Source organism: Streptomyces sp. NPDC031340, assembly GCF_055569945.1.
Map to the genome: position 1 here is coordinate 54,770 of NZ_JBVIIE010000015.1, position 55,617 is coordinate 110,386.

Consider the following 55,617-nt stretch of genomic DNA (forward strand, 5'->3'; position numbering starts at 1 on the left):
ACTGGCACAGCCCGTGCTCGTCGCCGCTGCGACCGGTCTCGCGACCGGGGCGTTCGATCTGATGGCGGTGGCCTTCGCCGAGCAGCGGCACTCCGGCGGCTCCGTCGTGACCTGGGTGTTCGCGGCGCTGTCCGCCGGCAGCGCGGTCGGCGGGCTGGTGTACGGCGCGGTCCGCTGGCGTAGCGCCGCGCGGCTCCGGCTGCCGCTGCTCGCCGTGGGCCTCGGGCTGACCCTGGCCGCGGCGGGGCTGGTGCCCGATGTCGCGTCCTTCGCGGTGGCCGCCGCCTGCACCGGCCTGTTCATCGCACCGTCCCTGACCACCGCGTACCTGGTCGCCGATGAGGCGGCTGGACCGGGCTTCCGCACCCGGGCCGGAGCCTGGGTCAACGCGGCGGTCAACGCCGACAGCTCGGTGGGCTCCGCGGTGGCGGGGGCACTGATCGGTCGTCTCCCGCTCACCGTCTGCTTCGCGGTGTCGGGCGCGGTGACGGCGGCAGCGGGGATGGCGGCACTGGTGCCGCCGTACGAAGCCCGAGGGGGCGACCCCGGTTCGGATGCCGTTGTCGCCCCGACGCAGGACGCACCCTGATCGGAATTGCCGGGTGCTCCCGGCTGGCTTCAGGGGCGGTGGCCCCCGGCCTTCAACTCGCCTATGAACGCGGCCCAGGAGGCGGCGTCGAAGCACAGCGCCGGGCCGTGCGGGACCTTGCTGTCACGGACGGGGACGACGGCCCCTGGGAATCCGTCGGCCACCTCCACGCAGTCGCCGCCCTCCTGATTGCTGTAGCTGCTCTTGCGCCAGGCGGCGCCGGTCAGTTCGGGAAGGGAGATTCGCGCCACGGTAGTTGCCTTCCATGGTGGAACGGATCATGTCGAGGGACATGAGAGGTCAGGGCTGCCGTCCGGCCTTCAACTCGCCTATGAACACGGCCCAGGAGGCGGCGTCGAAGCACAGCGCCGGGCCGTGCGGAACCTTGCTGTCACGGACGGGGACGACGGCCCCTGGGAATCCGTCGGCCACCTCCACGCAGTTGCCGCCCTCCTGATTGCTGTAGCTGCTCTTGCGCCAGGCGGCGCCGGTCAGATCGGGACGGGACATTCGCTCCACGGTGGTTGTCCTCCATCACGGATCGGATCACGTCGAGTGACATGAGCGGGGGCAGGGCTGCCGCCCGCAGCCGATCGTAGGCGAGTGCGAAACCCTTCACCTCGTCCGGATCCTCGACGAGTTGGCCGTAGTGCGCGCCCTCCGTGTAGGCGATGTCCGAGCCGTCCGGCATGGTGAGCACGGTGAGCGAGCCGCCCATGACATCGTGCTCGCCCTGGTCGAACGGCAATACCTGCACGGTGACATGAGGCTCCGCCCCGGCCGTGAGCAGTCGCGCCAACTGCTCCCGCATGACTGCCCGCCCGCCGACGGGACGCCGGATCACGGCCTCGTCCAGGACCACCCACAGCTCCGGCCGGTCCGACGCGCCGAGCCGCTCCTGTCGCCCCATGCGAAGGGCGACCCGTTCCTCCAACTGCTCCTCGCTGCCAAGAGTCCGGCCGACTTTCAGCACTGCCCGCGCGTAGTCCTCCGTCTGCAACAAGCCGGGCACCACATGGGCCGCGTACTCGCGCACGACGACCGCGCGCTCCGAGTACTCGATGAACTTCCGTGACCAGTCCGGGAACGCCTCCCGGTACACGTAGGGCCACAGCTCGACCAGCAGGTTGTCGGCGCCGAGCGCAGCGTCCAGCGCACGCGCCAGTTCCAGCGTGGGCTTCGCGCCGGACGCGCGCTCGATCTGGGTGATCCGGGTACTCACGACGTGCGTCCTGGCGCCGAGTTCGGCCTGGGTCAGTCCGGCCGCCGTACGGAGCCGGCGGACCCGCGCGCCGAACAGGGCGGCCATGGACGCGCTGGGGTCAATTCCGTTGGCCAAAGCGTCACTTCCGTTCCTTATGGCCTGAAAGGTAAGCCTGTGTCACCTGTTGAGCGTAGGGCGATCGTACGACCCTTGAGTACGGAACGTGACGATCCGTGCACGCACGGGACGTATGGCTCGACAGGAACAAGGACGGACAGGCCGTGCTGACGACAACGACCACCCCGGCGGAGGACCCCCGGCGGACGACGGAGTTCGCCGAGCGGTTCGCGTGCTCACCGCGAGGCGCGCGACTCGCCCGACGGCTCGCCGTCCGGCGTATGGAGGAATGGGGGCACCCGCCGGAGGGCGACCTGTCGTGCGCGGTCGCGCTGGTCGTCGGCGAACTCGCCGCGAACGCCGTGCGGCACGGCCGGGTGCCCGGGCACGGCTTCGGCCTCCGGCTCGCCCTGGACGCGGTCGCGGGCCTGGTCCGCGTCGAGGTGTCGGACGCGGCCGCCGGCAGGCGGCCGCCGACGGCGCCGCCCTCGTCGTACCCGGAGGGCGAGTCGGGCCGGGGGCTGCTGCTGGTGGACGTCCTGTCCGTGCGCTGGGGTACGACGCCCCGCCGGCCGGTGGGCAAGACGGTGTGGGCGGAGCTGGTCGTGGAGGCGACGACGCCTCTCCCCTGACGGCGGCGGGTGCGGCCGGGCGGTCGGTCGGCCGGAGTCACCGCGGGGAATGAATGACACTTCTTATGATGAAAATCTCTCATTGGTGATTTCCCGCCTGATGTCACTCTTTTGCCGCGCATCTGGAGGACAGGCAGCCGCGTTAGCGGGACATGACGAAAGTGAGTCCCCACGGCCTGCCTCACCGCGGAGCGAGGCAGGGAGACGTGGCCGGCGCCGGTGCGCGGACCGAGCTTCCGGTCGTCGACTCGCTGCTCAGCGAGTTCCTGACGCTGCTGGAGGCAGCCCAGAAGGAGCTCCACGAGCGGTGGAACGTCCAGAAGGACTCCGGTCGGCACACAGACCGCGCTTAAACGGGGCTGGTTTTTTCCATGGAACACGACTATGCCGATCCCTCCTTCCCACGGCGGGAGCGGTATTCCGACGACTACGCGTACGCGGGCACCTATGAGTCGGACACCGGCTGGCCCGGCCGTCCCGGCGACAGCCTGCACACGGGGGTTTCGCTGGTGCCCCCGGACTCGGGCTGGGATCCGGTCGAGGAACTCGCGTACCTCCTCCAGGAGGCGGTGCCGGGGGAGCAGGCGGCGGCCGGCCCGCCGCCCCCGCGCGACGAACCCGCACCGGAAGGCGACTTCGCCGACCCGATGCACAACCTGGCCAAGATCACCGCCCAGTTGCCGCCGATCCGGCGTCCGTCCGCCGGGCACCGCAGGACGCGGGACCGGAAGAGCGGCCGGGCGAGGCTGCTGCAGACCGGCAGCCTGCTGATCGTCGCCTTCGTCGCCGTCATCGTGGCGGTGGTCGACGTCCTCGGCGCGGTCGTCTCCTACGGCCCGCTGCAGAGCATCACGGCCGACGCGAAGGGCGGGACGGTGTCCTGGTGGCCGCTGCTCGTGTACGGACCCTGGACGGTGGCCTCCCTCTCCATTCTGCGCACCGCCCTGCACCGGCGCCGGGCGCTGCACTCGTGGCTGATCGTGCTGCTGTTCTCGTCCGTCGCGATGACGCTGTGCGTGGCCCAGGCGGACCGGACCTTCACCGGAGTCGCCGGGGCGGCCCTGCCCGCGGTCGCGTCGCTGGCCTGCTTCCAGCAGCTCGTACGGCAGGTCACGCTGACGCTCCCACCGCGTCAGCGCACGCCCCGCCACCGCCAGTAGTGATCGTCAATGGGACCGAATCTTTCCGCAAGGGGTCCGTGTTCGGTCATATCCGGCTGCAAAGCAAGGAAACAGGCCACATTCCGTCGACTTTGTTTTCCGGTACACGGCGCGGCGGCAGCATGGTCGGTCATGCGAACGGCGTCTGCCGCGCCGTGGGGGAAAGCGTCGGGGGTACTGGTGAATCGCGCGTGGCCGTCGTCCACTTTTCTCGGCCGGTTACAGGCCAGGACACGGGAAGAACTTCTCCGTGCGGGCACCCCGATCAACTACCCGACGCATCGCGCCCTGCTGCAACAGGGCGACGAGAGCCGGCACGTCCTGCTGATCACGAGCGGGGTCGTGAAGGTGGTCGCCAGCGCGGAGAGCGGTTACGACATGCTGCTCGCCGTCCGGGTCGCCGGTGACCTGGTCGGCGAGATGGCGGCCTTCGAAGAACGCCCCAGGTCCGGCACGGTCATCGCCTGCAGCGACGTGACCGCGCGGATCATCCAGGTGCGAGCGCTGGAGACCTTCCTCAGCGGCCACCCGGACGCCATGCGGGCCATCCTCCACATGCTGTGCGCCCGGCTGCGCTGGGCCAACCGGCGGCGGATCGACTTCCGGGCCTACGACTCGCTGACCCGGCTCGCCCGGGTCCTCGCCGAGTTGTCCCAGGCCTACGCCCAGCCCGTCCCGGACGGCGACGGCACCCGGTGCGACCTCGGCGTCACGCTCACCCAGAAGGAACTCGCGTCACTCGCCGGACTCGCTCTCAACACGGCCGAAAAGAATCTGGCGTTGCTGACATCCATGGGGCTGGTGGAGCGCAGTTACCGCAGCATAACCATCTGTGACGTTCCGAAACTCCTTGAATTCGCCAAAGTCGTGGCCGACAACCCGTAGTGCTACGGGATCATCTCTCGCGCTCTCTCCTAGCCTCTCGAGCAGCACTTCGTGGGCAGTGTCTGCCCTTTGCACGCCTGCCCAGAGAGGAATGATCGGGTGGCTGAGTGGACCGGGTTCCGGCCCTGTACCTGCATAGCCGTGGACGCGCAGGCCTACGGCGGCAACAACGACCGTAGGCAGTCCGAGATCCAGCACGACCTGCCGCGGCTCCTGGACAGCGCCGCCAGGAGCGCCGGCCTGGACCGCGCGCAGTGGCAGATCCAGCGCAAGGGCGACGAACAGCTCGCCGTCCGCCCGCTGGACGGCGCGGAACCGCGACTGGTCGACGACTACGTCCGCCATCTCGCCGCCGAACTGCGCGAGTACAACGCCCAGCGGGTCCCCGAGGCCCGGATGCGGCTGCGGGTCGTCATCCACCAGGGGCTCGTGGAGCTCGCCGACAACGGCTTCGCCGGATCGGCCGTGGTGGCGACCGCCCGCCTGCTGAACGCCCCCGCGCTCTACGACGCCCTGGCCGCGCACCCCGGCGCCGACCTGGTGCTGCTGCTGTCCGACGACGTCTTCCGCTCGGTGGTGAAGGGCGGTCACACCAGCCTGCGCACCGAGGACTTCACCCACGTCACCGTCCAGGTGAAGGAGTACCAGGCGGAGGCGTGGCTGCACGTGCCCGGGCCGGTGCCCGGCGCGCGCACCACCGCCTCACACGAGCCCGGGGCCGCGGAGAGGGGGAAGCCCGCGGCCCCGGCAGCGGGGGAGCCCGCGGCGGACCGGTCGGGGCCGGCCGCCGCGGGCGCCGCGGGGATCAGCAACGAATACCGGGCCGACAACATCAACGTCACCAACGTCGCCGGCGATGTGGACGCCCGGGGCGCCGTCTTCGGCTTCGGAGGCGGCGGTGGCTGAGCCCTGGGACCCGGATGCCGGGCCGGCCGTACCGCCCGTGGAGCCCGTGCAGCCGGTACCGGCCTCCGGCGACGACATCGAGCAGCCCGCACCGGACGACGCCGTCGACGCGGACGCCACCCCGGAGGCCGACGAGGAGGCCCATGGCGCGGACGCGGCTCGCGACCGCCGCCGGCAGCCGGACGAGCAGCCGGACGAGCAGGCGGAGGACGACCGCGGCTACGACGACCTGCGCCGCTTCCACCAGCTCGTCAACAACAACTTCTACGGCGCCGTCGACGCCTCCGGGGCGGCCTTCGGGTTCGGCGCCGCCTCGTCGCCCGGGCTCGCCCCGGGCGTCATCGAGCCGGCCGAGGCGGACCGGGCCCTGCGGTTCTACCTCCCGCCGGAGCCCTGCTTCGACGAGGCGTTCGGCAAACTGCGCCGGAACGCCCTCGTGGTGCTGACCGCGCAGGAGGGCAGCGGCCGGGGCGCGGGCGCCCTCGCCCTGCTCAGGAAGGTCCTGGGCGGCCGGGCCGAGCTGCGCAGCCTGTCGCCGGCCAACGCCCTCGCCGAGCTGGCCGCCTCGCCGAACCTCAAGCGCGGACAGGGCTACGTCATCCTCGACTACGTCGGCGAGCTGCACGTCGAGGCCGTACAGGCGTACGCGATCGGGCGGCTGAGCGAGGAACTGCGCCGCCGGGGCTCGTACCTGGTGATCACGGCGGGCGACGCCACCCGCCGGCGGCTGGCGCTGCGGGACCACTGCGTGCCGTGGCGGACGCCGGACCCGGTGGCCCTGTTCGAGCGCTGCGCGCGGCAGCTGCCGCCCACCGCCGTCGAACCGGACACCGAGCGGGAACTGCTGCGGTGGGTCGGCGAGCAGCGGCGTCCGGCGGACGTCGTCGCCGCGGCCGTGGCCCTGTCGCGCGAGGGCGCGGAGGCGGCGCTGGACATGCTGCGGGACGGGGACCAGAACCGGGTCCGGGAGTGGTTCGGCGGACAGCCGCCGGCGGACGACCTGCTTCCGCTCGCCGCCCTGGCCTTCCTGGAGGGCATCCCGGAGCGGACGTTCGAGAAGCAGTGCGCCGCGCTCGCCGCCCATGTGCGCAACTGGCGGCAGAGCGGCGAGACGCCGGTCGCGGAGCCCGACGGTTCGCCCGAGGACCTGCTGACCGGCGCGGTGGCCGACCAGTCCCGGGCCCGCTGGCGGGACCGCGCGGTGGGCATCGTCACCACCGAACACCGGCCCGGCCCCGGCCGGGACGGCGCCCGCAGCGAGCGGCGCCTGGTCTTCACCTCCCCGCGTGTCCGCGAACTCGTCATCGCCGAGCTGTACGACCTGTACGGCTACGCGCTCTGGTACCCGCTGCGCAAGTGGCTCGGCGAACTGGCCCTGCTGGGCGACCTGGACACCCGCACCGAGGTGGCCCGGGGAGTCGCCCTGCTGGCGCGGTACGCGCTCGCCGACGTGGACGAGAACCTGCTCAAGGTGTGGTCCGACGGCTTCAGCAGCCAGCGGGTGACCGCCGCGCTGACACTCCAGTTCATGTGCGACGCCGAGCATCTCGCCCCGCAGGCGCTGAGCATCGTCCTCGGCTGGGAGGACAACAACGGCCCCGGACGGGCCGTCACGGCGGCCATGGCACTGACCGGCCGCCTGGGCGCGCTCTACCGCCGCCAGGCACTCAACTGTCTGTGGTTCCTGGCACAGCGCGGCGAGCGGATCGCGTTCGCGTCCCGCCGCTCCCTGGTCCTGCTGCTGCAGACCGCCGAACAGGACCCGGAACGCGCCCTGTTCACCCTCCGGTACGTCCGGACGGTGATCGCGAGGACGGCACCGGGCTCCCGCGACCGCTCGATCGCGCTGCGGATCGCCGTCCAACTCCTGGAAGCCACGCGGCTGGAGGCCCCCGAGCCGGTCACCGCCGAACTGCTGCGCGGCGTCCCGGACAGCGCCCGCCATCTCGGGGCTATGTGGGCGGACGTCCTGCACAGCGGCAACCGGAGCCGGGCGGTCAGCGCGCTGTGCCGCACGCTCGTCGAACTGCGCGACGACCCGTCCGTCACCGGTGCGGTGGGCGAACTCGGCGAAGCCATGCGCAACGCCATGAACGGACGCCAGTGGGCGGCCCTGTGCCACCACCTGTCCGTCGCCCTGCGCCACCCCGACTACGCGATCCCCGGCGCCCGCCGGCTCGCGCAGGTGCTCCTCGGATCACTGCGCGGCCGGCCGCCCGCGGACTCCCGGCACTCCGCCGGATCCCTCATGTCCACCACTCCCCTTCCTTCCGCCCGAGGAGGCCGAAGCAAGTGAACTACCCGGTCATCGCCGAGCACGTCCTGGCCACCGTCCAGGGCACCTGGTGGTCTCGGCGCCGCCGCCGCGAGGACGTGCCGCCGCTGCCGCCCGGCGCGGTCTACGTCTTCCGGGTCGGCGGGAACTACCGCACCTTCCCCGAGGGGATGGTGTTCGACCCGTCCCACCCCGACGTGCTGGAGGCGTCGTCGGTCAGCCTCGTCGACACCCGGGCGCGCCTGGTCGAGGTGGAACGACAACTCCCCTCGGTGAGCGAGGCGGACACCTTCACGATGCGGGCGTCCTTCACCTGCCAGGTGACCGACCCGACCGTCATAGCCCGGCAGGGCATCATCGACGTCACCGTTCCGCTGCGCGCCTACCTGATGGGCGACAGCGACCTGCCCAGGGTGAGCGCCGGGCACCGCGTGGAGGAGGTCAACGCGGTGCGGACCGAGGTCACCCACCGGATGACCGCCTACAGCGCGATCGTGCCGCCGCGGGTCGCCGGGACGAGCGTCGAGTTCGTCAGCGCCGAGGTGCACGCCTCGGACGACGACCTGCGGGACTGGGAGCAGAAGCTCCGCGACGCCCGGCGCGACTGGGAACTGCGGCGCGGCAAGCGCGACTTCGAGACCCAGGACGCGCGGCGGATCGCGGAACTGCTCGCCCAGGGGCCCGACCACGTGGACGCCTTCGGTATCGCCCGGGACGAGATCGAGGTCACCGAGGCGGCGGCCCGCATCCACCGGATCGCCGACGAGGAGTCGTCCCGCCGCCACACGGCCGAGACGGAGGAACGCGCGCACGCGCACGCGCGGGAGACGGCGGAGGCGCAGATGCGCCGCGACATGGTGCTGACGCTGCTGCGGCAGATGAACGGCAGCGATTACGTCGACTATCACCAGGTCCTGGAACAGGTACTGCGGGAGACGGGCGGCCAGGCCGGGCAGGCCGGGCGCGGCCTGCCCGGCGTCGGCGACGGCGCCGACGGGCGCATGGTCGAGTCGGGGCGGCCCCGCCCCGACCGTACGGCGACGGGCCGGGGCGGCTCCCGGGACCCGCGGGGTGGCTTCGTCATGGACGAGGACGATCTCGTTGACTGACTTCCTGACGAACCCGGTCACGGCCCCGGCCTCGGACACGCCTTCCGGCATGGCCTTCGACACCATGGACGGCCGGACCACGGACGGCGGGGCCGCGATCGGCCGGACCACGGACGGCGGGGCCGCGATCGGCGGGGCTGTGCCCGGCATGGCCGCCGCCCGTACCGCCCCTCCCCGGGCCACCGTCCGCCGCCGGACCACCGGCCGTCGCCCGTCCGCCGGGTTCGACCTCGACGCCGCACGACGGCTGCGCGCCCTGACCGGCGTGGACGAGGAACTGCTCGGCAGGATCAGGTACGAGCGGAGCAAGTACACGGCACTCGGCGGGGTGGTGCTCGGCACCTCCGTCATCGCGGCGTTCTCCATGTGGAACTTCGCGACCGAGGCGATCGGCAGAGTCTCCTTCGCGGCCGTCGTCCCGACGGTCATCTGGATGCTGTTCGTGCTCAACCTCGACCGCTGGCTGGTCACTCCGCAGCCGAACGCGCGACGACGGCTCGGGCCGCTCCTCATGCGCCTGCTGATCGCCCTGATGCTCGGCGCGGTGATCGCCGAGCCGCTCGTGCTGCGCATCTTCCAGACCGCCGTCGAGGAGCGCATCGCCGACGAACGCACCGGCGTCATCGACGAGTTGCGCACCAACCTGGTCCGCTGCAACCCCGTGCCGTCCACCATGACGGTCGTGACGCCGGAGGGCTGCGACAAGGGGTACGTCCTCTCCTTCGGCGCGACGCCCGGCGAACGGGCCGAGGAACTGGCGTCCTTGCGCTCGGACGCCGCGTCCCTGCAGAAGCGGGTGGACAAGGACACCACCAGGCTGGAGGCCATCGACTCCGAGGTGCGGGACGAGTGCCGCCGGCTGATCCGGATCGCCGCCACCGGCCTCCTCCAACGGACGTCCGAATGCGAGCGCCTGCGGGACAAGGCACGGGACTACCGGACCACCCACCGCACCAGCGAGAACGAGCAGCGGCTGGCCGGCATGAACAGCCGCATCTCGAAGATCGAGTCCCGACTGACCTCGTCCCGGGGCGCGTTCCTCAAGGCCCGGGCCGACGGCATCCAGCAGCGGCTGGACCAGGAACGCGCCAAGCAGAAGGAGATCGGCGTCCTGGAGAGAATCCGGGCGCTTGACGAGCTGGCGAGCGGGAACCCGGTTCTCTTCATGGGCATCTGGCTCGTCCGCCTGCTGTTCGTCCTCCTCGACGCACTGCCGGTGCTGGTGAAGTACCTGAGCGGCGAGACGGCGTACGACCGGATGCTCACCAGCGAGAGCAACAGTGCCGTCAAGATCCACAGCGAGGAGCTCCGGCTCGCCGAACGCCGGGTCATGGCGGACCTCGAGATCGCCCAGGACGCCATCGAGCAGAAGGTCCGGCGTCACCGCGCCGAGTCGGAGGCGGCGTTCCGCGAGCACACGGCGGAGATGAACATCCGGGTCCGGCAGGCGGTGAACGCGCTGGAGGACGAGATCCGCCGCTCGTCGACGGTCTGAGGCCCCGCCGCACCAGGAACGGCACGTACCACGAGGAGCACGCACCAGGAACAGCAGTGAGCACGGCGGCCGCCCCGCACGTACGCGGGGGCGGCCGCCTGCCATCGACGGAAAGGACGGGGAAGGCATGACCACACCGCAAGGCGACACCGGAACGGCCCCAGCCCCGGCCCCAGCCCCGGCTCCGGACCTGGCCCCGGCGCGGGCCCCGGCCCCGACACCGGGTCCGGACGCCCGCACCGCGGTCGGCGGGGGCGCGCCCGACGGGGGCGCGGCACTCGCCAGGGTCCTGCTGTCCGAGGCGCGCGAGGAACTCGTCAAGGCCGACAACAAGGCCGGCCTGCTGCTGGCCTCCCTGGGCGCCGCCCTGACCGCCCTGCTCGGCGCGATCGGCAGCGGCGTCATCGCCCCGCGCCAGTACGCCGTCGTCCCGCAGCTCCTCCTCTGGGCCGGCTGCGCGGCCTGCGCCCCGGCGCTCGTCCTGCTCGGCCTGGCGGTGACCCCGCGGCTCGGAGACCCCCGCGCGTCCCGCACCCACTACTTCGGCGACGCGAGGCTGGCGATGTCGGCCGCGCAGCTCGAACGGACGGTCCGCCGTACCGACCCCGTGTCGCGGGACCTGAGCCAACTGGAGACCCTGTCCCGGACCGCCTGGACCAAGTACCGCTGCATACGCCACGCACTGGTCTGGGGCACGGCCTTCTTCACCCTCACGCTGCTGGGCATCGTGACCGGGGTGTCGTTCTGACGCTTCATCCGGCGTCCATCCGCACCCTCGTCCGGTCCCGGGCGGGCGTCCGCGCGTCAGCCGGAATGCCGCCCTGCGCCCGCCCCGACGACTCCTCGACGACGTCGCGGACGAGACCGAACAGTTCACGGCCGAGCGAGCGCCCGGCGGCGGCGAACAGTTCTGGGTAGAGACCGGGGAAGGTGTTCTCGTCCACGATGACGGGCCGCCCGTCGCACACGATCAGGTCGAAGCCGACCAGCGGCAGGCCCAGAGCCCGCTGGGCACGCTGCGCGAGCCGGGCGTGCGCCGGGGGAACCTCGCAGCCGTCGACATCGCCGCCGGCCTCCCCGGGGTCGTACACCTTCACCGCGTCCGCGGACAGCCGGGCGAAGCGGTGCTCGCGCTTGCGGTAGCCGTACATCAGCGTGCCGTTGACGAAGGTGGTGCCGGTCCAGTCCGCGGGGTCGTTCGGGTAGAAGCGCTCCAGGAGGAAGGCGCTCTCCGTGGTCGCCGCGAGGGTGCTGTCCAGGTAGTCCGCCAGGTCGCGCAGGGTGGCGAAGTCCTCGATCAGCAGGACCCCGTGCCCGAAGGAGCCGCGCCTGGGCTTCAGCAGGGCACGGCCCCACTCCGCGACGACGGGGGCGGCGGCGGCCGTGTCGCGCCGGTCGAGCAGAACCGTGTCGGGCACCGGGAGGCCGGCCCGGGACAGCCGCAGGTGCGCCCGGAACTTGTCGAGGCCGGTCGAGTAGCGCGCCGGGTCGGGGACCACCGGGATGTCGAGGCTGAGGGTGCGCAGCGCCTCCATGGCGTAGCAGCCGGGGTCCCGGGACAGCCAGGCGTGCCAGAGGTAGAGGTCGAGGTCGTTGAGGCAGACGTCGCCGCAGTGGACCCTGCCGTTGCGGATCCAGGACCGGCGGATGTCCAGGTCGTGGTGGAACTCGACGTCCGTGAGGTCCGCCAGCAGCTCCATCAGCAGCGCGTGGTCGTCGGCCGGGATCCTGCCGATCTCCGGGTGCGCGGGCACCGCCCCCGGCCCGCCGTGGTCGACGGGAGTCAGGAAGGTTCCCACTCTCAGCACGGGCGAAGCCCTTCGGGAAGCGGCTGTGGTGCGTCTCGGGCCGACGGGCGTGTCCGATCGCGACCACGGACCCTCTCACCACAGCACACGCCGCCGAGACCCGCACCTCGGCCGGGCGGCCCGTCGGCCCGGCGGCGATGTCCCGCGTCCGGCCGCCCGGTGCGGCCCCGAGCCCCGAGCGCCGCGCGCCGACGCGGGCGCGTCCCGCAGGAACGAGCGGCACGCGCCGTGCACTCTGGACCGGAGCGAACGGGCGCGACGGCGCCGGGCGCCGGCCGGCCCGTGGAAGCCCGTGGAAGCTCGGACGACAGAAGGGCACCACCCAGCTGTGAACCGGCGAAACAGAGCGAGGCGGACCGGGCGAGAGGCCGGCGCCGGAGAACCAGGAACCCTCCGGACGCTGTTCGTCCTGCTCTCCGTCGAGAACTTCCTGATCAACTACACCTCGACCGCCATGAACGTGGCGCTGTCGGTGATGGTCAGGGACCTGCACACCTCGCTGACCGGCGTCCAGTCGGCGATGTCCCTGTATGCGCTGGTGGTCGCCGCGTGCCTGATCACCGGCAGCAAGCTCGGCGCGCGCCACGGGTACGCGCGGGCCTTCCTCGTCGGCGGCCAGATCTTCGCCCTGGGCGCACTGATCACCGCCCTCGGCCCGAGGCTGCGGTTCATGCTGGTCGGCTGGTCCCTGCTGCAGGGAGTCGGCGTGGCGCTGATGCTCCCGGCGCTGGTGTCGATGCTGACCGAGGCCTTCACCGGAGCCACCCGGACGAAGGTCCTGTCGGCCCTCGGCATCACCGCGGGCATCGCGTCAGGGGTCGGCCCCGTGCTGGGCGGCCTGATCACCACTTACCTCGACTGGCGGCTGTCGTTCCTCCTGGAGGCGGTCATCACGCTGGGAGTGCTGCTGGTCATGCGGCGCAAGGTGAGCCCCGAGCGTTTCCCGGCACGCCCCGGCCGGCGCTTCGACGTGACGGGAGCGGTGCTGTCCGCCGCCGGCTTCGGGCTTCTCGTCGTCGCGACCCTGCTGACGGGGCGGTACGGGCTGATCAAGGACCGGCAGGACTTCGAGGTCTTCGGCGTCACCCTGCTCCACCGCGGCCAGGTGTCACCCGTACCCGTGCTCGCCGGCGCCGGGCTGGTGGTCCTGGTCGTGTTCGCCGTATGGGAGCGGCACCTGATCAAGCACGGCAGGGACCCGCTGGTACGGCTGTCGGTGCTGCGCAACCGCACGATCCGGGCCGGAACCCTGACCCTGGTCATGCAGATCCTGGTGCCCACCGGCATGCTCTTCCTGGTGCCGGTCTTCCTGCAGACGACGGCGGGGTTCGACGCGCTGGGCAGCGGGGTCACGCTGATCGTGGTGCCGGTGGGTCTGACGGCGGCGGCCTCGATGGCCACCGGATTCATCGCGAACGGCCGGATGACCCACCGCACGGCCCAGATCTGGGCGTTCCTCTCCATGGCCGCCGGCTGCATTGCCGTCGCCTTCATGTTCGACCCGCACCGGCAGGACGTGTCGGCCATCGGCCTGGCGCTGGCCCCGGGTCTCCTCCTGATCGGCATCGGCCGTGGCCTGGCCACGACGGCGACCGACCTCGTCCAGTCGGCGTCCCCGCCGGAGCAGGTGAGCGACGTGACGGGACTCAGCCGCACCGCCGGCTACCTCGGCAGCTCCTTCGGAGTCGCGCTCGCAGGTGCGCTGATGACCACCTCGCTGCTGTTCGCCTTCAACGCGGGGACGAACGCCAGCGCGGTCCTGTCCCCCGGCCAGAAGCAGTACGTCCAGCAGACCATCGAGCACCAGGTCCAGATCACCGCCGCGACCGACGCCGCGGTACGCGCGAAGGCCGGGTCCCGGGGCATCACGGGCCCCGATGCCGACGAACTCGTCCGCATCAACACCCGAGCCAGAGGCCAGGCCCTGGCCGCCGCCTCCCTCGGCATGGCCGCCCTGTCCCTCGTCGGCCTCCTGCTGGCCCTACGCCTGCCCCGCACGAAGACCCACGGCCTCCACCCCGCCCGCCCGGCCGACTGACCCGGCATGGACGGACACGGCGCGATGCCCCGGCGCGAGCGCCCTTCCTACGGTCATGGCGCTGTCGTCTCCTCCTGAGCACCCGGGCGCCTTTCCGCACCGACCTGCCTGGGATCGGGCAACGAGCACTTCGAGGGGACAGCCGGATCGCCCTGATGGGGGAGGGACGTGACAGCCGAGGTCCCGAACGCCTCATCGGCTCCGCCGCCGGTGGCGAGCGCACCCTTTCCGGCGCGCGGCGTCCGGGATGCACGCGCGCCGGCCCACGCCGCGAGACGTGCACTGCGGGCGCCCAGCGCGGTCAGGAACGGCGTCGGGAGGAACACCATGTCGCAGACGACCATGGCCAGCGACAGGAAGGGGATGCCGAGGATGACCGCGATGCTCAGGTGCTCCGTGATCATCAGAACCAGCAGCGCGTTCTTGATCTTGCGGTGGGCGAGCGTGAAGGGGAAGGCCACCTGCACCATCACGGTGCCGTAGGTGAGAGCCAGTACGAGCAGGGTCTGACCCGCCACAAAGCCCGAGAGCGCCGGCCACGGGCTGAAGTAGTCCAGGTGCAGGGCGTAGTAGAGGGCGCTGCCGTCCTGCCACCGGCTTCCCTGGATCTTGTACCACCCGGCGGTCGCGTAGATCAGGCATACCTGCGCGGCGATCACCAGCATGGCGCAGTTGTGCAGCATGGACGCGGCGGCGTCGAGAACGGCCCGCACCTCGTGGCGGGGGAACCAGCACTCGACCACGTACCAGATGCCGTGCGCGGCCCACAGAACCCAGAACACGGGCAGCCAGCCGGCGGTCGGCAGAGCGGAGAGCGCGGCCAGGGGCGCCACGGCAGCGGTCCACAGGGCCGGCCCCGAAAGAGGGACCGGTGCACCGACCGGAGCCGGGCCCGCATGCCGTTCGCTGCGGGCCCTGCGCCGGGCGTCGAGGGACCAGACCTGGGCGCAGCGGGTGAAGACGAGGTAGACGACCATGATCCGGACGACGTTGTCGCCACCGTCGCCCACCAGCGTGTTGCGGTTGATCACCGACAGGACGCCGGTCATGAGCACCACCGACATGCCCCTGGTGTGCCAGCCGAGAAGGACGGCGAGGGCCGCGCCGATGGTGAGGAGGTAGACGCTCTCGAACCACAGGGTTCCGTCGCTCCAGAGCAGGACCGAGAACGTGTGCTCCTCGCCGGCCAGGGTCTGCGCGAGGTCGAAGGAGAGCGGGCTGCGGTTGCCGTAGAGCTCGTGGCGGTGCGGCCACTCGCGCAGGAGGAAGGCGAACACGACGGCGGAGAGGCCGATCCGGAAGACGGCGGCTTGGTAGGGGGCCCGGACGGTGCCGGCCGTGCGCAGAATCCGGGTGAAGCGGTCCGGTGCCGTTCGCTCCGTGGTGGTGGTCATGTCACAACCCCCTGTAGTCCTGGTCGGTCACCGGCCACCAGCGCAGCAGTCGGTAGTCGGTGGTGTCGGAGGGTGCTTCCGGGCTCCAGTCGGGAAGCGGCACCGGGCTGAAGCGTCCCGCGACCTGGATGGAGACGATCCGTTGTCCGTTCCAGGTGCGGCCGGTGCGCTGGAGGACGGCACGCTTGAGGTAGTCGGCGGTGAGCCGGCCGCGGGTGCCCCTGGGGATGTCGTTCTTGAGGCTGTGGCTGGCCGAGTACGCGTCCCAGGCGCGGCGCAGCATGTTCTGGTTCAGATGGCTGGGCGCCGGGTTGCCCCGCACCGTCTCGATGTCCTGTGCCGTGAGGTTCACCCAGTCGCTGACGTGGTAACGCCCGTCTTCGGCCCGTGTTCTCATCCGGACTCCGACAGCCTGGTTGCCCTGCATCGGGTTCGGGGCGAACAGCTTCCAGTCCTGCCCGAACTCGGGTTGCACATAGGCGTCGATGGCTTCTCGGTACCTGGCGTTCGCGGCGTTGGCCGGGGCGATGCTTAGGAAGACGAGCGCCAGGTGGACGAGCAGGGCCCCGGTCAGGGCGAGGCCGGTCACCGCGAGCGCGGCTCTGGCTTTGCCGGACCACGCGTCGGGCGGCGTCGTTGCTCCCATCGTGCTCCTTAACTGGAAGGACCGTGCGGTCGGCTGGCCGCACGGTCCGTCGGATCAGGTGATGGTCGAGGACGGCGATGCGCGGTGCATGCCGGCCGGCCTGGTGACCACGTGGACTAGAGCGGGCAGTTGTCCACCCGGGCGCCCGTGAAGTTGAGGCCCGCCTGGATGCTCAGGTAGTCGGCGATCTGGTTCGTGTCGTCACCGCCGTAGTACTGCGGGTGCTCGAGGACGTAGAGGAGCGTGGGGTCCGTCGGGGCGTTGGCGGCGATGCCGGCCGGCGTGCGGGTGGGGGCGCCTCCCAGGGCTTGGCTCCACAGAGTCGTCGTCGGAACCGGCCAGTCCTCCGGGTGGTTCCTCCAGAAGCCGGGCGAGCACCACTCGGCGTCACCGGGCGGGGTGGTGGTTCCGGTGGTGGTTCCGGTGGTTGTGCCCGTGGTTGTGCCGGTGGTCGTGCCCGTGGTCGTGCCGGTGGTTGTACCGGTGGTCGTGCCCGTGGTACCGCCGATGAGACCGGTGGTTCCGATGAGCGCGACCGGACCGACCAGGTGTGGCGCGAAGTTCACGTTCTCGGTGCAGTAGCCGAACGAGTCGCCCTCGCAGCTGTTGACAAGATGGTGCTTCGACTTGTCGACCACGACATTGCCGCCCTTGTCGTGTCCGTCGCCCTTGTCGTGCCCGTCACCCCCGTGCCTGGATGCCGAGACAGGGGCAGCCGTACCACTGGTCGCCTGAGAGGCGCCGACCGTTCCCAGCGTCATGGCGCCCACGGAGAACGCGACGAGTAGACCGCGCATGTAACGCATGAATCGTCCTTCCTCGATTGGCGGGACAGGGGCCCGCGTCACGCGCTCAACCGACCGCGTGTACAAGGGGTGACGGGCGAGATGTCGGCTTCCGTCGGATGGCGCAAAACGAACACCCAGAGGCCGCAATAGCCGACTGCGGTGGACGACCGGGAATGACGGGACGATCAGTCAGGCGTATGTCTGTACCGGCGCTGCCCGACCCGGTGATCCTTCCCGCGTCGGCCCGTACCGGATCATCGGCCGTCTCGGTTCCGGCGAGGCCACCGACGGGTGCTACAGCGTGATCGCCGGGCAGTGGCAAGGCGATGAGTCCGGCATCGCGACCGCCGGGATACCGAGCAGCCTGTTGCTGAAGTGAGCCATCAGGGAAACGCCTGGGTCGCGGCCGAGCGGACATCCTGTGCCGCACTTCGCAACACCAATGCTGGGCCAATTAGGTGAAGCGCAATTAATACTGCATGTGTATATGGGCCCGTCTCCTCCGCCGGTGCGTATTTTCTCAGAACCATGTCTCAGGACGTGGGAACCCATTCCTATGAGCTGAAGGGAAATCATGTCTGTACGCACGTCGATCAGGCGTATCGCCCAGGTCGCCGGCATGGGCGTCATCGTGGTCATCGGGGCGCCTGCCTTCCAGGCGACCGCACAAGCACAGACGTTCGTCGCCTGCAACGAGGGCGCCCTGGTCGAAGCCATCGAAGACGCCAACACCGCAGGGTCCGCCACGCTCTCCCTGGCCCCGGGCTGCGTGTACCACCTCACCATGCGGCTGCCGGACGTGACCGGGAACATCACGATCAACGCGAATGGCGACACCATCACCCGCGACGCCGGGGCAACTGCCTTCCGAATTTTCACGGTCTCGGGGCAGCTCACTCTGAACAACGCGACCATCTCCAACGGAAATGCGGCCGGGGAGAGTCAGAACTTCGGCGGCGGCATCGGTGTGATCGGCTCGGGCTCCCTCACCGTGACCCGAAGCGCCATCGTCAACAACAGCGCCAACTTCTCCGGTGGGATCGGTGGTCTTTCGGGAACGACGGTCACCGTCGATCGCACCACCATCACGGGCAACAGGGCGGCACTGAGTGGTGGCGGCTTCATCGCCGACGGGGTCGGGAACATCACCAACAGTCGAGTCATCGGGAACAGCGCCGGAAACCTGGGCGGCGGAATCGCCAACCAAGGTCAACTGACGGTCCGGGACAGCAACATCAACGACAACATGGCGGGCGATGGCGGCGGGATCGCCAATATCGGCGGCACCCTCAACCTGATCCGCACCAACGTCAACAGCAACGCTGCCACGGACGGAGTAGGCGCCGGCGGCATTCTCAGGACAGCCGGCACAGTCAACCTCATCAGCAGCCGCGTCCGCGGCAACGTGCCGACGAACTGCGCGAACACGGTACCCGGCTGTACCGGTTGAAGTAATGCCGCGCCAGCGCCTCCCAGCTTCTGGCGCGGCACCGTCTTGCAGGCGCCGCATTCAAAGAGCCCGGGCAGCGGCGCGTTTCGCCGGTCCAGCCGCTGATGTCAGGGCCTCGGCGATGTGGCGGACGGTCGTGTGGGTGACTCCGCGGGTTCCGGCCTCACTCTGGAACTGGTCGAGCCGAGACAGCGCGTCGTCGGGATCCAGCTTCGTGCCCCTGCTCTCCGGCCACGGCATCCCGCTGAGACCATCGCTCTCTTGGCCGGTCGCAGCAGCCAGGCCACCACAGAGGGGGTCTACCGCAAGCAGCTCCGGCCTGTGATCACGAAGGGTGCCGAAGCAATGGACGACATCTTTGCTGAAGATCAGGAAGGGGAGGACGCGGCAGACCAGGAAGAGGGCGACGCAGTGGCCTGATCAACGTCGTTCGGCCCCCGAGCACGACAGGGGCCAGGTACTGGAATCAGTACCTGGCCTCTGACCAGCGTCGGGGTGGCGGGATTTGAACCCACGACCTCTTCGTCCCGAACGAAGCGCGCTGCCAAGCTGCGCTACACCCCGGTGTCGCCGCAGTCCTGCTCGTCGCGGCGACGTCGTTAACTTTAGCCCACCGGCGGCTATAGACGAAATCCGGTTTTGCCGCGGCGGCGGGTCAGGTCCGGGCGGGTGTGGTCGACGGCCACGAAGAGGGCGGCGAGGGCGCAGAAGGCGAGGCCGAACAGGAGGGCGTCGGCGAGGACGTCGCGGTAGCCGTGGGCGTCGACGTCGAGGAAGGGGTAGAGGTAGCGGGCCGACGTGCCGGCCGGGAGGAGTTCGCCCCGGGCGAGGGAGAAGGCCAGGTAGGCCAGGGGGTAGAGCATCCACGTGGCGGTCTGGCGCAGGTGCAGGCGGCCGGGGGGTGTCAGGAGCAGCCAGTCCAGCAGCACCGCGACCGGGATCGCCGTGTGCAGGATCTGGTTCGCGGTCCACTGCCAGCCGGTCAGCGGGGTCGTGCCCGTCATCGAGAACGGGCTCGACGCGTCCGTCAGCAGCAGGTGGTACACCGAGCCCGCGATCGTGACGTAGAGCAGCGTCGCGCCCGTCCAGGAAGAGGGGAGGGGGTGGCGGGCCGTCCACGCCCGGCGGGCCTCGAGCGTGAAGACGGCGGCCAGCAGGATCTCGCTCTGGATCGTGAAGTGGCTCAGGAGCCGTGCCGGGCTGCCGAGCCACAGGTCGATCACCACCGCCGCTGCCGCCGCCAGGGCGATCAGCAGGCGGTACGTGGCGACCAGGGGGCGGCGTACGGGGGTCACCACCGCTGTCGCGGGGACGAGGGAGGACTGCGGCGCGGGCATGCCGGGGATCGCGGGCAGGTCCGGTATGTCCTTGGGGATCGGGGCGGTCATGCCCTCAAGTTAGGCAATGGTGGCCTATGGGGCTATTCGGGCGGGGTGTCCGGGTTACGTCCCTGCCATCCAGTCCGTGCTGCCGCGCCGGCCCCGGCGACCGGCTACTCCCGGCCCACCAGCGTCAGCAGCGTCGCCTCCGGTGGGCAGGCGAAGCGGACCGGGGTGTAGCGGTTGGTGCCGCAGCCCGCCGAGACGTGGAGGTAGGACCGACGGCCTTCCGCCGTGTGGGTGGACAGGCCCTTCACCCGGTCGGTGTCCAGGTCGCAGTTGGTGACGAGGGCGCCGTAGAAGGGGACGCACAGCTGGCCGCCGTGCGTGTGGCCGGCCAGGACCAGGGGGTAGTCGTCCGCCGTGAACGCGTCCAGCACCCGCAGGTACGGCGCGTGCACCACGCCCATCGAGAAGTCCGCCCCGCCCGACGGGCCGCCGGCCACCATTTCGTAGCGGTCGCGCTTGATGTGCGGGTCGTCCAGGCCGGTCAGCTCGACCGACACGCCCTCGACCTTGAGCTGCCCGCGCGTGTTGGTCAGGTTCAGCCAGCCCGCCGCGTCGAAGGCGTCCCGCAGGTCCTCCCACGGGTTGTGGACCACGCCCACGACGGGCGGGTTGCCGTTCAGGCCGTGCCGGCCGCGGACCTTTTCGACGAGGTAGCGGGCGGGGTTGCGGGGCCTCGGGCCGTAGTAGTCGTTGGAACCGAAGACGTACGCGCCCGGGAACTCCATCAGCGGGCCGAGGGCGTCCAGGACCTCCGGGACACCTTCCGTGTCGGACAGGTTGTCGCCCGTGTTGATCACGAAGTCGGGGCGCAGGCCGGCCAGCGAGCGCAGCCAGCGCTGCTTCTTGCGCTGGCCGCCGACCATGTGGATGTCGGAGACCTGGAGCACGCGCAGCGGGCGCATCCCGGACGGCAGGACGGGGACCGTCACCCGTCGCAGGCGGAAGGAGCGGGCCTCGAAACCCGCCGCGTACACCAGACCGGCGGCGCCAGCCGCCGCGATGGACAGAGGTACTCCGTATCGCGCGCGCATGCGTCCATCGTGTCAGATCCGGAGCACCCGTCATGCCCACCGCCCCTGAAATCAGCGGGCGTCGAGCCGTACGCACCTGCGACAATCGCGTCATGACCACCACGCTCAAGTCGAAGCTGCACGAAGACCTCAACGCCGCGATCAAGGAGCGCGACGAGCTCCGCTCCTCGACGCTCCGGCTGACGCTCGCCGCGATCACCAAGGAGGAGGTCGCGGGCAAGGCGAAGCGCGAGCTCTCCGACGACGAGGTGCTCAAGGTGATCACCAAGGAGGCGAAGAAGCGCCGGGAGGCCGCCGAGGCCTTCGCGCAGGGTGGTCGCGCCGAGTCGGCCGAGCGGGAGAAGGCGGAGGGCGAGGTGCTCGCCGCGTACCTGCCCAAGCAGCTCAGCGACGAGGAGCTGGACGCGATCGTCGCGCAGGCCGTCGCGGAGGCGAAGGCGGCCGGCGCCGAGGGGCCGCGGGCCATGGGCGCCGTCATGAAGATCGTGAACCCCAAGGTCGCCGGGCAGGCCGAGGGCGGCCGCGTCGCCGCCGCGGTGAAGAAGCTGCTGGCCGACTGACGGCCGGCTGAGCACGCGAGGCGACGGCCGCTCCGCGGAACGGCCGACGGCCCCCTCTTCCCGTACGACCGGTGGACGGTCATGTGTGGGAGGAGGGGGCCGTTCCCGTTGCTCCGGAGAGGGCCGCGTCAGCCGCGTCCGCCCCCGTTGCCGTTTCCGTTCGTCTGGCCCTGGAAGAAGGTGCCCGGCAGGGTGATCGTGGGCGTGGGGAAGTCGGTGCCGCCGTTCGTGCCGCCGTTGGTCGTCAGGCCGCCGAGGAAGCCGTCGTTACCGCCGTTGTTCCCGTTGCCGCCGTTGTTCCCCTGGTCGCCGTTGTTCCCGTCGTTGCCGCCGTTGTCGTTGCCGTGGCCGCCCTTGTCGCCCTTGTCGGGGTCCGGTATGTCTATGAGGTTGAAGGACGGGGCGTCCTTGCCCGACAGGGCGCCGGTCATCGCGTCGCGCCAGATGGGGCCCGGGACCGAGCCGCCGTAGACCTTGTCGTGGTAGACGCCGCCGATGTTGATGTTCACCATCTTGACCTGCTGGCTGGCGCTGCCGACCCAGACCGCGCCCGACAGGTTCGGCGTGTAGCCGACGAACCAGGCGTTCTTGCGCTCGTCCGTGGTACCGGTCTTACCGGCGTTGGCGCGGTCGGTGAGGCCCGCCTGCTGGCCCGTACCGGAGTCGATCACGCCCTGCAGCAGGGTGTTCACCGTGTCCGCGGTCTTCTCGCTCATCGCCCGCGAGCACGTCGACTTCGGCACGTCCAGCGACTTCTTCCGGTCGCCGATCTTCTGGGTGATCGACTCGATGGCGACGGGCGTGCAGTACATGCCGCGGGAGGCGAAGGCGGCGTACGCGCTCGCCATCGTCAGCGGGGCGATGCCCTTGGAGCCCAGGGCGATGGCGGGCACCTCCGGGAGCTTGTCGCCGCTGCCCTGCACGACGTGCAGACCGTCGGTCATCTTCATCACCGGGCACAGGCCGATGTCGGCGACCATCTGCACGAAGTAGGTGTTGACCGACTTGGCCATCGCCTCCTTCAGCCGGTACGGGCCGACCTCCGACTTGCTCTCGTTGGGGACGGTCTCGCCGCCCTGGTTCATCCAGGGCTTGCCGCCGCACGTCTGCACGGGCTCCGGGTAGGGCATCTCGTACGGCGACGAGTACTCCTGGGTGGCCGGCCGCCCCTGCTCGAGCGCGGCCGCCGCGACGAAGGGCTTGAACGTCGAACCGGTCGGGAAGCCGTAGTTGGAGCCGCCCATGCCGTGGCCCACCGAGTAGTTGATCTCGGTCTCGTTCTTGCCGTAGCCGTACGGCTTCGACTGGCCCATGGCCAGGACCTTGCCGGTGCCGGGTTCCACGATGGTGGCCGCGGCGGCCACCGCGTCGCTCTTGTTGACGTGGTTCTTGAGCGAGGCCTGCACCGACTCCTGGGCCTGCGGGTCGAGCGTCGTGCGGATCGTCAGGCCGCCCTGGTTCCAGACCTTCGCCCGGGCCTGCCGGCTCTTGCCGAACACCGGGTCGTTGAGGAACACCTCGCGCACGTAGTCGCAGAAGAAGCCGGCGCCCTTGACCGCGGTGATGCAGCCGTTCTTCGGCTGGCTGGGGTTCAGGCCCAGTGGAGACTTCTGCGCCTTGGCCGCCTGCGCCGGGGAGATGTCGCCCAGCTCGGCCATGCGCTGCAGCACGGTGTTGCGGCGCTTGGTGGCCTCCGCCTCGTCGTTGACGGGGTCGTAGCGGCTCGGGGACTGGACGATGCCCGCGAGCAGCGCCGCCTCCTGCAGCTTCAGGTCCTTGGCGTGCTTGGAGAAGTAACGCTGGGAGGCGGCCTCGACGCCGTAGGCCTGCTCGCCGAAGAACGTGATGTTCAGGTAGTTCTCGAGGATCTTCTTCTTGCCGAGCTCCTCCTCGACCTGGATCGCGTACTTCAGTTCCTTGATCTTGCGGCCGAGGGTCTGCTGGGTGGCCTGCGCGACCTTCGTCGGGTCGTCGCCGGCCTCCTCCACGAAGACGTTCTTCACGTACTGCTGGGTGAGCGTCGAGGCGCCCTCGGATACGCCGCCGCTCTGCGCGTTCTTGTTGACGGCGCGCAGGATGCCCTTGAGGTCGACCGCGCCGTGCTGGTAGTAGCGCGAGTCCTCGATCGCGACTATCGCCTTCTGCATGTACGGCGAGATGTCCTTGAGGCTCACCACCGTGCGGTCGCGCGAGTAGACGGTGGCGATCTGGCCGCCGTCGGCGTCGAGGATGGTGGTGCGCTGGCTCAGCGGCGGCGTCTTCAGGTTGGCCGGGAGCTCGTCGAAGCTCTCCACGGACCCCTTGGCCGCCAGTCCCAGCGCGCCGACGGCGGGCAGCGCGATGCCGGCCAGCACCGCTCCCGAGAGGACACTGACACCGAGGAACTTGGCGGCCTGCTGCGTCGCCGACAGGCCACCGCCCGAGCGCTTGTTTGGCATGGGGGCAGCCTAATCCGTAGTTCTGGGCGTTCCGACGGAGCGGGCGCCCGCGGGACATGTGCGCGCCGGATCACGACATTCCGGCAGTCGTGCGACCGGCGCGTGACGGCAGGGCGAAGCAGGGCGCTACCTTCCCATTCGCCGGACACGCGGACAGGCGTTGGCCTAAGCTGCTCTCAACTGTCACAGCAGTAGGGCCACGTATCAATACGTCCGGCGACCCCGAATCGTTCCGGAAGTTCCCCGGCTTTCTGCCGAGGGCGTGTCCGAATCCGCCTTGTGTGTCACTCGGCGTCCGTTGTGACTCAACAGAAGTGTCCCGGTTTGCCGGGATGATCACACATATCACCAGGTCACTCCCCCGGGTGATCTGCCGCTTGCGCATAGTCCGTTCGGGCCATTCAAGATTGGGCCCGAAGGGGGTGTTGCGCTGTGCCCACCTTCCGTAACGTCCTCAACTGGCGGCGGTGAATATGCCGCTGCCGCCGTGGGGGAGCCTCGATTCGGGAGAGGACGGCGCCGGTATGGGCTGGGTAACCGACTGGAGTGCGCAGGCTGCCTGCCGCACTACCGATCCGGATGAACTGTTCGTTCAGGGAGCAGCGCAGAACAGAGTCAAGGCGGTGTGCACCGGATGCCCGGTACGCACCGAATGTCTGGCCGACGCGCTGGACAACCGCGTCGAGTTCGGTGTGTGGGGAGGCATGACCGAGCGCGAGCGCCGCGCCCTGCTGCGCAGGCGGCCGACCGTCACATCGTGGCGCCGGCTGCTGGAGACGGCTCGTAGCGAGTACGAGCGCGGTGCGGGCATCGTCCCGCTCGACGACGACCAGGTGTACGAGAACTATGCCGCGGTGGGCTGAGGGTTCCTCGGCCCGGCCGGTTCGGACTTCTCGCGTGCTCGGCTGAAGCTTCGTGGGCGGCTGAAGACCCGTGCTCGGCTCAAGGGCCGTGGTCGGCTGCAGGACCAGGACCAGGACCAGGATCAGTCGTCGGCGGGTCCGGGCGGCTCCGGCCGGTTGGCCGAGAGCCGGTCACCGATGTCCCGCAGCCCGGCGAGGTCGTGCACGTCACCGGGGAGCGCGGCCACTTCGGCCACCGCCACCTCGGGGTGGAGCGCGGTGAAGCGGTCACGCGTGCGCTGCTCGCGGGCGATCAGCTGCATGCGTTCGGCGTGCAGCCTGAGCAGGCCCGCGGTGAGCCGGTCGACGCCCTGACCCTCGCCCTGCTCCGTGGGGGGTGCGGATGCGGCGGGCGCGTCGGGTGCCGCGGTGGGGGATTCTGAACTGCCTTGCGGTTCGGGAGAGTTACGAAGTACTGCTTTCCCGTCGTCCTGATCCACAATGCGGGACTCCACAAGATTTTCCGCGGCGGCGAGTGCCCGCTCGGCCGACAGCCGTTCGGCGCCGCTGCCGTGGACCCGGTTGAGCACCAGGCCCGCGAGCGGCATCTCCTCGGCCGCGAGCCGTTCCACGAAGTACGCGGCCTCCCGCAGGGCGTCCCGCTCGGGGGCCGCGACCACCAGGAACGCCGTGCCGGGCGCCTGCAGCAACTGGTAGGTGGCGTCCGCCCGCTTGCGGAAGCCGCCGAACATGGAGTCCATCGCCGCCACGAACGTCTGGACGTCCTTGAGCAACTGGCCGCCCAGCAGCTTGCCCAGCACGCCGGTCATCATCGACATCCCGACGTTCAGGAACTTCATGCCGGCCCGGCCGCCGGCCCGGGCGGGCGCGAGCAGGACCCGGATCAGCTTGCCGTCCAGGAACGAGCCCAGCCGCTTCGGCGCGTCCAGGAAGTCGAGCGCCGAGCGGGACGGCGGCGTGTCGACGACGATCAGGTCCCACTCGTCCAACGCGCGCAACTGGCCCAGCTTCTCCATCGCCATGTACTCCTGCGTGCCCGCGAAGCCCGCCGAGAGCGACTGGTAGAAGGGGTTCGACAGGATCGCGGCGGCCCGCTCGGGGTCCGTGTGCGCCTCGACGATCTCGTCGAACGTGCGCTTCATGTCGAGCATCATGGCGTGCAGCTCACCGTCACCGTCGACGCCCTTCACCCGGCGCGGGGTGTTGTCGAGGGAGTCGATGCCCATGGACTGGGCGAGCCGGCGGGCCGGGTCGATGGTCAGCACGACCACCTTGCGGCCGCGCTCGGCAGCCCTGAGCCCCAGCGCCGCGGCGGTGGTGGTCTTGCCGACTCCGCCCGAGCCGCAGCACACCACGATGCGCGTCTGCGGATCGTCGAGCAGCGGGTCCAGGTCGAGCAGGCGGGCGGGGGCGAGGTGGTGGCGCGCGCCCTCGGGGTCGGGCGTGTTCTTCGGGGCGTGGGCCGGGTCCGGACTCATGCGATCCCCTGATTCCGCAGTTCGGTTGCCAGTTCGTACAGACCCGCCAGGTCCATGCCTTCGGCGAGCAGCGGCAGTTCGTGCAGCGGCAGGCCCAGTTCGCCCAGGGCGGCCCGCTGTTCGTGCTCCAGCGCGTACCGCTCGGCGTACTCCCCGGCCAGTCGCAGCAGCGGGTCCACCAGCTTCTCCGCGTTGCCGCCGCGGCGCGCCCCGCCGAGCCCGGCGGTGGACAGCGACCGTGCGACGGAGGAACGCGACACGTCACGTACGAGTTCCAGATCGGTGGCGTCCAACACCTCCGGACGCACCATGTTCACCATGATCCGGCCCACCGGCAGCCGCGCGGACCGCAGTTCGGAGATGCCGTCGGCGGTCTCCTGGACCGGCATCTCCTCCAGCAGCGTCACCAGGTGCACGGCCGTCTCCGCCGACTTCAGCACCCGCATCACCGCCTGCGCCTGATTGTGTATCGGGCCGATCTTCGCCAGGCCCGCCACCTCGTCGTTGACGTTCAGGAAGCGGGTGATGCGTCCGGTGGGCGGCGCGTCCATGACGATGTAGTCGTAGACGAACCGGCCGCGCTTGTCCCGGCGGCGCACCGCCTCGCACGCCTTGCCGGTCAGCAGCACGTCTCGCACACCCGGCGCGATGGTGGTGGCGAAGTCGATCGCGCCGAGCTTCTTCAGGGCCCGCCCGGCGCTCCCCAGCTTGTAGAACATCTGGAGATAGTCCAGGAGGGCCAGTTCGGGATCTATGGCGAGGGCGTACACCTCCCCGCCCCCGGGAGCGACGGCGATCTTCCGCTCCTCATAAGGCAGCGCTTCCGTCTCGAAGAGCTGCGCGATGCCCTGCCGGCCCTCGACCTCGACGAGAAGCGTCCGCTTCCCCTCGGTCGCGAGGGCCAGCGCGAGGGCGGCGGCGACCGTCGTCTTTCCGGTCCCGCCCTTACCGCTGACGACCTGGAGCCTGCTCACGTATTCGAGCGTAACCACTCTGTGCGCGGACTACGCGGCGACCTGTGGACAACCCTGCCCCGGCCGGGCGTCCGACCCCGCCCGGGTACGGCTAGAGTCGCCCACATGACCAAGTGGGAATACGCAACGGTGCCACTGCTCGTCCACGCCACGAAGCAGATCCTGGACACCTGGGGCGAGGACGGCTGGGAACTCGTCCAGGTCGTGCCCGGGCCGAACAACCCCGAGCAGCTCGTGGCCTACCTGAAGCGGGAGAAGCAGTAATGGGCGCCGTCGAGGCGAGGCTGGCCGAGCTCGGCCTCACCCTGCCGGAGGTCGTCCCGCCGCTCGCCGCCTACCAGCCGGCCGTGCAGTCCGGCGGGTACGTCTACACGTCCGGCCAGCTGCCGATGGTGGACGGCAAGCTGCCCGTCACCGGCAAGGTCGGCGCCGAGGTCACCCCGGAGGAGGCCAAGCGTCTGGCCCGCACCTGCGCGCTGAACGCCCTGGCCGCAGTGAAGTCCGTCACCGGTGACCTGGACCGCATCGCGCGTGTGGTGAAGGTCGTCGGCTTCGTCGCCTCGGCAGCCGATTTCACCGGCCAGCCCGGCGTGGTCAACGGCGCGAGCGAGCTGCTCGGCGAGGTCCTCGGCGACAAGGGCGTGCACGCGCGCAGCGCGGTGGGCGTGGCGGTGCTGCCGCTGGACGCCCCGGTGGAGGTCGAGATCCTGGTCGAGCTGGCGCCGTAAGCGGCGGAGGCGCGGTGCCGCAGCCGTCGGAGCCGGTGCGGTGGCCGACGGGGGCGGTGCGGTGACCGTCGGAGCCGGTGCGGTGACCGTCAGGGCCGGTGCGGTGGCCGACGGGCCGGTGCGTGGTCGGCGGGGCCGGTGCCGTAGCCCGGAAGCCGCGCGGTCGCGGCGTCGGCCGGCGCTCTGACCTCGGGGACCTCTCGAACAATCGCGCGTCACGGGATAGCCTCCGGCCATGGCGAATGGGCAGTGGTTTCCGCAGGACTGGCCGGAACGCATCCGCGCGCTCGCGGAGGGCACCCTCACGCCCGCCGCCCCCAAGCGGGCGGCCACCGTCATGCTCCTGAAGGACACCGGCACCGGCCCCGTCGTCCACATGCTGCGCAGACGCGCCTCCATGGCCTTCGCCGGGGGCGCGTACGCGTATCCGGGCGGCGGCGTCGACCCGCGCGACGACGAGCGGCACGTCCGCTGGGCGGGCCCCGCACGCGCGTGGTGGGCCGACCGGCTCGGCGTGGACGACACCGCGGCGCAGGCGATCGTCTGCGCGGCCGTGCGGGAGACGTACGAGGAGGCGGGCGTCCTGCTCGCCGGTGAGACCGCCGACTCGGTGGTCGGCGACACGACCGGCCCCGACTGGGAGGCCGACCGGGCCGCGCTGGTCGCCCGTGAGCTGTCCTTCGCGGAGTTCCTGGACCGCCGCGGCCTGGTGCTGCGCTCGGACCTGCTCGGGGCCTGGACCCGCTGGATCACCCCCGAGTTCGAGCCCCGCCGCTACGACACCTTCTTCTTCGTCGCCGCCCTGCCGCACGGCCAGCGCACCCGCAACGCCTCCACGGAGGCCGACCGCACGGTGTGGATCCGGCCCGGGCAGGCCGCTTCCTCCTACGACCGGGGCGAGCTGCTGATGATGCCGCCCACCATCGCGACCCTGCGCCAGCTGGCGCCGTACGCCACGGCCGCCGAGGCACTCGCCGCCGCACCCGGCCGGGACCTGACGCCGGTGCTGGCGCGGGCCCGGCTGGTGGACGGCGGGATCGAGCTGTCCTGGCCGGGCCACGACGAGTTCACCAAGCACATCCCGAGCGGCCTTCCGGCCGATCACACGACCGGTGGAGCCTCCGCATGACGGACGCGAGCGTCCTTCCCGGCCAGCCGCGGGGCGGGGTCCTCACCGGACCCGCCACCGCCCGGGCCGTCAACGTCCTGGCGCCCAACGCCTCGGCGATGACCCTCGACGGCACCAACACCTGGATCCTCGCCGAGCCGGACTCCGACCTGGCGGTGGTGATCGACCCGGGCCCGCTGGACGACGCCCACCTGCGCAACGTCGTCGAGACCGCCGAGAGGGCCGGCCGGCGTGTCGCGCTCACTCTGCTGACCCACGGCCACCCGGACCACGCCGAGGGCGCCGCCCGCTTCGCCGAGCTGACCGGCACGAAGGTGCGCGCCCTCGACCCGGCGCTGCGGCTGGGCGACGAGGGGCTGGCGGCCGGGCAGACGGTCGTCGTCGGCGGCCTGGAACTGCGGGTGGTCCCCACGCCAGGGCACACCTCCGACTCCCTGTGCTTCCACCTCCCGGCCGACCGGGCGGTTCTGACCGGTGACACGGTCCTGGGCCGCGGCACGACGGTCGTGGCGCATCCCGACGGCCGCCTGGGCGACTACCTGGACTCCCTGCGCCGCCTGCGGTCCCTCACGGTCGACGACGGCGTGCACACCGTCCTGCCGGGCCACGGCCCGGTCCTGGAGGACGCCCAGGGCGCGGTGGAGTACTACCTCGCCCACCGCGCCCACCGCCTGGCCCAGATCGAGACGGCCGTGGAGAACGGCCACCGTGCCCCGTCCGAGGTCGTGGCCCACGTGTACGCCGACGTGGACCGCTCGCTGTGGCCGGCGGCGGAGCTGTCGGTCCGGGCACAGCTGGAGTACCTGGAGGAACACGGGCTGATCCCGCCCGTCTGATCCGGACAGCGGCGTGCAGGCGAAAGGTCCCGTCTCGGGAGAGACGGGCCCCTTCGCACCGTACGAACGTCAGCCGTCAGCCGACGTCAGCGGGAGCGCTTGGCCAGCCGCTCGACGTCCAGCAGGATCACGGCCCGCGCCTCCAGGCGCAGCCACCCGCGCTGGGCGAAGTCGGCCAGCGCCTTGTTGACCGTCTCGCGCGAGGCGCCGACCAGCTGGGCCAGCTCCTCCTGCGTCAGGTCGTGCACGACGTGGATGCCCTCCTCCGACTGCACGCCGAAGCGGCGGGAGAGGTCGAGCAGGGCGCGCGCGACACGGCCCGGAACGTCCGAGAACACCAGGTCCGACATGGCGTCGTTGGTCTTGCGCAGACGCCGGGCGACGGCGCGCAGCAGCGCGGCGGCCACCTCGGGGCGGGCGTTCAGCCACGGCTGGAGGTCCCCGTGGCCGAGGCCGAGCAGCTTGACCTCGGTCAGCGCCGTCGCCGTCGCCGTGCGGGGGCCCGGGTCGAACAGGGACAGCTCGCCGATCAGTTCGCCGGGGCCGACCACCGCGAGCATGTTCTCCCGGCCGTCGGGGGAGGTGCGGTGCAGCTTCACCTTGCCCTCGGTGACCACGTAGAGCCGGTCACCGGGGTCGCCCTCGTGGAAGAGTGAGTCACCCCGCGCCAGGGTCACCTCGCTCATGGAGGCGCGGAGCTCCGCGGCCTGCTCGTCGTCGAGCGCCGCGAAGAGCGGGTTCCGCCGCAGAACGTCGTCCACGAGTTCTCTCCTTGTCGACCTGCTCAGGGGATCTTGTTCCCCCTTGGTACCAGGGGACCGTGGTGCCCATTTTGCCGGACGGTCCAAACAGTGTGATCTGTCACAAGGATGCCGCACGCGGGTCCCGGGGTGGGCGGCAGGGGTCCGATTGGGGGCTGATCTTCGGGGTCCGGGGCGGATGTCGGCGCCGGGCTCTAGGCTGACCGGGTGTCCAAATCGCCGGTAGAGCACAGGCCGAGGGAGCTGAGCGGATGGTCGTACCTCGTGATTCCGCTGTGGGCGAACAGGGCCCCGGTGATGCGAAGAAGGCGACAAAAGTGACAAAAAGGGCGCCAGCGAAAAAGGTGGCAGAAAAAGCAACGAAAAAGGCGGCCACGGGCAAGGGCAAGGCAGCCGCGGACGAGACCAAGGCCAAGGGCGCGAATACGGCCACCGCGAAAGCCGCGGTGAAGGTCGGCAAGAGGCCCGCGCGGAAAGCCGCCGCCGCGCCGAAGAAGGCCACGGCCGCGGTCGAAGGCGTCCCGCCCGCCAAGACCGTCGCCGGGAAGGCCCCGAAGGGCGAGTCGCGCACCGCCCTGGTCCGCCGCGCCCGCCGCATCAACCGCGAGCTGGCCGAGGTGTACCCGTACGCCCACCCCGAGCTGGACTTCGACAACCCCTTCCAACTCGTGGTCGCCACGGTCCTGTCCGCCCAGACCACCGACCTGCGGGTCAATCAGACGACGCCGGCCCTCTTCGCGGCGTACCCCACCCCCGAGGACCTGGCCGTCGCCGATCCGGAGCGGGTCGAGGAGATCCTGCGCCCGTGCGGCTTCTTCCGGGCCAAGACCAAGTCGGTCATAGGGCTGTCCAAGGCGCTGGTGGAGCAGTTCGGCGGCGAGGTCCCGGGCAGGCTGGAGGACCTCGTCAAGCTGCCCGGCGTGGGCCGCAAGACCGCCTTCGTGGTGCTCGGCAACGCCTTCGGGCGGCCCGGCATCACCGTCGACACGCACTTCCAGCGGCTGGTGCGGCGCTGGAAGTGGACCGAGGAGACGGACCCGGACAAGATCGAGGCCGCGGTCGCCGCGCTGTTTCCCAAGGGCGACTGGACGGACCTGTCGCACCACGTGATCTGGCACGGCCGCCGCATCTGCCACGCCCGCAAGCCCGCCTGCGGCGCCTGCCCCATCGCCCCGCTCTGCCCGGCGTACGGCGAGGGCGAGACCGACCCGGAGAAGGCGAAGAAGCTGCTGAAGTACGAGAAGGGCGGATTCCCGGGCCAGCGCCTGAAGCCGCCGCAGGCGTACCTGGACGCGGGCGGCAGGCCGGCGCCGCCGCTGGGGGCCGGATGACGGCCCGTTCGCCCGAGGAACGATCAACGGGCGGCCGGGCGTTGGATCGTGCAGGACGACGGGGGTGGCGATGACGCGAGCGAGCGAGACGCGGGGCGGTTCGGTGACGCTGAGCAAGGAGGGCCTGCCGGCCTGGCTGGACCCGGTGGTGCGGGCCATGGAGACGGTCGAGCCGCTGCAACTGAGCCGCTTCCTGCCCCCGGAGGACGGCGGGGGACGCCAGTCCGCGGTGCTCGTGCTGTTCGGCGAGGGCGAGCGCGGCCCCGAACTGCTGCTGATGGAGCGGGCCAGCTCGCTCAGGTCCCATGCCGGGCAGCCGTCCTTCCCCGGCGGCGCCCTCGACCCCGAGGACGGCGACCCCACGGCCGACGGGCCGCTGCGGGCGGCGCTGCGCGAGGCCGAGGAGGAGACCGGCCTGGACCCGTCCGGGGTCCAGCTGTTCGGCGCGCTGCCCAAGCTGTACATCCCCGTCAGCGGTTTCGTCGTGACGCCCGTGCTGGGCTGGTGGCGGGAGCCGAGCCCGGTCGGCGTGGTCGACCCGAACGAGACGGCGCGGGTCTTCAAGGTTCCCGTGGCGGATCTCACGGACCCGGCGAACCGGGCCACAGTGGTCCATCCCAGCGGCTTCCGAGGTCCGGCATTCCTGGTCGAATCCGCCCTGGTCTGGGGTTTCACCGCCGGGATCATCGACCGGCTGTTCCACTTCGCGGGGTGGGAGCGCCCCTGGGACCGGGAGAAGCGGGTCCCGCTCGACTGGCGGTCATGACAGGGTGAGCTCCGTGAATGTGCTGGACATCTTGTTGCTGGTCGCGGCCGTGTGGTTCGCGGTCGTGGGCTACCGCCAGGGCTTCGTCGTCGGCATCCTGTCGGTGATCGGCTTCCTGGGCGGCGGTCTCGTCGCCGTCTACACCCTGCCCGTCGTCTGGGACGCGCTGACCGACAACTCGGAGGTCAGCACGACCGCCGCCGTCGTCGCGGTCGTCATCGTCATCGTCTTCGCCTCCGTCGGCCAGGCGCTGACCACCCATCTCGGCAACAAGCTGCGCCGGTACATCACCTGGTCGCCGGCCCGCGCCCTGGATGCCACCGGCGGCGCCCTCGTCAACGTGGTCGCGATGCTGCTGGTGGCCTGGCTGATCGGCTCGGCCCTCGCGGGCACCACGCTGCCCACGCTCGGCAAGGAGGTCCGCAACTCCAAGGTGCTGCTGGGCGTGTCACGGGCGCTGCCCGACGCGGCCGACACCTGGTTCGCGGACTTCTCCTCGGTCCTCGCGCAGAACGGCTTCCCACAGGTCTTCAGCCCGTTCTCCAACGAGCCGATCACCGACGTCCAGCCGCCCGACCCGGCCCTCGCGAACGGTTCCGTCGCCACCACGGCCAAGCGGTCCGTCGTCAAGGTCGTGGGCACCGCCCAGAGTTGCGGCAAGGTCCTGGAGGGCAGCGGCTTCGTCTTCGGCAACCGCCGCGTCATGACCAACGCGCACGTCGTCGGCGGCGTCGACGAGCCCACCGTCCAAATAGGCGGCGAGGGCAGGAAGTACGACGCGACGGTCGTCCTGTACGACTGGCGGCGCGACATCGCCGTGCTCGACGTACCCCATCTCAAGGCGCCCGCGCTGAAGTTCGCCACCGGGGACGCGGCGAGCGGCGACAGCGCCATCATCGCGGGCTACCCGGAGAACGGCTCGTACGACGTGCGCGCCGCGCGCGTGCGGGGCCGCATTCCGGCCAACGGCCCGGACATCTACCACCGCGGGACCGTCCGCCGCGACGTGTACTCGCTGTACGCCACCGTCCGCCAGGGCAACTCCGGCGGCCCGCTGCTCACACCGCAGGGCGAGGTCTACGGCGTGGTGTTCGCCAAGTCGCTCGACGACGCCGACACCGGGTACGCGCTCACCGCGGACGAGATCCAGGAGGACATCTCGAAGGGGCGGACCGCGAACCAGCAGGTGGACAGCGACAGCTGCGCGCTGTAGGCGAGCACTGGGCGTCCTGCGACCGTCAGCCCCCGGGGGCCGGCTGGGGACCGGCAGGTCCTGACGGCTGGGAGCCATCAGGACCTGGGGGTCCGGGGGCCTGGGGAGCCGTCGGTCCGGGCCCCAGTGGCCGCCCGGGGCCGGTCAGCCCCGGGGGTGACGCAGACGCATCGAGACCCAGCGGGCCCGGCGGCGCAGGATGCGCGGGATGCCCACCCGGGGGTCCGCACCCGGCAACTGCGGGGAGCCGCCCCGCTGGTGGGAGCTCAGGCCGCCGGCCGAGCGGCGGTTGCGTGCTACGTCACTGTAGTCGTGCGTCCAGCCCATACCGGGACGTCTGCCCCTGCCCCATGGTCGATAACCGCCCCACGCGCCCCCAATTGGCCTATGCGCCAGGCAATTGGCCTTTCGGGGAACAGGCGTTCAGATTTGGACACCGGGCGCGCAGGAACGGTCACCGATCGGGTTCGGGATCCTTCAGCCAGTTGATCAGTTCCGTGGAGAAGGCGGCCGGGTCCTCCTCGTGCGGGAAGTGCCCGAGACCGTCGAACAGCCGCCAGCGGTAAGGCGCTTCGACGTACTCCCCGGAACCGGCCGCGCTGCGGATGCGCATCACGGGGTCGAGCGAGCCGTGCAGATGCAGCGTCGGCACGCGTAGCGGGCGCTTCATGCGGCGGTTGAACTGGAGGCCGTCCGGACGGGCCATCGACCGCACCATCCATCGGTACGGCTCGATCGAGCAGTGCGCCGTCGACGGGATGCACATCGCGCTGCGGTACGTCCGCAGGGCCTTGTCGTCCGGCGGGTTCGGCCCGGACCACTCGCGGATCAGCTCGGCGACGAGCGCGCCGTCGTCGGCGGTCAGCTGCCGTTCCGGGATCCAGGGGCGCTGGAACCCCCAGATGTAGGAGCCCGCGCGTGTCTGCCGTACGTCGGTGAGCATCGCCGAGCGCCAGCGCCGCGGGTGCGGCATCGACGTGACCGCGAGCCGCCGGACGAGCTTCGGACGCATCACGGCCGCCGTCCAGGCCAGGTAGCCGCCCAAGCCGTGGCCCACCAGCGCGGCGTCAGGTTCGCCGAGGGAGCGGATGACGCCGGTGATGTCGAGGGCGAGGTTCGCGGGGTCGTAGCCGCGCGGGGTGCGGTCGCTGCCGCCGACGCCGCGCAGGTCCATGGCGACGGCCCGGAACCCGGCGTCGGCGAGCGCGGTCAGCTGGTGCCGCCACGTCCACCAGAACTGGGGAAAGCCGTGCAGCAGCAGCACCAGCGGCCCGTCGCCCACCTCGGCGATGTGGAAGCGCGCGCCGTTCGCGGCGACCTCCCGGTGCGTCCAGGGGCCGTCCGGTCGTACGACCGATGCGGGTTGCGCCGAGTGTGAGTGCGCCGAGTGCGATTGCCCCGCAGGGGTCGAGGAGCCCGTCATGAGGATGAGCGTGCCACAGCCTCGATGGCCTTCGCGGACCGGTCCTCCAGAGCGGGCGCCTCGGGACGCGGGTGCGGCTTGGCCTTCTGCAGGACGCCCGCCGTCTCCTTCACGGAGGCGGCGACCTTCTGCGGGCCCTTACCCTTCTGCGCCTTCTTCGCGAAGGACACGCCGACCAGCGCCAGGAAGCCGGCGATCAGGACGTTCGCCGCGAAGGACAGCAGGAAGCAGACCGCGAGGTTCCAGCCGCTCCAGGTGCGGATGCCGTAGGCCAGGGCGAAGTTCAGCATCGGCAGGGAGAACAGCAGCACCGCGCCGGCCACCGAGAAGGCGCCCCCGCTCACCGCGCCGCGCTTGACGTCCTGCTTGAGCTGCGCCTTGGCCAGCGCGATCTCGTCGTGCACCAGCGCCGACATCTCGGCCGTCGCCGAGGCGAACAGCTCACCGATGCTGCGTTCGGCGCCGACCGGGCTGCCGTCGGGTGCGCTCATCGCGGTCTCCCTCACTGCCTGACTCGTCTGCCTGACTTGTCCGACTCGTCTGACTTATCTGACTGTTTTCCCACGGTCTTTTTGTACCGTCCCGTCAGATCATGCCGGACGGTCGCCGTCCTCGCCTGCCCCGCCCGGCACTTCGGCAAGCGCGCGTCGCTCCGCGGCCTTCAGCTCGGCGAGGCGGCGGTGCTCGGTGGCCTTGCGTTCGTAGATCTCGGCCATCCGCAGGTGGTACTCCGGCTCGTCCTCCTCGTAGACGTCCGGGATGCCGTCGCTGTCCTCGTCGCGCCCCTCCGCCTCGCACAGCCTGCGGTACTTGGCGTTGCGTATCTTCAGCAGCACCGTCGCCAGCGCGGCCGCGACCAGGGAGCCAGTCAGGACGGCGGCCTTGACCTCGTCCGTCATGGTCGTGTCGCCCTCGAAGGCGAGCTCGCCGATGAGCAGCGACACGGTGAAGCCGATCCCGGCCAGGGTCGCCACCGCGAACACGTCCGCCCAGGCCAGGTCCTCGCTGAGCGAGGCCCTGGTGAACCGGGCCGTGAGCCAGGTGCCGCCGAAGATGCCGAGCGTCTTGCCGACGACCAGGCCGAGCACGACGCCCAGCGTCTCCGGCCGGGTGAACACGTCCCCGAGCGCGTGGTGGGAGATGGTGACACCGGCGCTGAACAGCGCGAACAGCGGCACGGCCAGGCCCGCCGACAGGGGCCGCACGAGGTGCTCGATGCGCTCCCCGGGGGAGTGCTCCTCACCCTCGCGGCGGTGGCAGCGCAGCATCAGGCCCATCGCGACGCCGGCGATGGTGGCGTGGACGCCGCTGTTGTACATCAGCGCCCAGATGACGAGCGCGAGCGGCACGTACACGTACCAGCCGCGCACGCCCTTGCGCAGCAGCAGCCAGAACACGGCGAGACCGGCGACCGCCCCGCCGAGCGCCGCGAAGTCGATGCTGTCGGTGAAGAAGACGGCGATGATCAGGATCGCGAAGAGGTCGTCCACGACGGCGAGCGTGAGCAGGAAGGCACGCAGCGCGCTCGGCAGCGAGGTGCCGATGACGGCGAGCACGGCCAGCGCGAAGGCGATGTCGGTGGCCGTGGGCACCGCCCAGCCCGCGAGTGAGCCGCCGCCGGTGAGGCTGGTGAGCGTGTAGACGAGCGCGGGTGCGGCCATGCCGCACAGGGCCGCCACGACGGGCAGCGCGGCGGCCTTGGGGTCCCGCAGGTCACCGGCGACCAGTTCCCGCTTGAGCTCGATGCCGGCGACGAAGAAGAAGACCGCCAGAAGTCCGTCGGCCGCCCAGTGCTGCACAGACAGGTCCAGGCCGAGGGATCCGGGGCCGAGGTGGAAGTGGCCGACGCTCTGGTAGCTGTCGCGCAACGCGGGGATGTTCGCCCAGAGCAGGGCCGCGATCGCGGCGACGAGCAGCAGTACACCGCCGACCGTCTCGGTGCGCAGGGCTTCCGCGACGAAGTTCCGCTCGGGCAGGGACAGGCGTCCGAAGGCCTTGCGGGTGCGAGAGGTGCGGGGCGGGGTCAAGAGGGGACCTCCGGTCGGTGGGCAGGACGGAACCGCTTGCCGACCAGACTTCCCGGCGCACCTGAGATCACGTGTGTTTTGCTTAGTTTACCTAATCTGCCGGAGGGGGCCCGGCTCAGTCCACGGTAGGCGCGAAAAGGGCATCCGGCACGCCGGTGCCGGATGCCCTTCGGCCGCGGACGGGGCATTGCTCCGCGGCCGACCGCTCAGTTCTCGCTCGGGGACCCTCGGTCCTCGCTCGTCCCCGTTCAGTCCTCGCTGGGGGACGCCGGCAGCTTGGCCTGGATGAGGTCCATCACCGTCGAGTCGGTGAGCGTGGTGACGTCTCCGAGCTGGCGGTTCTCGGCGACGTCGCGCAGCAGGCGGCGCATGATCTTGCCGGAGCGGGTCTTGGGCAGCTCGCCCACGGGCAGGATGCGCTTCGGCTTGGCGATCGGGCCGAGCGTGGCGCCGACGTGGTTGCGCAGTTCGGCGACCAGGTCCTCCGTCTCCGCCGCCGTGCCGCGCAGGATCACGAAGGCGACGATGGCCTGCCCGGTGGTCTCGTCGGTCGCGCCGACGACGGCCGCCTCGGCGACGGACGGGTGCGACACCAGCGCCGACTCGACCTCCGTGGTGGAGATGTTGTGCCCGGACACGAGCATCACGTCGTCCACGCGCCCGAGGAGCCAGATGTCCCCGTCGTCGTCCTTCTTCGCTCCGTCGCCGGCGAAGTACTTGCCCTCGAAACGCGACCAGTAGGTGTCGATGAACCGCTGGTCGTCGCCCCAGATGGTGCGCAGCATCGACGGCCACGGTTCGGTCAGGACCAGGTAGCCGCCACCGCCGTTCGGCACCTCGTTCGCCTCGTCGTCGACGACGGTCGCGGAGATGCCCGGCAGCGGGGTCTGCGCGGAGCCCGGCTTGGCAGGGGTCACGCCCGGCAGCGGCGAGATCATCATCGCGCCGGTCTCGGTCTGCCACCAGGTGTCCACGACCGGGGTGCGGTCGGCGCCGATGTTCTTGCGGTACCAGATCCACGCCTCGGGGTTGATCGGCTCGCCCACGGAGCCGAGCACGCGCAGCGACGACAGGTCGAACTTCGCGGGGATGTCGTCGCCCCACTTCATGAACGTGCGGATCGCCGTCGGCGCGGTGTACAGGATCGTCACCCCGTACTTCTGCACGATCTCCCAGAAGCGGCCCTGGTGCGGGGTGTCCGGGGTGCCCTCGTACATCACCTGCGTCGCGCCGTTGGCCAGCGGCCCGTAGACGATGTAGGAGTGCCCGGTGACCCAGCCGACGTCGGCGGTGCACCAGTACACGTCCGTCTCCGGCTTCAGGTCGAAGACGGCCCAGTGGGTGTACGCGGTCTGGGTGAGGTAGCCGCCGGAGGTGTGCAGGATGCCCTTCGGCTTCCCCGTCGTACCGGACGTGTACAGGATGAACAGCGGGTGCTCCGCCTCGAATGCCTCCGGTGTGTGCTCGGCCGGCTGCCGGTCGACCGCCTCGTGCCACCACACGTCCCGGCCCTCGGTCCAGGCGACCTCCTGGCCGGTGCGGCGGACCACCAGCACGTGCTCGACGTTGTCCACGCGCGAGACCGCCTCGTCGACGGCCGGCTTGAGCGCGGAGGGCTTGCCCCGGCGCCAGCCTCCGTCGGAGGTGATGACCACGCGCGCGTCGGCGTCCTGGATGCGGGTGGCGAGCGCGTCCGCCGAGAAGCCGCCGAAGACGACCGAGTGCGCGGCGCCGATGCGGGCGCAGGCCAGCATCGCGATCGCGGTCTCCGGGATCATCGGCATGTAGACGGCGACCCGGTCGCCCTTGCGTACGCCCAGTTCCAGCAGTGCGTTCGCGGCCCGGGAGACCTCGTCCTTCAGCTCGGCGTAGGTGATCGCGCGGCTGTCGCCGGGCTCGCCCTCGAAGTGGATGGCGACCCGGTCGCCGTGCCCGGCCTCCACGTGGCGGTCGACGCAGTTGTACGCGACGTTCAGCTCGCCGTCCTTGAACCACTTGGCGAACGGCGGGTTCGACCAGTCCAGCGTCTCGGTCGGCTCCTTGGCCCAGCTCAGCCGGCGGGCCTGCGCGGCCCAGAAGCCGAGCCTGTCAGCCTTGGCCTGTTCGTACGCCTCTGCCGTGACGTTGGCGTTCGCGGCCAGGTCAGCGGGCGGCGCGAAGCGTCGCTCCTCCTTCAAGAGGTTGGCCAGGCTTTCGTTGCTCACGACATCTCCCTTTCCCAGGGTGTCCGTTGTGTCCCAGGCCACAGCTCATCAGAGCCGGGGGCCGATGACAAGGCCCGACCGGAAAATTGGTGTAGACCTTTGGGTGGGCATTTCCGGTCGCCGAGTCATCCGTACCCACGGACGCCGACCGGGCCGAGTTCAGCCATGTGCCGTGGCTCTCACATCGTGGTCCGCGGCCGGTGGGTGGTCCGCTGCCGGTGTCTGCGATCCGCTGCGGGTGTGCGGTCCGGGGCGGATGTGCGGTCCGCTGCGGGTGTGCGGCCCGGGGCGTCGGGACCGCGCACCCGCAGGGACTCGGCGTCGGCTCTGCCTGCCGGGACTCGGCGTCGGCTCAGGCGGACACCTCCGCCGTGCCCGCCCGGCCGAACACCGCGCCGCCCTCCTCCGCCCCCGTGAGCAGGTACGCCTGCGCCTCGCCCACGTGGAAGTACATGCCGTGCAGCTCCAGCTCGCCTGCCCGCAGGGCGCGGGCCACGGACTCGTGGGCCCGCAGGTGCCGCAGTTGCTGGACGACGTTGGTCAGGCAGAGCTGCTCGACCGTGTCGGCCGGTGCCCGGCCGGCGAGCCGGGGCCGGGTCCTGCTGTCCTCGGCCATGCGCTCCAGGCTCGGCGCCCCGTGCCGCAGCCACCGCCTGAGCGGTGTGGGCGCGCCCCCGGGCTCGGAGCCGAGGAGGGCCTGCATGGCCCCGCACCCGGAGTGCCCGCACACCGTGACGGACCGCACCTTGAGTACCTCCACCGCGTACTCGATGGCGGCCGCCACCGAATCGTCGCCGCTCTCCTCGCCGGGCAGGGGGACCAGGTTGCCCACATTGCGCACGACGAACAGGTCGCCGGGACCGCTGGAGGTGATCATGGACGTGACCAGCCGTGAGTCGGCGCACGTGAGGAAGAGCTGGGACGGCCGCTGACCCTCCCGGGCCAGCCGGGCCAGCTCGCCCCGGACGAGCGGCGCGGTGTTGGTCTGGAAGGCGCTGAGGCCGCGCGCCAGCTGGCGTCTGCTGGGCCCGTGAAGGCGGCCCGGCCCGGCGGGGCCGCCGGAAACGCCGGGGCCCTCGGGGCCGCCGGGGGCGCCGGATCCGCGGAGGCACTCGGATCTGTCGCGATCCCCGAGTCTGCTGGGTTCCCCGGAGCCGGTGGGCCCGCCGGAGGCGACGGGGTGCCCGGCAGGCGTACCGGTGTCATCGGTGGGCGTCCCGGCGGCCCCGCCGGGCTCCCCGGAGGCATCGCTGGGCGGTGGGGCCGGCGGGCGGTGGCACTGGTGGTTGCGCCAGGGCGTCCAGGGGCGGCAGCGGCAGTTGGCGGAGCCGGGGAAGCCGAGCGGGCCCGGAGAACCGGGGGAACCGGGGGAACCGGAAGAGTCGGGACAGTCGGCGCGCTCGATGGGACCGTCAGAGCCGTCAGAGTCGTCAGAGCCGCCGACGGTCCCGGTGATCTTCGTGGTGCCCGTGTCGCCGGGCAGCCGGGCGAGGCTCCCCGGCTCGGCGATGGTGAGCCCGGCCCGGCGGCCGGTCAGCTCTACGGTGCCGCCCTGCGCGGTGTGCGTGTTCCGCCAGTCCTGCAGTGACTCGTACGCCGCGTGGTCCATGAACGAACCGTCCAGTTCCACGACGGCGCGGGCGCCCGCGGGTACCAGGTGCAGTGCCCTGCTGAGCCGTGGCACGGCGAGGAACGTCAGCGCTCCCCGGACGTGTACGTGGTGGGCTCCTTCCTTCTCCTCGTGCGTGATGCGGGTGCGGGCGAGGCGGTGCATGGCGACGGCGACGGCGACGGCGATCCCCAGCGCCACGCCCTGCAGGACGTTGAGGAAGACCACGCCGAGTGTGGTGACGACGTACACCAGCACCTCGCGGTGGCGGGTCACCGCGCGGATGTGGTGCAGGGACACCATCTGGATGCCGACGGCCATCACCAGGGCGGCGAGCGAGGCGAGCGGGATGAACTCCAGGACCGGGACCATCAGCAGCGTGGCGGCCACTACGAGAACGCCGTGCAGGGTCGTGGAGTTCCGGCTGACAGCGCCCGCGTTCACGTTCGCCGTGCTGCGTACGGCCACGCCTGCGACGGGCAGTCCGCCCAATGCGCCGGAGACGATGTTGGCGGCGCCCTGGCCGAGCAGTTCGCGGTCCAGGTCGGAGCGGCCGACGCGGCCGGCCAGGCCGGGGCGGGAGGCGACGAGTTTGTCGACGGCGACCGCACCGAGCAGCGACTGCACGCTGCACACCAGCGTGATCGTCAGGACCGCGGCGACGAGGCCGAGCACCGGGCCCTCGGGCAGCCCGGCCGGGGCGTGGCTGCCCCAGGACGGCAGGTCGACCCTGGGCAGGGCGAGCCCGCCGAGCGAGGCGGCCGCGGTGGCGCAGGCGACGGCGACGAGTGCGGCCGGGACCGTGCGGAGCAGGCGTCCGGCCCGGCCGGGGACGCGCGGCCAGAGCAGCAGCAGGGTCAGGGTCAGCAGGCTCGCCGACAGGGCCGCGGGATCGAGCCGGGCCAGTTGGGCGGGCAGGGCGGCGAGGTTGTCGGGGACGGAGCTCTGCGGGGTGCCGCCGAGGACGATGTGCAACTGGGCGACGGCGATGGTGACGCCGATGCCGGCGAGCATGCCGTGCACGATGGCGGGGCTGACGGCGAGGGCGGTACGCGCCACGCGCAGGCAGCCCAGACCGAGCTGGGCCAGCCCGGCCAGGACCGTGATGGCGCAGGTCGTACGCCAGCCGTAGCGGTGGATGAGGTCGGCGGTCACCACGGTGAGTCCGGCGGCGGGGCCGCTGACCTGGAGCGCGGAGCCGCCGAGCCGTCCGACGACGATGCCGCCGACCGCGGCGGCGACGAGGCCGGCCTGGAGCGGGGCCCCGGTGGCCAGGGCGATGCCCAGGGACAGGGGAAGTGCGATCAGGAAGACCGCGATCGAGGCGGACACATCGGCGCCCGCGACCCGGAAGCGGCGGGGCGGGCCCGATGGCGGGCTGTGGGGCTGGTGATGGCGCTCGGACCGAGTCGAGTCGGTGGCGCGAGTGGGGGTGCAGGCTGACATGTTCCCGTCTCCTCCGGGGCAGCGCGGTCGCGGATGGGATAGGCCCCCCGTCCATGGCGGGGGTCGGGGTCGCGGCCGTGGGTCACGGCGTGCAGCGGCGGGATGATTCAACGTTCGGTAAACGAATCGTAATTCAAAGTAAAGGACGAGTGCGGACATTTCTGGCGAATGGGCTAGATGGCCACTCGAATGAGTGAAGCGATTATTCGATCGGCTTGTCTTACAAATTCCTTCTCGGTTGCGTGCGACCTTGGCGGCGCTGTCGGCATTTCCGGCACATCACCAGAAATCGCCCCCATCAGCGTTGGTCTGAGAGAAGGAAGAAGGTGGGCGGAACATGGCCGCCACCCAGAGGATCGCCGCGGGCGCCGTGATCGCCGCGGCCTGTGCCGCATCGCTCGCCGGTTGCGGAACCGGCTCCCACGCCCCCAAGGCAGGCAGTCCCGGACCGCAGAACGCCAAGCACGCCGCGCAGAGCACCGAGCCCGCCGCGCACAGCGGCAGGCCCGCCGCGCGGAACACCGCCCCCGCCCCGGCGCCCGCGCCCAAGAGCGCCGTCCGGCTGATCGGCGACGGCTCCACCGCGTACACCGGGGTCCAGCCGCACCTGCCCCGGCCCGAGCGGCTCAGGCCCGGCCAGAAGCCCCCGCAGTTCGTCGTCTTCTCCTGGGACGGGGCGGGCGAGGACAGCCAGAAGCTGTTCTCCCGCTTCCGCGCGGTCGCCAAGGCGAATCACGCGACGATGACGTACTTCCTCAGCGGCGTCTACATGCTGCCCGAGAACAAACGCGACCTCTACCGGCCGCCGCATCACTCACCGGGCCGCTCCGACATCGGCTTCAACGACACCAAGGGCATCGCCGACACCGTCGAACAACTGCGTCTGGCGTGGCTGGAGGGCAACGAGATCGGCACCCACTTCAACGGCCACTTCTGCGGCAAGGACGGCGGGGTCGGCGAGTGGTCGGTGGCGGACTGGAAGAGCGAGATCGCGCAGGCCAAGCAGTTCGTGAAGTCCTGGAAGACCAACGCCGGCATGAAGAACGCGGCCCCGCTGCCCTTCGACTACGACAAGGAGCTCGTGGGCGCCCGCACCCCCTGCCTCGAAGGCCAGGGGAACTTCATGAAGGCCGCCCGCGAACTGGGCTTCCGCTACGACACCAGCGGCGTCAACACCCAGCTCTGGCCGAGGAAGAAGGAAGGCCTGTGGGACCTGTCGATGCAGCTCGTGCCCGTCCCCGGACACTCCTACGAGCAGCTCACCATGGACTACAACTTCATGGTCAACCAGTCCGGCACACGCACCCAGGGCAACCCCGCCAAGTACCGCTTCTGGGGTGACCAGATGCGTGACGGCCTGCTCAAGGGCTTCGACCGGGCCTACCGCGGCAACCGCGCGCCCTTCATCCTCGGCAACCACTTCGAGTCCTGGAACGGCGGCACCTACATGCGCGCGGTCGAGCAGGTCGTCGAGACCGTCTGCAACAAGCCGGACGTGCGCTGCGTGTCCTTCCGGCAGCTGGCCGACTGGCTGGACGCCCAGGACCCGCGGACCCTGGAGGCGCTGCGCTCGCTGCAGGTGGGCGAGGCCCCGGCGCAGGGCTGGGCGTCCTTCCCGGCGGGCCGCCGCGCGCCGGCGCCGAAGGGCGTGCCCGGCGCGCAGGCGGCCGGACGGTAGCCGGCGCCGCCGTCACACGGAGGCGGTGACCCCCTCGCCCAGCACGAACCCGGGGTCGACCTGCGCCGCCAGGTCGGCCCCGGTACGCGCGTTGCCCCAGGACGACGCGTTCTTCAGGTGGAAGTGCACCATCTGGCGCGTGTACCGCTCCCAGTCGCGCAGCTCGTACGTCGCGTCGGCGGCGGCCTGGAGCGTGCGCAGGGCCTGCCGGCCGGCGTCCTCCAGGAACTCGAACCGGGGCGGGCGCCCCTTCTCCATGGCGCGCACCCAGTCCGAGTGCCCGACGGTCACCAGCAGGTCGTCCCCGGCCTCGGCGCGCAGGAAGTCGAGGTCGTCCGGGCCCTGCACCTTGTTGCCGACGACCTTCAGCACGACGCCGAAGTCGCGGGCGTACTCCTTGTACTGGCGATAGACGGAGATCCCCTTCCGGGTCGGCTCGGCGACGAGGAACGTGATGTCGAAGCGGGTGAACATGCCGGAAGCGAAGGAGTCCGAGCCCGCCGTCATGTCCACCACGACGTACTCGCCCCGCCCGTCCACCAGGTGGTTAAGGCACAGCTCCACCGCCCCCGTCTTGGAGTGGTAGCAGGCGACTCCCAGGTCGGCGTCCGTGAAGGGGCCCGTGACCATCAGACGGACGGCGCCGTCGTCCAGCTCCACCGGCCGCGCGCAGGCGTCGTACACCGGGTTGTCCTCGCGCACCCGCAGCAGCCGGGAGCCCTCGCCGGGCGGAGTCGTCTTGATCATCGTCTCGGCGGAGATGATGCGCCGGTTGGAGCCGCGCAGGTAGTCCTTGATCAGCGGCAGCCGGTCGCCCATCGCGGGCAGCGCCGCGGCCTCCGCCTCGTCCAGGCCGAGCGCGGCCCCCAGATGCTGATTGATGTCGGCGTCGACGGCGAGCACCGGTGCGCCGGTCGTCGCGAGGTGGCGGATGAAGAGGGAGGACAGGGTCGTCTTGCCGCTGCCGCCCTTTCCGACGAAAGCAATTTTCATGTTCACGAAGCGTAGTCAGTCGGTGACTCATGGTGTGGGCGGACGTGAAGAAGACCACTCCATCGTGGGGTCCTGCCGCCGAGGTGCGTAGGGTCGTACTCATGAGTACGACAGGCGCGACCGCCGATCCGCTCGCAGCCCTGGGCGCGCTGCCCGGAGTGGCCGATTCCGTGGAGTCCGTGCGCAAGGCAGTAGACCGGGTCTACGGGCACCGGATCATGCGGCGCCGCAGCAACGAGATCACCTCCGAGGCGGCGCTGCGCGGCGCCCGCGGTTCCGCGGCGCTGTCCGGAGCCGACTGGGCCCTCGAAGAGGTGCGCCGCCGCACCGACTTCAGCACCGACGACGAGGCGCGCGTCATGGGCGCCGCCCTGCGGCTGACCGCGGAGGCCGGCCAACTGCTTTCCATCTGGCGGCAGTCACCCCTCAGGGTGCTGGCCCGGCTGCACCTGGTGGCCTCCGCGGGCCACGGGGACGAGGTTGGACGGCCGCGGCGGGAAGGCGAGCCGGTGCACGAGCCGCTCGTCGAACTGCCGCTGCCGGGCGCCGCCGAGGTGAACGGCCGGCTGGAGGGCCTGTCCGAGCTGATCATCGCCGGGAGTTCCGCCCCGGCCCTGGTGACGGCCGCCGTCGTGCACGGCGAACTCCTCGCGCTGCGCCCCTTCGTCTCCCACAACGGCCTCGTCGCGCGCACGGCCGAGCGCATCGTCCTGGTGGGCAGCGGCCTGGACCCGAAATCCGTCTGCCCCGCCGAGGTCGGCCACGCCGAACTGGGCGGCGAGGCGTATCTGCGGGCGCTCGAGGGGTACGTCTCCGGCACCCCGGAGGGGGTCGCCGCCTGGATCGCCCACTGCGGCAGGGCGGTCGGCCTCGGCGCGCGCGAGTCGACGGCCGTGTGCGAGGCCCTGCAGCGCGGCGCGGCGTAACGACGCCCCGGAAAGCAGAAGAAGGCGCGAGCAGGCGCGAGACAGGTACGGGAAGGGCGAGAAAAAGGCCGTCCGTGGGGAGGGCCGGCGCAGAGGTGCGGCGGTACGAGAACTCGTACCGCCGCTGGCATGCGCACCGAGTTACCAAGCGTCCTCGATATCTCGCCCATCAGGTCGGGGACTTGGCCCGTACCTGGTGCGGCTGGCCCGTAATCGACGGGTCGACGTCGCGTGGGTGCTCGGTGAACATGCTCGGTCCGTGGGGCCGTTATGCGTGAAGACGATCCTTTCGGATGACCTTGGTCTCGCGGGCCGTTAAGTCCTTTGTACTCCAGCGCCCTGGCAAGGGGAAGCCCGCTGCCTGCGGTTCTTTCCGACCGCTTCGTCCAGCGGCTCGGGCGGGCTCCGGCTCAGGCGGGGGTCGCCCGGCGCCGGCTCGCGTACCAGACGAGGCCCGCCGTGGCCGCCGCGGCGCCTATGGCCGCCGCCGCGACCAGTGCCGGACGGGGCGGTACGGACAGTCCGGGGAAGCGCTGCTTGAGCCGGACCGGCCGATGGAAGTCGAGAATCGGCCATCCCTGCGCCAGGGCCTCCCGCCGCAGCGCCCGGTCCGGGTTCACGGCGTGCGGACGGCCGACGGCCCGCAGCATCGGCAGGTCGGTCGCGGAGTCGCTGTAGGCGTAGCAGCGGTCCAGGTCGTACCCCTCGGACTCGGCCAGTTCCTTGATGGCCTCGGCCTTCGTCGGGCCGTACGCGTAGTACTCCACCTCGCCCGTGAAGCAGCCGTCCTCGCCCACGACCATGCGGGTCGCCACCACGCGGTCCGCACCGAGCAGTTCACCGATCGGCTCCACCACCTCCGCGCCCGAGGTGGACACGATCACGACGTCGCGGCCGGCGGTGTGGTGCTCCTCGATGAGGGAGGCGGCCTCGTCGTAGATGATCGGGTCGATCAGGTCGTGCAGGGTCTCGGCGACGATCTCCTTGACCTGCTGGACGTTCCAGCCGCGGCACAGCGCGGACAGGTACTCGCGCATGCGCTCCATCTGGTCGTGATCGGCGCCGCCCGCGAGGAAGACGAACTGGGCGTATGCGGTACGCAAGGCGGCCCTGCGGTTGATCAGCCCGCCTTGATAGAAGGACTTGCTGAAGGTGAGCGTGCTCGACTTCGCAATGACCGTCTTGTCCAGGTCAAAGAAGGCCGCTGTGCGGGGCAAGGAGTGGTTTTCCACAACCCTGAGCATAGGCGCAGCCCATTCGGCGTAAGGTGGGGCGCGTGGGTTTGCCTGAGAAGGCTCTCGGGTACACCATGGAAGTCACGGATCGTTCGCGACCGTGCTAACCCGGTCCGACTCCTCCCCCCCCGAGTCGGCCGTGGGGACGACCCCCGCTCTCCCCCCCGGCGGGGGTCGTCGCATGTCCGGACGGGTTTTTTCCCCTCTCCTCGCGGTCGGAGACCGCTCCGAGGCGGCTGCTGCCGCCTCTTTCGCATGCCCGTGATCCGTCACTTTGAGTAGTCGTCAGGGTGCTCTGCGGAAGTCATGCAAGGGCTGGTACAGACCGCGCCGACGGGTGACGGCGATATTCACAACCACTGGGTTGTCCACAGTTTTTGACCAAGATCCGCAAGGTTTTCGGGATCGCTGCACCGTGATTCCCGCACGTCCCGATCGCGCCGAGTTCCTGACCGGATCCGGTTTGTCGGGCGGGTTCGAGCGGTCCGCGGGGGCCGTTCACGGCGGAGCCGCCCGACGGTTCTCCGCACGTTCGGGAATCGCGTGGCCGTTGGGGCCGCGCGGAACGCAGCCAAGGGGGACGACGTCATGGCAGGAGCCATCACACGACAACCACCGTCCGCCGCCTCGGGGCGGCAGGCCGGACCGCTGATCGTCACGGAGGACGTCGACCTGCTCGACGACCTGCTGCGCCTGTGCGCCGCGGCCGGGGCGACGCCCGAGGTCCACCACTCCGTGCCGGAACGCGCGGGCAGTTGGGAGGCCGCGCCCCTCGTCCTGGTCGGCGACGACGCCGCGCGGCGGGTGCGCGGGGCCGCGCGCAGACGCGGCGTGGTGCTGGTCGGCCGGGACCAGGACGACTCGGGGGTCTGGCGCCGGGCCGTCGAGATCGGGGCCGACCACGTCCTGGTGCTGCCCGACGGCGAGCAATGGCTGGTCGACCGCATCGCCGACGTCGCCGAGGGCGTCGGCAGACCCGCCCTCACCGTGGGCGTCATCGGCGGCCGCGGCGGGGCCGGCGCGTCCACGCTCGCGTGCGCCCTCGCCGTCACCTCCGCGCGTGAGGGGCTGCGCACACTCCTGGTGGACGCCGATCCGCTGGGCGGCGGACTCGACGTGCTGCTCGGCGGTGAGAGCGCCGAGGGCCTGCGCTGGCCCGCTTTCGCCGCCTCGCGCGGCAGGGTCGGCGGCGGCGCCCTGGAGGAGTCGCTGCCGCGGCTGCACTCGCTGCGGGTGCTCAGCTGGGACCGCGGCGACTGCGTCGCCGTCCCGCCCCAGGCCGTCCGCGCGGTGCTCGCCGCTGCCCGGCGCCGCGGCGGCACGGTCGTCGTCGACCTGCCCCGCCGCGTGGACGACGGGGTCGCCGAGGCTCTGGCCCAGATCGATCTCGGGCTCCTGGTGGTCCCCGGCGAACTGCGCGCCCTCGCCGCCGCCGGACGCGTGGCCTCCGCCGTCGGCATGGTCCTGCGCGACCTGCGGGTCGCGGTCCGCGGACCGTACGTCCCCGGGATCGACGACCGCGAGGTGGCCCGCCTGCTCGGGCTGCCGCTGGCCGGCGAGGTGCCCGTCGAGCCGGGACTGCTGCGGCCGGGCGACGGCCAGGCGCCGCCCGCCGCGGGCGGCCGGGGACCGCTGGCGCGCTTCTGCAAGGGGTTCTGGGAGCGGGCCCTGCTGGATGCGGGTCCGGCATGAGCGTCGACCATGGGCTCGAAAGGGGCGCTTCCCTGGCCGCCACCGGGGCCACCATGCCGGGCGCCGGCCGGTATACGGCGGCGGGCGCTTCCCCGGCCGCCGCCGGGGCCGGGCGGGACGTGCCCGCGCTGCTCCTGGACGGGGTGCGGCAGTGGCTGGCCGAGAGCGGGGCGGAACCCACGCCCGCCCGGGTGGCGCAGGCGTTGCGGGAGCAGGGGCGGGTGCTGGGCGACGCCGAAGTCCTCGGCGCCGCGGTGCGGCTGCGGTCCGAACTGGTCGGCAGCGGGCCGCTGGAGCCGTTGCTCGCCGATGGTTCGGTGACCGACGTCCTGGTGTCGGCCCCGGACCGGGTGTGGGTCGACCGCGGTGGCGGGCTGGAGCTGACCGGGGTCTCCTTCCCGGACGCGGCCGCCGTACGGCGTCTCGCGCAGCGCCTGGCCGCGGTGGCCGGACGCCGGCTCGACGACGCACGGCCGTGGGCGGACGCCCGGCTGCCCGACGGGACCCGGCTCCACGCGGTGCTGCCCCCGGTGGCGGTGGGCTGCACGTGTCTGTCGCTGCGGGTGGTACGACCGCGCGCGTTCACGCTCGACGAACTGGTCGCGGCGGGCACCGTGCCGCCGGGCGGGGACCGCGTCCTGCGGGCGCTGATGGCCGCCCGGCTGTCCTTCCTCGTCAGCGGCGGCACGGGCAGCGGCAAGACCACGCTGCTCAGCGCGCTGCTGGGGCTGGTCGGGGCCGGTGAGCGGATCGTGCTGGCCGAGGATTCGGCGGAGCTGAGGCCGGATCACCCGCACGTCGTGCGGCTGGAGACCAGACCCGCCAACCAGGAGGGCGCGGGCCTCGTCACCCTCGAGGACCTGGTGCGGCAGGCGCTGCGCATGCGGCCGGACCGGCTGGTCGTGGGCGAGGTGCGAGGGCCCGAGGTGGTGCATCTGCTGGCCGCGCTGAACACCGGCCACGAAGGCGGGTGCGGGACGGTGCACGCCAACGCGGCCGCCGACGTGCCCGCCCGGCTGGAGGCGCTGGGCACGGCGGCCGGGCTCGACCGGGCCGCGCTGCACAGCCAGCTGGCGGCCGCGCTGTCGGTCGTCCTGCACCTGGTGCGCGACCGGACCGGACGGCGGCGGATCGCCGAGGTGCACGTGCTGGAACGGGATCCGTCGGGGCTGGTGCGTACGGTGCCGGCGCTGCGGTGGGGCCCGGAGGCCTTCGCGTACGAGCCGGGGTGGGCGCGGCTGCGGGGGCTGCTCGACGGCGAGTTGCCGGAGGTTGTCGAAGGAGGGATGTCATGGGGTTCCTCATGGGGGACGTGATGAGCCAGGTGGCGGCGGGAGTCGCCGTGGTGTGTGCCGGGGCCGCCGCGCTGCTGCCGGGCGGGTGGCACGCGGGGGCCCGGCGGACGCGGGCGCTGCTGGCGGGCGGCGGGGCGGTGGGGGCCGGGCCGCCCGCCCGGCGCCGGGTGGCCGAGGAGTTGCGGCGGGTCCGGGAGCGGCTGGGAGCCGAGTGGTGGGCGCCGGTCGCCGGGCTGGTGCCGGCCGTGCTGGGGGCCTCGGTGCTGCCGGTCGTCGCCGGGGCGGCCGCCGTGCCGGTGCTGCGGCGGCTGAGACTGGCCCGGCAGGCCCGGCGGGTGCGGGAGCGCCGCGGGGAGGCGGTGATCGCGCTGTGCGGGGCGCTGGCCGGTGAGGTGCGGGCGGGACGGCAGCCGGGGGAGGCGCTGCTGCACGCGGCGCGCGACTCCGGTGGGCTCGGGGACGCTCCGGCGGCGGTCCTGGCGGCGGCGCGGTTCGGCGGGGACGTGCCGGGTGCGCTCACGGCGGCGGCCCGGCAGCCGGGCGCCGAGGGGCTGCTGGGGCTGGCCGCGTGCTGGCGGGTGGCCGTGGACCGGGGTGCGGGCCTCGCCGCCGGACTCGACCGCCTCGAAGCCGCCTTGCGCGCCGAGCGGGACCAGCGTGCCGATCTCCGGGCGCAGTTGGCGGGCGCGCGCGCAACGGCGGTGATGCTCGCGGGACTGCCGGTCCTGGGCCTCGCGCTGGGCATCGCCCTCGGCGCCGACCCGCTGCATGTGCTGCTGCACACCGGCGCCGGGCTGGGGTGCCTGCTGATCGGCGGGTCGCTGGAGGGGCTGGGGCTGTGGTGGGCGATGCGGATCGTGCGGGGAGCGGAGGCGGGGTGAGCGGGAGCCGGAAGGGCGGGCTTCCGTCGAAGACCGCGGTGGTGGGTGTCAGAACGGGTGCGGGGTTGGCCGGGAAAGGGGTCGGCGTGGGTCCGGAAGTTGTCCACAGGTTGGGGGTGACGGTGGGGGCGGTGCTCGTCCTCGGGTGGCTCGTGCGGTGGCTGGCGAGCGTGCGGCGGGAACGGAGGGTGCGGCAGCGGTCGGTGGCGCTCATGGCCGGAGCCGGGGCGATGACGGCCGCGGCGCGGTGGGAAGGCCGGGATCTCGCGCGGCGGTGGCTTCCGGTGGCGGGGGCGGCGGGCGCCGGGTGGGTGCTGGTGGGCGGTGTCGCCGGGGTCGTCGTGGGGTCCGCCGCCGGCGGCGGGCTGTGGTGGTGGCGCCGTCGGCAGGCGGCGGCCGCGGACACCGTGGCGGCGGGCGACCCGGGTGAGGCCGCACGGCAACTCCCGCTGGCCGCCGATCTGCTGGCCGCCTGCAGCGCGGCGGGCGCCGGACCGGTGGCAGCGGCGCGGGCCGTGGGTGAGGCCCTGGGCGGGCCGGTGGGGGAGGCGCTTGCCCGGGGCGCCGCGGAGGCCCGGCTCGGGGGCGAACCGGCCGAGGCGTGGCGGCGGCTGGGCTCGCTGCCGGACGCCGGGGCGCTGGCCCGACTGCTGGAACGGGCCGACGTGTCCGGACTGCCCGCCGCCGGGCCGGTCGCGCGGCTCGCCGAGGACGCACGCGCCGACTGGGCCCGCGCCGCGACGGCACGGGCCCGGCGGGCGGCCGTCATGGTCACCGCGCCGGTGGGCCTGTGCTTCCTGCCCGCGTTCATCGCGGTCGGCGTGGCGCCCGTGGTGATCGGTCTCGCGGGCGGGGCGCTGGGAGGGGGCGGCCGATGACGGACGACTGAACCGGCGACGAGCGACGGATGACCGACAGAACTGAAACTCACTGATCCTTCACGGGGGTTGAGATGTGCGTGATGTGCAAGATGTGCAAGGCGGTACGGGCGAGGCTGCGGGCCCTGATGTGCGGGCTGCTCGCGGTGCTCACGGTCCGCACGGTCCGCAGGGACTCGGGAATGGTCACCTCGGAGTACGCGATGGGCATCGTCGCGGCGGTGGCGTTCGCGGTGGTCCTCTACAAGGTGGTGACGAGCGGGGCCGTCAGCGCTGAGCTGCAGGGCATCGTGAAACGGGCACTCGATGCGCGGATGTGAGAGCGGATACGAGAAGGGAACCGACCGGGGGTTCGTGACGGCGGAGTCGGCCATGGTGCTGCCCGTGCTGGTGATGTTCACGATGGCGCTGGTGTGGGGGCTCCTGGTGGTGGCGGCGCAGATCCAGTGCGTGGACGCCGCCCGGACGGGCGCCCGCGCGGCGGCCCGCCAGGATCCGCCCGACGCGGTCACCGCCGTGGCCCGTGAGGCGGCGCCGCACGGCGCGAAGATCACCGTCGGCCGGGAGGGCGGCCGGGTCCGTGTGGTCGTCGAGGCGAAGCCACCGGCGTTGCGCGGCCTGCCGTTCGAGGTGCGCGAGGAAGCCGTCGCGCAGGCGGAGGAGACGACCGCGGGGACGGCGCAGGGGCTGGGGACGGCGCCGGGGACGGTTGTGGGGCCGGCCAGGGAGACGGCGGTGGAGCCATGACCGGCGGCAGGCGTGCAGGGCGCGGAGCCATGACCGGCGGACGGGGAGGGCCGTGGCGGGCCCTGCTCCGGGGCGGTGACCGAGGTTCCGCCAGTGTCTGGAGCGTCGGCGCGATCGGCGTCCTCTGCGTGGTGTTCGGGGTCGTGCTCGCGCTGGGACAGGCCGTCGTGGTCCGGCACCGCGCGGCCGGCGGCGCCGATCTGTCGGCCCTCGCGGCGGCGGACCACTGGTCCGACGGCACGGCGGCGGCCTGCGCCCGGGCCTCCCTGGTGGCCCGGGCCCAGGGGACGCGGCTCGTGCGGTGCGTGATCGTCGGCGAGACGTCGGACGTGACGGCGGCGGCGGGCCGTGGGCCGTTCGCGGCGGAGGTCAGGGCGCGGGCGGGGCCTGCGGGTCCGGTACCGCCTGGGCCCGCGCCGGGGAATCCGGCCGTCGCGGTGCCGGCTCCACGTCCGCCCCTCCGTCCGTCCCTCGGTCCATTCCCCCGTCCGTCCCTTCCCCCGCCCCTCCGTGCGTCCCCCGGTCCGGCTGCTGCGGAGCACCCCGCAGCAGCACCGTGAGCAGCCGCACCGCCCCTCGCTTGTGCAGCGGGTCGTTGCCGTTGCCGCACTTGGGGGACTGGATGCAGGACGGGCAGCCGGCCTCGCACTCGCAGGAGGCGATGGCCTCGCGGGTGGCGGTGAGCCAGGCGCGGGCGGTGTGGAAGGCGCGCTCCGCGAAGCCCGCGCCGCCGGGGTGGCCGTCGTAGACGAAGACCGTGGGCAGGAGCGTGTCGGGGTGCAGCGGGATCGACACGCCGCCGATGTCCCAGCGGTCGCAGGTCGCGAAGAGCGGCAGCATGCCGATCGACGCGTGCTCGGCGGCGTGCAGGGCGCCGCCGAGGATCTCCGGGCCGATACGGGCGGCGTCCAGCTGGTCCTCGGTGACCGTCCACCACACCGCGCGGGTGCGCAGCGTGCGGGGAGGCAGGTCGAGCTTCGTCTCGCCCAGCACCTCACCGGTGATCAGCCGTCTGCGCAGGAAGGAGACGACCTGATTGGTGACCTCGACGGAGCCGTAGCACAGGCGCCCGTCGCCCCAGGGGACCTCGATGTCGGTCTCCAGGACGGAGACGGACGTCGTGTCGCGGGCCACCGTCGCGTACGACGGACTCGCCTGCTCGACCAGGGCGACGGAGTCCTCCAGGTCGAGGGAGCGGACGAGATACGTGCGGCCCTGATGGAGGTGGACCGCACCCTCGTGCACCGTGGTGTGCGCGGCGCCGGCGTCGACCGTGCCGAGCAGCCGGCCCGTCCCGGCCTCGACGACCTGCACCGGGCGGCCGCCTCCGCCGCGGATGTCGGTGAGGTCGGCGGCCCGTTCCCGGCGCGTCCAGTGCCAGGCCCTGGTCCGGCGGCGCAGCAGCTTCGCGGCCTCCAGCTGGGGCAGCAGTTCCTCGCACGAGGGGCCGAACAGCTTCAGGTCCTCGTCCGTCAGCGGCACCTCCGCGGCGGCCGCGCACAGGTGCGGGGCGAGCACGTACGGGTTGTCCGGGTCGAGGACCGTGGACTCCACCGGCTGGTCGAACAGCGCCTCGGGGTGGTGCACGAGGAAGGTGTCCAGCGGGTCGTCGCGGGCCACCAGGACGGCCAGCGCCCCCTGCCCGGCCCGCCCCGCCCGGCCCGCCTGCTGCCACAGGGAGGCGCGCGTGCCCGGATACCCGGCGATCAGTACGGCGTCCAGGCCCGAGACGTCGATGCCGAGCTCCAGGGCGGTCGTGGCGGCGAGGCCGAGGAGCTCCCCGGACTGCAGTGCCTGTTCGAGGGCGCGGCGCTCCTCGGGGAGGTAGCCGCCGCGGTACGCCGCGACACGCCGGGCGAGTGAGCGGTCGACCTCGGCCAGCCGCTCCTGGGCGATCACCGAGATCAGCTCGGCGCCGCGCCGGGAGCGGACGAAGGCCACCGATCGCACGCCCTGCACGGTGAGGTCGGTGAGCAGGTCCGCGGTCTCGGCGGTGGCGGTACGGCGGACGGGCGCGCCCTTCTCGCCCCGCAGGTCGGTCAGTGGCGGCTCCCACAGGGCGAACACCAGTTCACCGCGTGGGGAGGCGTCGTCGGCGACCTCGACCACCGGAAGCCCGGTCAGGCGGCGGGCGGCCACCGAGGGCTCCGCGGCGGTGGCGGAGGCCAGCAGGAACACGGGCGAGGAGCCGTAGCGCGCGCACAGCCGGCGCAGCCGGCGCAGCACCTGGGCGACGTGCGAGCCGAAGACGCCCCGGTAGGTGTGGCACTCGTCGACGACGACGTACTTCAGCGCCTTCAGGAAGGAGGACCAGCGGGCGTGCGAGGGCAGGACGCCCCGGTGCAGCATGTCGGGGTTGGTCAGCACGTAGTTGGCGTACTGGCGGATCCACTCGCGTTCCTCGAACGGCGTGTCGCCGTCGTACACGGCGGGGCGCACCGCGCTGCCCAGAGAATGTGAAAGTTTTTTCACGGACCGGCACTGGTCCGCCGCGAGTGCCTTCGTCGGGGCCAGGTACAGCGCGGTCGCGCCGCGGCCGTTCGGCGCCTCGGAGCCGTCCAGCAGGGCCGACATGACCGGTACCAGGTACG

General features: G+C 71.8%; 52 protein-coding genes, 1 tRNA gene and 1 pseudogene (2 of these 54 only partly in view). 31 read left to right on the top strand and 23 right to left on the bottom strand.

Translation table 11 applies throughout. The features are described 5' to 3' along the window. Window positions 1–589, top strand: partial view of an MFS transporter gene (locus ACZ5GT_RS14025; RefSeq protein WP_469021004.1) — the end only. Its footprint begins 671 nt before the window's first position; only the last 589 of its 1,260 coding nucleotides appear in the window; the start codon falls outside the window, past its left edge; its stop codon occupies window positions 587–589. A 29-nt stretch (window positions 590–618) separates the two neighbouring features. Here ACZ5GT_RS14025 and ACZ5GT_RS14030 read toward each other — a convergent pair whose 3' ends face one another. Genes ACZ5GT_RS14030 through ACZ5GT_RS14040 form a run of 3 tightly spaced genes read right to left on the bottom strand, consistent with a single transcriptional unit; the run spans window position 619 to window position 1,898 of the window. Then, window positions 619–840 carry a DUF397 domain-containing protein gene (locus ACZ5GT_RS14030; protein WP_469021010.1) on the bottom strand — a complete coding sequence of 74 codons (222 nt, stop codon included), beginning with the start codon at window positions 838–840 and terminating at the stop codon, window positions 619–621. A 49-nt stretch (window positions 841–889) separates the two neighbouring features. Further along, on the bottom strand, window positions 890–1,027 hold the full coding sequence (locus ACZ5GT_RS14035) for a DUF397 domain-containing protein (protein ID WP_469021017.1): 138 nt from the start codon (window positions 1,025–1,027) through the stop codon (window positions 890–892). Further along, window positions 981–1,898 (bottom strand): helix-turn-helix domain-containing protein, encoded by a 918-nt coding sequence (locus tag ACZ5GT_RS14040; protein WP_469021421.1) that lies wholly within the window; start codon window positions 1,896–1,898, stop codon window positions 981–983. Before ACZ5GT_RS14040 ends, ACZ5GT_RS14035 begins: the two co-directional genes overlap by 47 nt. Window positions 1,899–2,074: 176 nt before the next feature. On the opposite strand from ACZ5GT_RS14040, the gene ACZ5GT_RS14045 reads away from it, so the two are divergent. The 9 genes from ACZ5GT_RS14045 to ACZ5GT_RS14085 all read left to right on the top strand — a co-directional run bounded on the left by ACZ5GT_RS14045 (window position 2,075) and on the right by ACZ5GT_RS14085 (window position 11,120). Beyond that, window positions 2,075–2,542 carry an ATP-binding protein gene (locus ACZ5GT_RS14045; RefSeq protein ID WP_469021020.1) on the top strand — a complete coding sequence of 156 codons (468 nt, stop codon included), beginning with the start codon at window positions 2,075–2,077 and terminating at the stop codon, window positions 2,540–2,542. Window positions 2,543–2,748: 206 nt separating this feature from the next. After that, window positions 2,749–2,895, top strand: coding sequence for a hypothetical protein (locus ACZ5GT_RS14050; protein WP_351890786.1), 147 nt, complete (start codon window positions 2,749–2,751; stop codon window positions 2,893–2,895). Window positions 2,896–2,913: 18 nt separating this feature from the next. Then, window positions 2,914–3,702 (top strand): DUF2637 domain-containing protein, encoded by a 789-nt coding sequence (locus tag ACZ5GT_RS14055; protein ID WP_469021028.1) that lies wholly within the window; start codon window positions 2,914–2,916, stop codon window positions 3,700–3,702. 180 nt (window positions 3,703–3,882) lie between these two features. Next, window positions 3,883–4,587: a Crp/Fnr family transcriptional regulator gene (locus ACZ5GT_RS14060; RefSeq protein ID WP_469021031.1), complete on the top strand. Its 705-nt coding sequence runs from the start codon at window positions 3,883–3,885 to the stop codon at window positions 4,585–4,587. 99 nt (window positions 4,588–4,686) lie between these two features. Further along, window positions 4,687–5,493 (top strand): hypothetical protein, encoded by an 807-nt coding sequence (locus ACZ5GT_RS14065; protein WP_469021035.1) that lies wholly within the window; start codon window positions 4,687–4,689, stop codon window positions 5,491–5,493. Next, complete coding sequence (locus tag ACZ5GT_RS14070) at window positions 5,486–7,789, top strand: hypothetical protein (protein ID WP_469021038.1); 2,304 nt, start codon at window positions 5,486–5,488, stop codon at window positions 7,787–7,789. Before ACZ5GT_RS14065 ends, ACZ5GT_RS14070 begins: the two co-directional genes overlap by 8 nt. Continuing rightward, window positions 7,786–8,877: a hypothetical protein gene (locus ACZ5GT_RS14075; RefSeq protein ID WP_469021041.1), complete on the top strand. Its 1,092-nt coding sequence runs from the start codon at window positions 7,786–7,788 to the stop codon at window positions 8,875–8,877. The genes ACZ5GT_RS14070 and ACZ5GT_RS14075 overlap by 4 nt, the downstream gene beginning before the upstream one ends. Beyond that, window positions 8,870–10,372, top strand: coding sequence for a DUF4407 domain-containing protein (locus ACZ5GT_RS14080; protein WP_469021045.1), 1,503 nt, complete (start codon window positions 8,870–8,872; stop codon window positions 10,370–10,372). The genes ACZ5GT_RS14075 and ACZ5GT_RS14080 overlap by 8 nt, the downstream gene beginning before the upstream one ends. A gap of 127 nt (window positions 10,373–10,499) precedes the next feature. Beyond that, window positions 10,500–11,120: a Pycsar system effector family protein gene (locus ACZ5GT_RS14085; protein ID WP_469021047.1), complete on the top strand. Its 621-nt coding sequence runs from the start codon at window positions 10,500–10,502 to the stop codon at window positions 11,118–11,120. Window positions 11,121–11,124: 4 nt separating this feature from the next. Here ACZ5GT_RS14085 and ACZ5GT_RS14090 read toward each other — a convergent pair whose 3' ends face one another. Next, window positions 11,125–12,180: an ATP-grasp domain-containing protein gene (locus ACZ5GT_RS14090; protein ID WP_469021051.1), complete on the bottom strand. Its 1,056-nt coding sequence runs from the start codon at window positions 12,178–12,180 to the stop codon at window positions 11,125–11,127. Window positions 12,181–12,508: 328 nt separating this feature from the next. On the opposite strand from ACZ5GT_RS14090, the gene ACZ5GT_RS14095 reads away from it, so the two are divergent. Beyond that, window positions 12,509–14,218: an MFS transporter gene (locus ACZ5GT_RS14095; RefSeq protein ID WP_469021057.1), complete on the top strand. Its 1,710-nt coding sequence runs from the start codon at window positions 12,509–12,511 to the stop codon at window positions 14,216–14,218. 53 nt (window positions 14,219–14,271) lie between these two features. Here the strand turns inward: ACZ5GT_RS14095 and ACZ5GT_RS14100 are convergent, their stop codons facing one another. The 3 genes from ACZ5GT_RS14100 to ACZ5GT_RS14110 form a co-directional block, all read right to left on the bottom strand. Beyond that, window positions 14,272–15,612 carry an HTTM domain-containing protein gene (locus ACZ5GT_RS14100; RefSeq protein WP_469021064.1) on the bottom strand — a complete coding sequence of 447 codons (1,341 nt, stop codon included), beginning with the start codon at window positions 15,610–15,612 and terminating at the stop codon, window positions 14,272–14,274. Between the two features lies 1 nt (window position 15,613). Then, window positions 15,614–16,258: a DUF5819 family protein gene (locus tag ACZ5GT_RS14105; protein ID WP_469021067.1), complete on the bottom strand. Its 645-nt coding sequence runs from the start codon at window positions 16,256–16,258 to the stop codon at window positions 15,614–15,616. 116 nt (window positions 16,259–16,374) lie between these two features. Beyond that, window positions 16,375–17,064, bottom strand: coding sequence for a hypothetical protein (locus ACZ5GT_RS14110; RefSeq protein ID WP_469021071.1), 690 nt, complete (start codon window positions 17,062–17,064; stop codon window positions 16,375–16,377). Between the two features lie 556 nt (window positions 17,065–17,620). Here ACZ5GT_RS14110 and ACZ5GT_RS14115 point away from each other — a divergent pair. Next, entirely contained in the window at window positions 17,621–18,496 is an 876-nt protein-coding gene (locus ACZ5GT_RS14115; protein ID WP_469021079.1) for a hypothetical protein, read from the top strand. Between the two features lie 261 nt (window positions 18,497–18,757). Further along, entirely contained in the window at window positions 18,758–18,916 is a 159-nt protein-coding gene (locus tag ACZ5GT_RS14120) for a hypothetical protein (protein ID WP_469021085.1), read from the top strand. A gap of 70 nt (window positions 18,917–18,986) precedes the next feature. On the opposite strand, the gene ACZ5GT_RS14125 is transcribed toward ACZ5GT_RS14120, so the two are convergent. The 3 genes from ACZ5GT_RS14125 to ACZ5GT_RS14135 form a co-directional block, all read right to left on the bottom strand. Beyond that, window positions 18,987–19,060 (bottom strand) — tRNA-Pro (locus ACZ5GT_RS14125). 56 nt (window positions 19,061–19,116) lie between these two features. Then, entirely contained in the window at window positions 19,117–19,884 is a 768-nt protein-coding gene (locus ACZ5GT_RS14130) for a Pr6Pr family membrane protein (RefSeq protein ID WP_469021091.1), read from the bottom strand. A 104-nt stretch (window positions 19,885–19,988) separates the two neighbouring features. Next, entirely contained in the window at window positions 19,989–20,915 is a 927-nt protein-coding gene (locus ACZ5GT_RS14135) for a metallophosphoesterase (protein WP_469021098.1), read from the bottom strand. A gap of 92 nt (window positions 20,916–21,007) precedes the next feature. Between ACZ5GT_RS14135 and ACZ5GT_RS14140 the strand changes: the two genes are divergently transcribed. Continuing rightward, window positions 21,008–21,475, top strand: a complete 468-nt coding sequence (locus ACZ5GT_RS14140) for a GatB/YqeY domain-containing protein (protein WP_469021101.1) — start codon at window positions 21,008–21,010, stop codon at window positions 21,473–21,475. Between the two features lie 128 nt (window positions 21,476–21,603). On the opposite strand, the gene ACZ5GT_RS14145 is transcribed toward ACZ5GT_RS14140, so the two are convergent. Beyond that, the gene (locus tag ACZ5GT_RS14145; protein WP_469021106.1) at window positions 21,604–23,913 is read right to left on the bottom strand and encodes a transglycosylase domain-containing protein; all 2,310 of its coding nucleotides are present in this window, start codon (window positions 23,911–23,913) and stop codon (window positions 21,604–21,606) included. 524 nt (window positions 23,914–24,437) lie between these two features. Between ACZ5GT_RS14145 and wblA the strand changes: the two genes are divergently transcribed. Further along, on the top strand, window positions 24,438–24,776 hold the full coding sequence (gene wblA / locus ACZ5GT_RS14150; RefSeq protein ID WP_469021424.1) for a transcriptional regulator WblA: 339 nt from the start codon (window positions 24,438–24,440) through the stop codon (window positions 24,774–24,776). Between the two features lie 122 nt (window positions 24,777–24,898). Here wblA and bagB read toward each other — a convergent pair whose 3' ends face one another. Together bagB and bagA are read right to left on the bottom strand one after the other, a co-directional pair. Beyond that, window positions 24,899–26,254, bottom strand: coding sequence for an ATPase BagB (gene bagB / locus ACZ5GT_RS14155; protein ID WP_469021110.1), 1,356 nt, complete (start codon window positions 26,252–26,254; stop codon window positions 24,899–24,901). Then, window positions 26,251–27,228, bottom strand: a complete 978-nt coding sequence (gene bagA / locus ACZ5GT_RS14160) for an ATPase BagA (protein ID WP_469021114.1) — start codon at window positions 27,226–27,228, stop codon at window positions 26,251–26,253. The genes bagB and bagA overlap by 4 nt, the downstream gene beginning before the upstream one ends. Before the next feature lie 105 nt (window positions 27,229–27,333). On the opposite strand from bagA, the gene ACZ5GT_RS14165 reads away from it, so the two are divergent. The 4 genes from ACZ5GT_RS14165 to ACZ5GT_RS14180 all read left to right on the top strand — a co-directional run bounded on the left by ACZ5GT_RS14165 (window position 27,334) and on the right by ACZ5GT_RS14180 (window position 29,921). Beyond that, window positions 27,334–27,492, top strand: a complete 159-nt coding sequence (locus ACZ5GT_RS14165) for a DUF4177 domain-containing protein (RefSeq protein WP_003991873.1) — start codon at window positions 27,334–27,336, stop codon at window positions 27,490–27,492. After that, window positions 27,492–27,956, top strand: a complete 465-nt coding sequence (locus tag ACZ5GT_RS14170) for a RidA family protein (RefSeq protein ID WP_469021118.1) — start codon at window positions 27,492–27,494, stop codon at window positions 27,954–27,956. Before ACZ5GT_RS14165 ends, ACZ5GT_RS14170 begins: the two co-directional genes overlap by 1 nt. Before the next feature lie 235 nt (window positions 27,957–28,191). Then, the gene (locus tag ACZ5GT_RS14175) at window positions 28,192–29,085 is read left to right on the top strand and encodes an NUDIX hydrolase (RefSeq protein WP_469021121.1); all 894 of its coding nucleotides are present in this window, start codon (window positions 28,192–28,194) and stop codon (window positions 29,083–29,085) included. Next, window positions 29,082–29,921 (top strand): MBL fold metallo-hydrolase, encoded by an 840-nt coding sequence (locus ACZ5GT_RS14180; protein ID WP_469021124.1) that lies wholly within the window; start codon window positions 29,082–29,084, stop codon window positions 29,919–29,921. The genes ACZ5GT_RS14175 and ACZ5GT_RS14180 overlap by 4 nt, the downstream gene beginning before the upstream one ends. Window positions 29,922–30,007: 86 nt before the next feature. Here the strand turns inward: ACZ5GT_RS14180 and ACZ5GT_RS14185 are convergent, their stop codons facing one another. Further along, window positions 30,008–30,682, bottom strand: a complete 675-nt coding sequence (locus tag ACZ5GT_RS14185) for a Crp/Fnr family transcriptional regulator (RefSeq protein WP_029382547.1) — start codon at window positions 30,680–30,682, stop codon at window positions 30,008–30,010. Window positions 30,683–30,933: 251 nt separating this feature from the next. On the opposite strand from ACZ5GT_RS14185, the gene nth reads away from it, so the two are divergent. From nth to ACZ5GT_RS14200, 3 genes are all read left to right on the top strand, one after another. After that, window positions 30,934–32,013, top strand: coding sequence for an endonuclease III (nth, locus tag ACZ5GT_RS14190; RefSeq protein WP_469021127.1), 1,080 nt, complete (start codon window positions 30,934–30,936; stop codon window positions 32,011–32,013). Window positions 32,014–32,083: 70 nt separating this feature from the next. Next, entirely contained in the window at window positions 32,084–32,779 is a 696-nt protein-coding gene (locus ACZ5GT_RS14195; RefSeq protein WP_469021133.1) for an NUDIX hydrolase, read from the top strand. A 13-nt stretch (window positions 32,780–32,792) separates the two neighbouring features. Then, entirely contained in the window at window positions 32,793–33,992 is a 1,200-nt protein-coding gene (locus tag ACZ5GT_RS14200) for a MarP family serine protease (RefSeq protein WP_469021427.1), read from the top strand. 144 nt (window positions 33,993–34,136) lie between these two features. Here ACZ5GT_RS14200 and ACZ5GT_RS14205 read toward each other — a convergent pair whose 3' ends face one another. The 6 genes from ACZ5GT_RS14205 to ACZ5GT_RS14230 form a co-directional block, all read right to left on the bottom strand. Further along, entirely contained in the window at window positions 34,137–34,319 is a 183-nt protein-coding gene (locus ACZ5GT_RS14205) for a hypothetical protein (protein WP_469021138.1), read from the bottom strand. Between the two features lie 127 nt (window positions 34,320–34,446). Beyond that, a complete protein-coding gene (locus ACZ5GT_RS14210) occupies window positions 34,447–35,415 on the bottom strand; it encodes an alpha/beta fold hydrolase (RefSeq protein WP_469021145.1) in 969 nt (322 codons plus the stop codon). Next, window positions 35,412–35,906 carry a phage holin family protein gene (locus ACZ5GT_RS14215; protein ID WP_469021150.1) on the bottom strand — a complete coding sequence of 165 codons (495 nt, stop codon included), beginning with the start codon at window positions 35,904–35,906 and terminating at the stop codon, window positions 35,412–35,414. Before ACZ5GT_RS14215 ends, ACZ5GT_RS14210 begins: the two co-directional genes overlap by 4 nt. Window positions 35,907–36,005: 99 nt before the next feature. Beyond that, the gene (gene nhaA, locus ACZ5GT_RS14220; protein WP_469021156.1) at window positions 36,006–37,442 is read right to left on the bottom strand and encodes a Na+/H+ antiporter NhaA; all 1,437 of its coding nucleotides are present in this window, start codon (window positions 37,440–37,442) and stop codon (window positions 36,006–36,008) included. Window positions 37,443–37,690: 248 nt separating this feature from the next. Then, window positions 37,691–39,646 carry an acetate--CoA ligase gene (gene acs / locus ACZ5GT_RS14225; protein WP_469021160.1) on the bottom strand — a complete coding sequence of 652 codons (1,956 nt, stop codon included), beginning with the start codon at window positions 39,644–39,646 and terminating at the stop codon, window positions 37,691–37,693. Between the two features lie 352 nt (window positions 39,647–39,998). Next, window positions 39,999–42,701 (bottom strand): SulP family inorganic anion transporter, encoded by a 2,703-nt coding sequence (locus ACZ5GT_RS14230; protein WP_469021163.1) that lies wholly within the window; start codon window positions 42,699–42,701, stop codon window positions 39,999–40,001. Between the two features lie 337 nt (window positions 42,702–43,038). Here ACZ5GT_RS14230 and ACZ5GT_RS14235 point away from each other — a divergent pair, with 337 nt between their 5' ends. Next, entirely contained in the window at window positions 43,039–44,379 is a 1,341-nt protein-coding gene (locus ACZ5GT_RS14235) for a polysaccharide deacetylase family protein (RefSeq protein ID WP_469021168.1), read from the top strand. 12 nt (window positions 44,380–44,391) lie between these two features. Here the strand turns inward: ACZ5GT_RS14235 and ACZ5GT_RS14240 are convergent, their stop codons facing one another. Further along, window positions 44,392–45,372, bottom strand: a complete 981-nt coding sequence (locus tag ACZ5GT_RS14240) for an ATP-binding protein (RefSeq protein WP_469021172.1) — start codon at window positions 45,370–45,372, stop codon at window positions 44,392–44,394. Between the two features lie 101 nt (window positions 45,373–45,473). Between ACZ5GT_RS14240 and ACZ5GT_RS14245 the strand changes: the two genes are divergently transcribed. Next, a complete protein-coding gene (locus ACZ5GT_RS14245; RefSeq protein ID WP_469021175.1) occupies window positions 45,474–46,298 on the top strand; it encodes a Fic family protein in 825 nt (274 codons plus the stop codon). A 410-nt stretch (window positions 46,299–46,708) separates the two neighbouring features. On the opposite strand, the gene ACZ5GT_RS14250 is transcribed toward ACZ5GT_RS14245, so the two are convergent. Beyond that, window positions 46,709–47,542: an HAD family hydrolase gene (locus ACZ5GT_RS14250; protein WP_469021178.1), complete on the bottom strand. Its 834-nt coding sequence runs from the start codon at window positions 47,540–47,542 to the stop codon at window positions 46,709–46,711. A 579-nt stretch (window positions 47,543–48,121) separates the two neighbouring features. Here ACZ5GT_RS14250 and ssd point away from each other — a divergent pair. The 7 genes and pseudogenes from ssd to ACZ5GT_RS14285 form a co-directional block, all read left to right on the top strand. After that, a complete protein-coding gene (gene ssd / locus ACZ5GT_RS14255) occupies window positions 48,122–49,225 on the top strand; it encodes a septum site-determining protein Ssd (protein ID WP_469021182.1) in 1,104 nt (367 codons plus the stop codon). Then, window positions 49,222–50,541, top strand: a complete 1,320-nt coding sequence (locus ACZ5GT_RS14260) for a TadA family conjugal transfer-associated ATPase (RefSeq protein ID WP_469021185.1) — start codon at window positions 49,222–49,224, stop codon at window positions 50,539–50,541. Before ssd ends, ACZ5GT_RS14260 begins: the two co-directional genes overlap by 4 nt. Next, window positions 50,517–51,401, top strand: a complete 885-nt coding sequence (locus tag ACZ5GT_RS14265) for a type II secretion system F family protein (protein ID WP_469021188.1) — start codon at window positions 50,517–50,519, stop codon at window positions 51,399–51,401. The genes ACZ5GT_RS14260 and ACZ5GT_RS14265 overlap by 25 nt, the downstream gene beginning before the upstream one ends. Before the next feature lie 86 nt (window positions 51,402–51,487). Then, window positions 51,488–52,279, top strand: coding sequence for a type II secretion system F family protein (locus ACZ5GT_RS14270; RefSeq protein WP_469021191.1), 792 nt, complete (start codon window positions 51,488–51,490; stop codon window positions 52,277–52,279). Between the two features lie 92 nt (window positions 52,280–52,371). Continuing rightward, the gene (locus ACZ5GT_RS14275; RefSeq protein ID WP_469021430.1) at window positions 52,372–52,599 is read left to right on the top strand and encodes a DUF4244 domain-containing protein; all 228 of its coding nucleotides are present in this window, start codon (window positions 52,372–52,374) and stop codon (window positions 52,597–52,599) included. Next, window positions 52,586–53,026, top strand: coding sequence for a TadE family type IV pilus minor pilin (locus ACZ5GT_RS14280; protein WP_469021194.1), 441 nt, complete (start codon window positions 52,586–52,588; stop codon window positions 53,024–53,026). Before ACZ5GT_RS14275 ends, ACZ5GT_RS14280 begins: the two co-directional genes overlap by 14 nt. A gap of 29 nt (window positions 53,027–53,055) precedes the next feature. After that, window positions 53,056–53,355, top strand: a pseudogene (locus ACZ5GT_RS14285) (Rv3654c family TadE-like protein); the annotation flags it as partial. Between the two features lie 40 nt (window positions 53,356–53,395). Here ACZ5GT_RS14285 and ACZ5GT_RS14290 read toward each other — a convergent pair. Continuing rightward, window positions 53,396–55,617, bottom strand: the 3' portion of a protein-coding gene (locus ACZ5GT_RS14290; RefSeq protein WP_469021198.1) for a DEAD/DEAH box helicase. The gene runs 388 nt beyond the window's last position; 2,222 of the gene's 2,610 nt are visible here — the last part of the coding sequence; the start codon falls outside the window, past its right edge; its stop codon occupies window positions 53,396–53,398.

Coding starts and splice junctions, on each gene's coding strand:
- ACZ5GT_RS14205 (WP_469021138.1), bottom strand. CDS start 34,319: ATGGGCTGGACGCACGACTACAGTGACGTAGCACGCAACCGCCGCTCG.
- ACZ5GT_RS14140 (WP_469021101.1), top strand. CDS start 21,008: ATGACCACCACGCTCAAGTCGAAGCTGCACGAAGACCTCAACGCCGCG.
- ACZ5GT_RS14165 (WP_003991873.1), top strand. CDS start 27,334: ATGACCAAGTGGGAATACGCAACGGTGCCACTGCTCGTCCACGCCACG.
- ACZ5GT_RS14240 (WP_469021172.1), bottom strand. CDS start 45,372: ATGAAAATTGCTTTCGTCGGAAAGGGCGGCAGCGGCAAGACGACCCTG.
- ACZ5GT_RS14115 (WP_469021079.1), top strand. CDS start 17,621: ATGTCTGTACGCACGTCGATCAGGCGTATCGCCCAGGTCGCCGGCATG.
- ACZ5GT_RS14245 (WP_469021175.1), top strand. CDS start 45,474: ATGAGTACGACAGGCGCGACCGCCGATCCGCTCGCAGCCCTGGGCGCG.
- ACZ5GT_RS14260 (WP_469021185.1), top strand. CDS start 49,222: ATGAGCGTCGACCATGGGCTCGAAAGGGGCGCTTCCCTGGCCGCCACC.
- ACZ5GT_RS14275 (WP_469021430.1), top strand. CDS start 52,372: ATGTGCAAGGCGGTACGGGCGAGGCTGCGGGCCCTGATGTGCGGGCTG.
- ACZ5GT_RS14250 (WP_469021178.1), bottom strand. CDS start 47,542: ATGCTCAGGGTTGTGGAAAACCACTCCTTGCCCCGCACAGCGGCCTTC.
- ACZ5GT_RS14180 (WP_469021124.1), top strand. CDS start 29,082: ATGACGGACGCGAGCGTCCTTCCCGGCCAGCCGCGGGGCGGGGTCCTC.
- ACZ5GT_RS14105 (WP_469021067.1), bottom strand. CDS start 16,258: ATGGGAGCAACGACGCCGCCCGACGCGTGGTCCGGCAAAGCCAGAGCC.
- ACZ5GT_RS14175 (WP_469021121.1), top strand. CDS start 28,192: ATGGCGAATGGGCAGTGGTTTCCGCAGGACTGGCCGGAACGCATCCGC.
- ACZ5GT_RS14195 (WP_469021133.1), top strand. CDS start 32,084: ATGACGCGAGCGAGCGAGACGCGGGGCGGTTCGGTGACGCTGAGCAAG.
- bagB (WP_469021110.1), bottom strand. CDS start 26,254: ATGAGTCCGGACCCGGCCCACGCCCCGAAGAACACGCCCGACCCCGAG.
- ACZ5GT_RS14215 (WP_469021150.1), bottom strand. CDS start 35,906: ATGAGCGCACCCGACGGCAGCCCGGTCGGCGCCGAACGCAGCATCGGT.
- ACZ5GT_RS14170 (WP_469021118.1), top strand. CDS start 27,492: ATGGGCGCCGTCGAGGCGAGGCTGGCCGAGCTCGGCCTCACCCTGCCG.
- ACZ5GT_RS14130 (WP_469021091.1), bottom strand. CDS start 19,884: ATGACCGCCCCGATCCCCAAGGACATACCGGACCTGCCCGCGATCCCC.
- ssd (WP_469021182.1), top strand. CDS start 48,122: ATGGCAGGAGCCATCACACGACAACCACCGTCCGCCGCCTCGGGGCGG.
- ACZ5GT_RS14265 (WP_469021188.1), top strand. CDS start 50,517: ATGGGGTTCCTCATGGGGGACGTGATGAGCCAGGTGGCGGCGGGAGTC.
- ACZ5GT_RS14100 (WP_469021064.1), bottom strand. CDS start 15,612: ATGACCACCACCACGGAGCGAACGGCACCGGACCGCTTCACCCGGATT.
- nth (WP_469021127.1), top strand. CDS start 30,934: ATGGTCGTACCTCGTGATTCCGCTGTGGGCGAACAGGGCCCCGGTGAT.
- ACZ5GT_RS14135 (WP_469021098.1), bottom strand. CDS start 20,915: ATGCGCGCGCGATACGGAGTACCTCTGTCCATCGCGGCGGCTGGCGCC.
- ACZ5GT_RS14110 (WP_469021071.1), bottom strand. CDS start 17,064: ATGCGTTACATGCGCGGTCTACTCGTCGCGTTCTCCGTGGGCGCCATG.
- ACZ5GT_RS14145 (WP_469021106.1), bottom strand. CDS start 23,913: ATGCCAAACAAGCGCTCGGGCGGTGGCCTGTCGGCGACGCAGCAGGCC.
- ACZ5GT_RS14085 (WP_469021047.1), top strand. CDS start 10,500: ATGACCACACCGCAAGGCGACACCGGAACGGCCCCAGCCCCGGCCCCA.
- ACZ5GT_RS14280 (WP_469021194.1), top strand. CDS start 52,586: ATGCGCGGATGTGAGAGCGGATACGAGAAGGGAACCGACCGGGGGTTC.
- ACZ5GT_RS14235 (WP_469021168.1), top strand. CDS start 43,039: ATGGCCGCCACCCAGAGGATCGCCGCGGGCGCCGTGATCGCCGCGGCC.
- ACZ5GT_RS14230 (WP_469021163.1), bottom strand. CDS start 42,701: ATGTCAGCCTGCACCCCCACTCGCGCCACCGACTCGACTCGGTCCGAG.
- ACZ5GT_RS14040 (WP_469021421.1), bottom strand. CDS start 1,898: ATGGCCGCCCTGTTCGGCGCGCGGGTCCGCCGGCTCCGTACGGCGGCC.
- ACZ5GT_RS14210 (WP_469021145.1), bottom strand. CDS start 35,415: ATGACGGGCTCCTCGACCCCTGCGGGGCAATCGCACTCGGCGCACTCA.
- ACZ5GT_RS14055 (WP_469021028.1), top strand. CDS start 2,914: ATGGAACACGACTATGCCGATCCCTCCTTCCCACGGCGGGAGCGGTAT.
- wblA (WP_469021424.1), top strand. CDS start 24,438: ATGGGCTGGGTAACCGACTGGAGTGCGCAGGCTGCCTGCCGCACTACC.